General features: G+C 35.8%; 41 protein-coding genes and 1 pseudogene. 16 read left to right on the top strand and 26 right to left on the bottom strand.

Annotated elements, in window-relative coordinates:
* The 6 genes from Q0X89_RS04495 to Q0X89_RS04470 form a co-directional block, all read right to left on the bottom strand.
* Positions 1-991, bottom strand: a 991-nt coding sequence (locus tag Q0X89_RS04495; protein ID WP_297691558.1) for a BatA domain-containing protein, incomplete at its 3' end; no start/stop codon positions are given.
* A gap of 162 nt (positions 992-1,153) precedes the next feature.
* On the bottom strand, positions 1,154-2,161 hold the full coding sequence (locus tag Q0X89_RS04490; protein WP_297691556.1) for a glycosyltransferase: 1,008 nt from the start codon (positions 2,159-2,161) through the stop codon (positions 1,154-1,156).
* Between the two features lie 20 nt (positions 2,162-2,181).
* Positions 2,182-3,354: a Gfo/Idh/MocA family oxidoreductase gene (locus tag Q0X89_RS04485; RefSeq protein WP_297691555.1), complete on the bottom strand. Its 1,173-nt coding sequence runs from the start codon at positions 3,352-3,354 to the stop codon at positions 2,182-2,184.
* A gap of 60 nt (positions 3,355-3,414) precedes the next feature.
* On the bottom strand, positions 3,415-4,107 hold the full coding sequence (locus tag Q0X89_RS04480) for an SGNH/GDSL hydrolase family protein (RefSeq protein ID WP_297691553.1): 693 nt from the start codon (positions 4,105-4,107) through the stop codon (positions 3,415-3,417).
* Positions 4,108-4,265: 158 nt separating this feature from the next.
* Complete coding sequence (locus tag Q0X89_RS04475; RefSeq protein ID WP_297691551.1) at positions 4,266-5,126, bottom strand: hypothetical protein; 861 nt, start codon at positions 5,124-5,126, stop codon at positions 4,266-4,268.
* 217 nt (positions 5,127-5,343) lie between these two features.
* Positions 5,344-6,831, bottom strand: a complete 1,488-nt coding sequence (locus tag Q0X89_RS04470) for a carboxypeptidase (protein ID WP_297691549.1) — start codon at positions 6,829-6,831, stop codon at positions 5,344-5,346.
* Between the two features lie 150 nt (positions 6,832-6,981).
* Here Q0X89_RS04470 and Q0X89_RS04465 point away from each other — a divergent pair, with 150 nt between their 5' ends.
* Positions 6,982-8,112: a Gfo/Idh/MocA family oxidoreductase gene (locus Q0X89_RS04465; RefSeq protein WP_297691547.1), complete on the top strand. Its 1,131-nt coding sequence runs from the start codon at positions 6,982-6,984 to the stop codon at positions 8,110-8,112.
* A gap of 81 nt (positions 8,113-8,193) precedes the next feature.
* On the opposite strand, the gene Q0X89_RS04460 is transcribed toward Q0X89_RS04465, so the two are convergent.
* From Q0X89_RS04460 to Q0X89_RS04450, 3 genes are all read right to left on the bottom strand, one after another.
* Complete coding sequence (locus Q0X89_RS04460) at positions 8,194-8,544, bottom strand: hypothetical protein (protein WP_297691545.1); 351 nt, start codon at positions 8,542-8,544, stop codon at positions 8,194-8,196.
* Between the two features lie 203 nt (positions 8,545-8,747).
* Positions 8,748-9,512: a TIGR02757 family protein gene (locus Q0X89_RS04455; protein ID WP_297691543.1), complete on the bottom strand. Its 765-nt coding sequence runs from the start codon at positions 9,510-9,512 to the stop codon at positions 8,748-8,750.
* 69 nt (positions 9,513-9,581) lie between these two features.
* Positions 9,582-10,247 carry an ABC transporter ATP-binding protein gene (locus tag Q0X89_RS04450; RefSeq protein ID WP_297691541.1) on the bottom strand — a complete coding sequence of 222 codons (666 nt, stop codon included), beginning with the start codon at positions 10,245-10,247 and terminating at the stop codon, positions 9,582-9,584.
* A 195-nt stretch (positions 10,248-10,442) separates the two neighbouring features.
* Here Q0X89_RS04450 and folE point away from each other — a divergent pair, with 195 nt between their 5' ends.
* Positions 10,443-11,042, top strand: a complete 600-nt coding sequence (folE, locus tag Q0X89_RS04445) for a GTP cyclohydrolase I FolE (protein WP_297691539.1) — start codon at positions 10,443-10,445, stop codon at positions 11,040-11,042.
* 55 nt (positions 11,043-11,097) lie between these two features.
* Positions 11,098-11,391 (top strand): hypothetical protein, encoded by a 294-nt coding sequence (locus Q0X89_RS04440; RefSeq protein WP_297691537.1) that lies wholly within the window; start codon positions 11,098-11,100, stop codon positions 11,389-11,391.
* A 67-nt stretch (positions 11,392-11,458) separates the two neighbouring features.
* On the opposite strand, the gene Q0X89_RS04435 is transcribed toward Q0X89_RS04440, so the two are convergent.
* The 4 genes from Q0X89_RS04435 to Q0X89_RS04420 form a co-directional block, all read right to left on the bottom strand.
* Positions 11,459-13,705, bottom strand: coding sequence for a TonB-dependent receptor (locus tag Q0X89_RS04435; RefSeq protein ID WP_297691534.1), 2,247 nt, complete (start codon positions 13,703-13,705; stop codon positions 11,459-11,461).
* Positions 13,706-14,128: 423 nt separating this feature from the next.
* The gene (locus Q0X89_RS04430) at positions 14,129-14,446 is read right to left on the bottom strand and encodes a DUF6787 family protein (RefSeq protein WP_297691532.1); all 318 of its coding nucleotides are present in this window, start codon (positions 14,444-14,446) and stop codon (positions 14,129-14,131) included.
* A gap of 26 nt (positions 14,447-14,472) precedes the next feature.
* A complete protein-coding gene (locus Q0X89_RS04425) occupies positions 14,473-14,934 on the bottom strand; it encodes a DUF6146 family protein (protein ID WP_297691530.1) in 462 nt (153 codons plus the stop codon).
* An 86-nt stretch (positions 14,935-15,020) separates the two neighbouring features.
* Positions 15,021-15,653 carry a DUF937 domain-containing protein gene (locus Q0X89_RS04420; RefSeq protein ID WP_297691528.1) on the bottom strand — a complete coding sequence of 211 codons (633 nt, stop codon included), beginning with the start codon at positions 15,651-15,653 and terminating at the stop codon, positions 15,021-15,023.
* A gap of 303 nt (positions 15,654-15,956) precedes the next feature.
* Here Q0X89_RS04420 and Q0X89_RS04415 point away from each other — a divergent pair, with 303 nt between their 5' ends.
* From Q0X89_RS04415 to Q0X89_RS04400, 4 genes are read left to right on the top strand one after another with little or no spacing between them, the layout of a single operon-like run.
* Entirely contained in the window at positions 15,957-16,499 is a 543-nt protein-coding gene (locus tag Q0X89_RS04415) for a hypothetical protein (protein WP_297691527.1), read from the top strand.
* Complete coding sequence (locus Q0X89_RS04410; protein WP_297691525.1) at positions 16,496-17,353, top strand: ABC transporter ATP-binding protein; 858 nt, start codon at positions 16,496-16,498, stop codon at positions 17,351-17,353. The genes Q0X89_RS04415 and Q0X89_RS04410 overlap by 4 nt, the downstream gene beginning before the upstream one ends.
* The gene (locus tag Q0X89_RS04405; RefSeq protein ID WP_297691523.1) at positions 17,350-18,180 is read left to right on the top strand and encodes an ABC transporter permease; all 831 of its coding nucleotides are present in this window, start codon (positions 17,350-17,352) and stop codon (positions 18,178-18,180) included. The genes Q0X89_RS04410 and Q0X89_RS04405 overlap by 4 nt, the downstream gene beginning before the upstream one ends.
* Positions 18,180-18,833: a hypothetical protein gene (locus Q0X89_RS04400; protein ID WP_297691521.1), complete on the top strand. Its 654-nt coding sequence runs from the start codon at positions 18,180-18,182 to the stop codon at positions 18,831-18,833. Before Q0X89_RS04405 ends, Q0X89_RS04400 begins: the two co-directional genes overlap by 1 nt.
* A gap of 93 nt (positions 18,834-18,926) precedes the next feature.
* On the opposite strand, the gene Q0X89_RS04395 is transcribed toward Q0X89_RS04400, so the two are convergent.
* From Q0X89_RS04395 to Q0X89_RS04385, 3 genes are all read right to left on the bottom strand, one after another.
* Positions 18,927-19,877 (bottom strand): D-2-hydroxyacid dehydrogenase, encoded by a 951-nt coding sequence (locus Q0X89_RS04395; protein ID WP_297691519.1) that lies wholly within the window; start codon positions 19,875-19,877, stop codon positions 18,927-18,929.
* A 52-nt stretch (positions 19,878-19,929) separates the two neighbouring features.
* Positions 19,930-20,994: a 3-phosphoserine/phosphohydroxythreonine transaminase gene (gene serC / locus Q0X89_RS04390; RefSeq protein WP_297691517.1), complete on the bottom strand. Its 1,065-nt coding sequence runs from the start codon at positions 20,992-20,994 to the stop codon at positions 19,930-19,932.
* Between the two features lie 77 nt (positions 20,995-21,071).
* The gene (locus Q0X89_RS04385; RefSeq protein WP_297691515.1) at positions 21,072-22,133 is read right to left on the bottom strand and encodes an acyl-CoA reductase; all 1,062 of its coding nucleotides are present in this window, start codon (positions 22,131-22,133) and stop codon (positions 21,072-21,074) included.
* Positions 22,134-22,247: 114 nt separating this feature from the next.
* On the opposite strand from Q0X89_RS04385, the gene Q0X89_RS04380 reads away from it, so the two are divergent.
* Positions 22,248-22,598, top strand: coding sequence for a 4Fe-4S dicluster domain-containing protein (locus Q0X89_RS04380; protein WP_297691513.1), 351 nt, complete (start codon positions 22,248-22,250; stop codon positions 22,596-22,598).
* A gap of 10 nt (positions 22,599-22,608) precedes the next feature.
* Here Q0X89_RS04380 and speB read toward each other — a convergent pair whose 3' ends face one another.
* Positions 22,609-23,394, bottom strand: a complete 786-nt coding sequence (gene speB / locus Q0X89_RS04375; protein ID WP_297691511.1) for an agmatinase — start codon at positions 23,392-23,394, stop codon at positions 22,609-22,611.
* Positions 23,395-23,496: 102 nt separating this feature from the next.
* On the opposite strand from speB, the gene ychF reads away from it, so the two are divergent.
* The 4 genes from ychF to Q0X89_RS04355 all read left to right on the top strand — a co-directional run bounded on the left by ychF (position 23,497) and on the right by Q0X89_RS04355 (position 30,390).
* Entirely contained in the window at positions 23,497-24,591 is a 1,095-nt protein-coding gene (gene ychF / locus Q0X89_RS04370; RefSeq protein ID WP_297691509.1) for a redox-regulated ATPase YchF, read from the top strand.
* A gap of 149 nt (positions 24,592-24,740) precedes the next feature.
* Positions 24,741-26,600 (top strand): DNA topoisomerase IV subunit B, encoded by a 1,860-nt coding sequence (locus Q0X89_RS04365; RefSeq protein WP_297691507.1) that lies wholly within the window; start codon positions 24,741-24,743, stop codon positions 26,598-26,600.
* Between the two features lie 25 nt (positions 26,601-26,625).
* Complete coding sequence (locus Q0X89_RS04360; protein ID WP_297691505.1) at positions 26,626-29,304, top strand: DNA gyrase/topoisomerase IV subunit A; 2,679 nt, start codon at positions 26,626-26,628, stop codon at positions 29,302-29,304.
* 120 nt (positions 29,305-29,424) lie between these two features.
* The gene (locus Q0X89_RS04355) at positions 29,425-30,390 is read left to right on the top strand and encodes a sterol desaturase family protein (protein WP_297691503.1); all 966 of its coding nucleotides are present in this window, start codon (positions 29,425-29,427) and stop codon (positions 30,388-30,390) included.
* Between the two features lie 20 nt (positions 30,391-30,410).
* On the opposite strand, the gene Q0X89_RS04350 is transcribed toward Q0X89_RS04355, so the two are convergent.
* From Q0X89_RS04350 to Q0X89_RS04340, 3 genes are all read right to left on the bottom strand, one after another.
* Positions 30,411-31,226, bottom strand: a complete 816-nt coding sequence (locus tag Q0X89_RS04350) for a TerC family protein (protein WP_297691501.1) — start codon at positions 31,224-31,226, stop codon at positions 30,411-30,413.
* Positions 31,227-31,228: 2 nt separating this feature from the next.
* Positions 31,229-31,564: a DNA topoisomerase IV gene (locus tag Q0X89_RS04345; protein WP_297691499.1), complete on the bottom strand. Its 336-nt coding sequence runs from the start codon at positions 31,562-31,564 to the stop codon at positions 31,229-31,231.
* Between the two features lie 108 nt (positions 31,565-31,672).
* A complete protein-coding gene (locus tag Q0X89_RS04340; RefSeq protein WP_297691497.1) occupies positions 31,673-32,041 on the bottom strand; it encodes a helix-turn-helix transcriptional regulator in 369 nt (122 codons plus the stop codon).
* A 188-nt stretch (positions 32,042-32,229) separates the two neighbouring features.
* Between Q0X89_RS04340 and Q0X89_RS04335 the strand changes: the two genes are divergently transcribed.
* The 3 genes from Q0X89_RS04335 (at position 32,230) to Q0X89_RS04325 (ending at position 34,660) form a co-directional block, all read left to right on the top strand.
* Positions 32,230-33,414: a M14 family zinc carboxypeptidase gene (locus Q0X89_RS04335; protein WP_297691495.1), complete on the top strand. Its 1,185-nt coding sequence runs from the start codon at positions 32,230-32,232 to the stop codon at positions 33,412-33,414.
* Positions 33,415-33,520: 106 nt separating this feature from the next.
* Positions 33,521-34,000 carry a winged helix-turn-helix transcriptional regulator gene (locus Q0X89_RS04330; protein ID WP_297691493.1) on the top strand — a complete coding sequence of 160 codons (480 nt, stop codon included), beginning with the start codon at positions 33,521-33,523 and terminating at the stop codon, positions 33,998-34,000.
* A gap of 138 nt (positions 34,001-34,138) precedes the next feature.
* Positions 34,139-34,660, top strand: coding sequence for a DinB family protein (locus Q0X89_RS04325; RefSeq protein WP_297691491.1), 522 nt, complete (start codon positions 34,139-34,141; stop codon positions 34,658-34,660).
* A gap of 11 nt (positions 34,661-34,671) precedes the next feature.
* Here the strand turns inward: Q0X89_RS04325 and Q0X89_RS04320 are convergent, their stop codons facing one another.
* Entirely contained in the window at positions 34,672-34,977 is a 306-nt protein-coding gene (locus tag Q0X89_RS04320) for a hypothetical protein (protein ID WP_297691489.1), read from the bottom strand.
* Between the two features lie 116 nt (positions 34,978-35,093).
* Positions 35,094-36,155 (bottom strand): 3-dehydroquinate synthase, encoded by a 1,062-nt coding sequence (gene aroB / locus Q0X89_RS04315; RefSeq protein WP_297691487.1) that lies wholly within the window; start codon positions 36,153-36,155, stop codon positions 35,094-35,096.
* Positions 36,156-36,290: 135 nt separating this feature from the next.
* Here aroB and Q0X89_RS04310 point away from each other — a divergent pair, with 135 nt between their 5' ends.
* Complete coding sequence (locus Q0X89_RS04310) at positions 36,291-37,457, top strand: proline dehydrogenase family protein (RefSeq protein ID WP_297691485.1); 1,167 nt, start codon at positions 36,291-36,293, stop codon at positions 37,455-37,457.
* Positions 37,458-37,559: 102 nt separating this feature from the next.
* On the opposite strand, the gene Q0X89_RS04305 is transcribed toward Q0X89_RS04310, so the two are convergent.
* The 4 genes and pseudogenes from Q0X89_RS04305 to Q0X89_RS04290 all read right to left on the bottom strand — a co-directional run.
* A complete protein-coding gene (locus Q0X89_RS04305) occupies positions 37,560-39,224 on the bottom strand; it encodes a hypothetical protein (RefSeq protein WP_297691483.1) in 1,665 nt (554 codons plus the stop codon).
* A 422-nt stretch (positions 39,225-39,646) separates the two neighbouring features.
* A complete protein-coding gene (locus Q0X89_RS04300; RefSeq protein WP_297691481.1) occupies positions 39,647-40,033 on the bottom strand; it encodes a DUF4258 domain-containing protein in 387 nt (128 codons plus the stop codon).
* A gap of 3 nt (positions 40,034-40,036) precedes the next feature.
* On the bottom strand, positions 40,037-41,236 hold the full coding sequence (locus Q0X89_RS04295) for an alanine dehydrogenase (protein WP_297691479.1): 1,200 nt from the start codon (positions 41,234-41,236) through the stop codon (positions 40,037-40,039).
* A gap of 132 nt (positions 41,237-41,368) precedes the next feature.
* Positions 41,369-41,684 (bottom strand): annotated as a pseudogene (locus Q0X89_RS04290) (hypothetical protein); the annotation flags it as partial.

Genomic DNA, 41,684 nt, shown 5'->3' with positions numbered 1-41,684 from the left:
TTCTGGAATCGGAAAAGATTCTTTCTAAAAATTCACTATCCGACTCACTTATGGATAATACTTTGATTTTATCCTTTTGGTTAATATTAAAGAACAACTGATTATCATATGGCAATCCAACATCTGATATTTCTATTCTACCCTTTATTACTTCATCAGAAGGTAAGGTAAATATGATATTGGATTTTCTATTTTCATCAAAAATTGCAGCTGTCTTAGCAATTAACTTACCATCATTATATAATGAAACAGGGATAGTTGCCAATTTTCCTGTAGTAGCTAAATTCACAGAGAGGTCTATAGTAGTTGGATTTACTTTGGCTATATATGCTGAATCCAATACCGTATTAGAATAATTTTCGGGCTTTAATTGAACCAAAAAAGTTTGGACACTTCCAAGGGTATCGGATACTTCAATAGCTTTTCTGTTTTGAAAATCAGAAGCCAACACCAAATACTTAATTGAGTTTTCATCTTTGCTAAATAAATTTCTCCCTTTAAGAAGTATGTCCTTAATTTCCAGTTGATTATAGGTGTAGGGAAGAGTCAAAAGATCATTGCGAATATCGGGTAGGGTAGTGTTGGAGAAAACCCTGTCATTGGTAAAAAGATTGAATGTCTTATCCTTGGGCAGATCTTTTAATAATTTCTGGACAGCATCCTGAAGCAATGTTCCATTGTCTGTTTTAGCCTGCATGCTAAACGAGTTGTCAAGGTAGATTACTGTTTCTTTCTCGTATGCGGCTGATTCATTGGCCAAATAGGGTTGAGAAAAAGCAAGTATTAAACTTGAAAGTAATAATACTCTTGAGATAAGTAAAAGCCATTTTTTTATCTCGCTGCTTTTGCGAGACTGCGCAACTACTTTTTGTAAGAGCTTTACATTGGTAAATGGAGTTTTTTTGAATCTCCGAAGCTGAAAGAGGTGAATTAATATGGGAATCAGAAGCAGAAAAAAGGCCCAAAGGAGTTCCGGATATTTAAACAGCATTCCCAAATTTGATTTGACAAATATATAAAGTATTGAGAAGAAACAGCCTAGGAATTATGACAAAATTGGGAAGGATTTCAAGTAACATATAAAAACACATTTAATATTTGGGCGTACTTATCCGTCTAAAACTCTTTAAAACTTAGTCGATGAATATGTTCCTTAACAAAAGAAATAATAATCGATCATAGGGTATTGCCCCAAATTCATAAAGAAATTTTTAATTATTTCCTGAGCCTCTTCATTGGCAACAGTAACTATACTTTTCGGTCTTTTCAATTTATGCAAATAATCAAAATGTCTTAATTCCTGACCATAAATATTTTTACCTATTTTTTTGGGGTTATCGCATAACCAATAGAAGGGGATTTTGCGTTTTATCAAATCCTTCGCAACACTTTTTCCTTTATTCCCTGCTCCCCAAACTGTCAAAGGCCGGTTATTATCGTGGTGAAGTTTTAAATAGTAATAAAGTTTTAAATGTAAAAAATAGTTCTGTGCATAGTGCTCACTGGTTCTTGAGGTTCTGGTGTCATAGTCGCGCCAACGGTGTAATATCTCACTGCAGGGAATACATTGTAAACCCATTTCATAAAAGCGAAATGTAAGATCATAGTCCTCTGGGTATCTATCGTGTTCAAAAGCTCCACAATCCTCTAGATCTTCTTTGTGGACCATCCAACAAGGGGAGGGGATAACACATTCCTTATATATCTCAGAGTAGTTAGCTCCTTGGGAGGTAAGCTTGTTCAACCATCTTTCATATCGCTCGTAACCATTGCTTATTCCACGGTCAGAAAAGTATTGAACACCACCTATAGCTACGTGCTCTTTTCCATGTTTTTCTAATCCCGAAGCCAGGATTTTCAATTTATTTGGATTCATAATATCATCAGAATCCATTCTTGTTATATATTCTCCCTTGCTTAAATTATAGGCCGTTCTAAGTGCTGAAATTATACCTTCTCCTTTATTGGCATGTACTTTTATCCTTGTATCCGCAGATGAATAATGCTCAAGAATAATCTTGCTGTTATCTGAGGAGTGATCATCTACTGCAATTATTTCCCAGTTTTGGTAATTCTGCGATATAATAGATTCAATACACTCCGGCAGGAATTCAGAAGTATTCTTGAATGGGATGAGTATGCTAACAAGATGATTTTTCATTAAAAGCGCAATTGGAGCAATTATTCTATTGTTTTCATAAAATCATTCCAAAATACTGTAGATCCATTTTTAGCAGAAATTTTAGCAGCCTCCAGGATTTGTATAACAATAGCATTATTTTCAATACTGGAAGGTGAAAATGGTGGCAAGACATATCCTTCCTTAACCAACTGCTGCATTAATGCGAATGGATCATTTAGGCTTTTTGGCAAAGGAATGGCCTTAACTTTAGTACTCTGCTTATTTCCCTTTGCGAGAATTTCCATATCCACACTATTCTTACAAAAAATATAACCTGAATTGCTATAAATCTCCATATCCTTCACATTTTGCGGCCAATTCCATGAAGCCTGGATAATTACTTGTGCACCGGGATAGGTAAGAACTACGGTGGCCTCATCCTCAACTTTCGGATAAAGATGTGGTTTAATTTGTTGTAGTGTGCATGAAACGCTTATTGGTTCGATTCCTTTCATAAGCCAGGTGACCAAATTCGCACCGTAGCATCCAAAATCTGTCAAGGCTCCACCACCATTTAAGACAGGATCGGTGAGCCACTCCAAAAACTCAGGATTACAACCTATTTCTATTGGTCCCTGATGTCCGGTATGGAATACAATTTTTCTAATCTCACCTATTTTTTTAGAATTATATACACTATCGTATGCGGCATGGTTGCTTGCATACCATGAGGTTTCGTAGTTTGTTAATAGATATACATTGTGCTTCTTGGCTAATTCAATCATCCTTTTGGCATGCTTCCAATTAACAGCAAGCGGTTTCTCTACCATAATATGGATTCCTTTTGGAGCACAATATTCAACAACCTTCAGATGATCATAAATTGTGTTAAATGCAGTCACAGCTTCCGGTTTAGTTTCCTCTATCATTTCTTCCATCGTTTCATAGACTATGTCCATAGAAAATCCATGCTGCCTTGCATATTTACCGGCCAGGTCTCTATTAGGTTCCACAATTCCTACAATCTCAATATCTCCACGGTTCTCTCTTCCCAAAATCCAGTGCATATGGGTATGAACCAAACCAATGACCCCTACTTTAAGTGTTTTGGATTGAATACCACTTTTAAATCCGGAAACCTCAATCATTTTCAATTCATTTGCATTACTTCCTTGTGCGATCAATACAGAGAAAGCTAATACAAATGTGAAAGTCAGCAGGTATCTAACCATGGTGCTTAAAGTGCTATTTATAATTTGAAGTTGATTTTTATAAAGTAAATAAAAATGTAACTATTCCCTGGCCAATGCATCATTTATGGCTTTTTCTGCCAATGGAGCCATTAACTCATATCCTTTTTTATTTGGATGAACCCCATCACTGCCAAGATCTTGTCGCAGGCCATTATTACCATCGGTCATTGCTGAAAAGTAATCCAGGTATACAAAACCTTTACGCTCGGAATATGCCATTATCATATTGTTTAGTGCAGGAATCTTTTCATTTGGTTTAAGTCCTTTACGCCAGGGATAATCATAAGCAGGCAGAACAGAGCATAAAACTACTTTTATACCATTGGCTTCCGCCAATTCGGCCATGGACATTAGATTATGTGCAATCATCTCCAAAGTAGATGGCCCCGTGTTACCCGCAATATCATTGGTTCCTGCCAGGATAACCACTGCTTTGGGCTTTAAATCAATTACATCTTGTCTGAACCTTACCAGCATTTGAGGAGTTGTCTGTCCGCTGATTCCTCTGTTCACATAAGGTTTACCCTCAAAAAACTCCGGCTGGTGATGAGACCAACCAATTGTAATAGAGTTTCCCATAAAAACAACACGATTTTCATTGGTTTTAATATCGGGGAGTTCTTTATTAGCAGAGCTGAAGTGTTCAAGTTGAGCCCAATCCTGGGCACCTAAAATGGAGTACGTAAAAAATAGGCAGAGTACTAAAATGTTCTTGAAATTGTTTAAAATCATAATACACAGTTATATTATATTGCTTCAAAAGGTACAAAATGTTATAAATATAAATAGCTAAACTTAACAACTCTATGTGCATGTAGGATTGGAGGGATACAAAGAATAAAAAAACCCCGCATTTAATGCAGGGTTCTATATTTAATTAATAGGTCTAATTATTCACATGGAACATCTTCACCATTACCATCCCAACAATGCCATTCTTCATCTTCAAAATAGTTAAAGGCCCTTACTCTTCCCACAAAGGTCTCTCTATTCCATTCAATTCTTACATCACTAAAATCCTGCCTGTTACTGTCATAAGCATAGGCGTTAAAATAGGCGTCAAAATCACCATCCTGAAGTCCGTATTCAAGATAGCTGTCTTTGAACATATCATCATTCTCCTGTTCATCCAGTTCTCTAACCCAGGTATATCTAATATTGCCAATTTCGTCATTAGTTCGTTCCCAGTCTATTCTCAGCATAGCTACAGGGTTTTCCGGACTTTGATTTAATATCCAAAATCCGCTATTACCATCCATTGCAGAACTTCCGGAAAACCATAAAAATTCTTCAAAAGCTCCAATTCCAATCTTTGTAATATACATTTTCCATAGAACTTCTTCACCTGTTACTTCCCCTGTAAGACGGGCAGTATATTGACTGGTAAAGCCATCTACCTGGTAGGTCCATTGCCATATATTATCTCCTAAATCTTCAGGAGAATGTGCGAAAGCAGATTTGAAAGATGCAACCGGAACGGCAAGGGTTGTAAAAAGGGTTGAATTCCAGACGCCCACGACAATTTGAGAAAAAAACCAATTGCCATTGGGGGCTTTATCATTATAAACCAGTGCAGTACTTTTACCTGAGTTTGAATCATCGGTAAAATCGCTAAAGTCTATTGCCATAGACTCGTAAAGTGGCAAAGCCAGGCTATTAGCCGCATCTATAGTATCATCAGATTTCTCGCAGGAAATTGTAAAAAATAAGGCAATTATGGCTGATATGCCGTATACTCTCCAATTTTTCATAACGTTAAAGATTTGTTTATTAATCACATTTGTATGTTCTTTTAACGCTTATGTGACCATAAAAGTATGGGAGAATAGGCCATTTGTCGAAAACTAAAAAAGAAAAAAGGACAATGAATAAAGATTCATCAGTTAGGAAACTTCCTGAATAATTCAGTAAGAGAGTTAAAAAATTCTCGTTTAAGGTTATTATAAAAGCGGTATGAGTATTGTTGACTTAATACTTGGCAGACTTACCTTTCGACATGGTTTTTTCAATAAAACTTCTAATATCAGAATTGGCTTTTTCCAAATCTTCTTTGCGGAGATACATCATATGTCCACTGCGATAACCTTTAAAATCAAACCTGTCTTTCATACGGCCACTGGGATCGATCTGCCACATGGTATATTTGGCATTGAAATATGTAGTGGCACCATCGAAATATCCGGACTGTACCAAAACGTGCAGATAAGGGTTCTGTGCCATGGCCTGTCTCAGATTATCTCTCGTATTATCCTCTTTGTTGTCCCATGGCCGTACAGGACCAAACATATTGTATTTGATATCTGTTTTAAATTGAAGTTCTTCCTGAAGATAATAATTTATTGCGGGTGTAAAGCTGTGCAGCCAGGAAGTTAGTTCAGAGTTATAATCTGGTTCAGAACCCGAAATTTGCTTATCTAACCCCAAATACCGACTATCCAGCCGACCAATGGTATAACCACTGCGGTCTCTTAATAATCCTTTCCAGAAATAAGAAGTTGGCACTACAAGATTATGATCTAATATTTCCTTTTTAGTGAGCCCGGAATAATAAGCCATTTTTTCAGCTACGGAATTTCTTTCCTCTTCACTGATAAAACCTCCTTTGGCTATGGCCGGTATTACTGTATTAATTGTATATGCCTCTGATTCTGGTAAAATCTCGAGTAAATCCTTTTGCTGAAGTTTATCATCTAAAGCTTTCTGATACCATGCAGCCGCGGTATAATAGGGCAAATTTAAAGCACTGCTTACAGGGCCGCCAGTGCGAATTACTTTGTAATCTGCCGGGGAAACCATAATTACCCCATTTAAATACATCCATTGCTGGTTTTGGAGTTCAAGTGCCAACCCCATAACTCTTGTCCCGCCATAACTTTCACCAATAATATATTTTGGGGAGCTCCATCTGTTATTGCGGGTAACGAAGGTATTCAGCCATTCTGCCAGATATTTTATGTCTGCATTTATTCCAAAAAATTTACTACGGTCTACATCTTTGCCACTTTCCGGAATGGTACGTGAGTAACCCGTATTTGCCGGATTTACATAAACTATATCTGTTATATCCAATATAGAATAAGGGTTTTGTTTTACTCCATATGGCTGAACAGGATACCCTTCGTCATCAATCTTTAAAATTCGTGGGCCAGTATATGCCAAATGCATCCAAACTGAGCCAGATCCTGGTCCGCCGTTAAAAGATATCAGCAAGGGCCTGCTAGCCCTGTCCTTTACATTGTTACGGGTATAGTAGGTGTAATGCAATGATGCAATAGGCTCTCCTAATTCATCCCAGACCGGTTGAGTACCGGTTTTTGCCGTATATGAAAATGTAATACCGTTACTGGTTACATTGTGCTGGGTAGTGATTGTAGTATCTATGGGTAATTTTCGATTTTGAGATAACGCGGGATTAAAGCATAGTATCAAAAGGGAAATTGGGATTAATCTTTTCATTCTTGATTAGTTTTAGAAAGTCCTAAAATATGGAATTTGGATGATAATTCAGTTTATAGCCAATAGTAAGATAAAAAAGAATAGCAATTTGTTCACTATCTTTAGATTTAGCATAGAAGTATTCGAATTCTTACAACTAAAACGAAGAAAATGAAAAACATTTCCAGAAGAACTTTTAATAAAACACTTTCCAAAGGAATCGGTGGCGTTACACTTCTGAGTGGGATGCCTTTGGCTTGTGCAATGGGCGGAAATAAACAGGAAAAAAAGAAATTAGGCGTAGCTCTGGTAGGATTAGGTAGCTATAGTACTTATCAATTGGCACCTTCTTTAGAAGACTGTGAATTATGTTATTTGGCCGGTATAGTTACCGGTACTCCTGAGAAAGAAAAGATTTGGAAGGATAAGTATAATATCCCTGAAGCAAATGTCTATAATTATGAGAATTTTGATAGCATTGTGTCTAATGATTCTATTGATATAGTCTATGTAGTACTTCCAAATTCTATGCATGCCGATTTCTCAATTAGAGCTGCTAAAGCAGGAAAACATGTTATATGCGAAAAGCCAATGGCTATTAGCGTAGAGGAATGTGATGTTATAATTGAAGCATGTAAAAAAGCGAATGTGAAATTAAGTGTGGGTTACCGTCTGCACTCAGAGCCATATACTCAGGAAATAAAGCGATTGGTAGACGAAAAGGTTTTTGGAAATGTGCAGTATATATCTGCTGAAGCGGCCTACCGGTCTGGAGGTAATCCGGATCAATGGCGATTAAACAAAGCACTTTCAGGCGGTGGCGCATTATTGAACATGGGGGTTTATGCGATTCAAAGTGCAATTTACGGTACTGGAGAGAACCCAATTTCTGTTACAGCTCAGGAATTTAGTTCGAGACCGGAATATTTTAAGGATACGGATGAGACTATCACTGCACAATTCGAATTTTCAAGTGGAGCATTTGGTAATATCATGACATCACATAACACGAATGTAAACAGAATGTATGCCAGTTGTGATAATGGGTGGTTTGAATTGAATCCTGCCAGTTCGTATGGACCTTTAGCAGGTAAAACTTCAAGCGGAGATTTGAGTTTCCCTCATGAGCGCCAGCAAAAATTACAGATGGATGATTTTGCTCGCCATATTTTAAATGATGCGCCCAATGCTGCTCCTGGCGAAATGGGCAAGCGAGATATGATTATTGTGGAAACCATTTACGAATCGATAGCAAAGGGAAATTCAAAAATTGAATTGAAATTGGGCGCTATGGGTCTGTAAATAATATTCAATTAACAACATTCAATAACAATTCTTAAAAGGAAATGATACCAATTTATTGGAGGTATTAGGTAATAGTACTTAGGAATTAATCTCTAAAAAAGGCTCATCTTCGTGATCGTGCTTTAACCATATTTTGGCATTTACTTCAGACAAAAAAGTGCGAATCAATGCGCGCCTGTTATTGGCTACTTTATCTAAAAATCTATTATGAGTTTCCCCATCCCAGACCAGGGCTAGTTTAATATGACCCCTTAAAACATTTGCAATGTGTTCACCCAGAAAAAATAGTTCAACAAGAGGTATTTTGGTTTTGACAACGTCAATCACATTCACCAAAATTTTATATTTTTTTTCTTTAAGGCATTCGTTTCTTATGATCTTAGGATACTTTATAAAATCTTCATAAGAATAATCTCCGGTAATAGTCATTACCAGATAATTTTTTTCTATTTCAAAGGAATATAGACTTCCCATAAGAACCTTAAAATTGCGATTAGGTTGTTATAGCAGAAATAAGGTCTTTTCAAATTATCTATCTTAAATTTAAGAAAAATTCTAAATCTAAATAGAGAATATCTCTTTTGAAGTAAGAATTTAACGAATAAGCCTAAAAAAGGGAGTTATTAAACAAATTAAAACTTTTCAAAAACACCTAGTCCAAATAGAGCAAAATCATATTTAACGGGATCTATAGGATCCATTTTACGGAGTAGAGAATCTAGTTCAGTGACGGATTTTGAGTCATTCTGTTTCCGGATTAATAACCCAAGTTTCCTGGCTACATTACCAGAATGAACATCTAAAGGGCATGATAAAATAGAAGGGGAAATTGATTTCCAGATTCCGAAATCTACATTTGTAGTATTATCCCTTACCATCCATCTTAGAAACATATTTAAGCGTTTAGCAGCGGATCCTTTCGCCGGGTCCGAAATATGTTTGGTTGTTCTTTTTGGATGTGTTAATTCAAAAAAGATTTGTTTAAATTTTGTAATGGCCGGCTGAGTTGATGTATCTGAGGAATATTGGTTAAAAATTCCTTCTAAACCACTATAATGATTATATATATTTCTTAAAGATTTAATGAAGTATATTAAATCAATGCTATTAAAGGTGCGATGAACAAAGGGTTCAAGCTTTATTAAATCAGATTCATTATGGGATAAAACAAAATTATAAGGATCATAATCCAATAATTCCATCAAATAGTTGGCATTATTGATAATACTTTTGCGATTGCCCCATGCAATTGTTGCGGTGAGAAAGGCACTAATCTCAATATCTTCTTTTTTAGCGAACAAATGTGGAACCCGGATAGGATCTGAATCCAGAAACTGCGGATTATTATATTGGACGACTTTAGTATCCAAAAAATCTTTTAACTCATTTAATTTCAACAATGTTTCATTTTAATGAGATTCTTAGGAAAAAGTGAAATTGGTGCAAATTCCCAAACTTCTATCAACTTATTCGTCTCTGATTTGCCCATCTATCATGGTTAACTTCCTGTCAGCCATATCCGCTAATTCCTCATTATGTGTAACAATAACAAAAGTTTGCCCAAACTCATCCCGTAATTGAAAGAAAAGTTGATGTAGTTTATCCGCGCTTTCTGAATCCAGATTACCACTTGGTTCATCTGCAAGTATTATTGAAGGATTATTAATTAATGCTCTCGCCACCGCAACACGCTGTTGTTCACCGCCGGATAACTCATTCGGACGATGATGAATACGATTAGAAAGCCCCAGGAAATCTAGTAATTCCGTTGCTCTGGACTCTGCTTCTGCCTTCCCTGTTCTTTTGATGAACGCCGGAATGCAAACATTTTCAAGAGCTGTGAATTCGGGCAATAATTGGTGGAATTGAAAAATGAATCCGATATGATTATTTCTAAATGCCGCTAAGGCTTTATCTTTTAATGAATTAATATCGATTTCATTTATTTCCAGCTCACTCTCCTTTTTGTTGGACTGGGAATCCAGTGTACCTAAAATTTGTAGCAAAGTTGTTTTACCGGCTCCTGAAGGTCCTACTATAGAAACTACTTCCCCGGCTTTTACATGAAGATCTACCCCTTTTAAAACCTGAAGATTTCCGAAATATTTTTGGATATTAACGGCCTTAATCATCGTTAAATAATTAGGGCATGAAAGTAAACAATACGCTTAACACTGCAAAATGTTATAGATAGGGAATATGCCAGTTAATAGGTATTGTAAATCAATAGAAACCATTAGATCATTAATATTGCGATAATTATGATTTTTAATAAAGAAACCTTTAAATTCGAATTACATTAAATCAAGCCATTTATACATTTTACCATGACATCATATCATAACCTAGAGGAATATAACATAGAGATTACCAATGAAATAAAGGAACGTTTTTCCGGGATAATTCAAGAAATAGGGGAGAAGGTTGACAGGGAAGGATTGGTAAAAACACCGGAAAGAGCTGCAAAAGCAATGATGTTTTTAACACAAGGCTATAAACAGGATGCAGCAGCAATCCTGAAAAGTGCCATGTTTAAAGAGTCTTATAACGAAATGGTAATTGTTAAGGATATTGAATTGTATTCACTTTGTGAACATCATATATTACCTTTTTTTGGAAAGGCCCACATTGCTTATATACCAAATGGTCAGATTGTAGGGCTGAGCAAATTGCCAAGAATCGTTGATATTTTTGCGCGCAGGTTGCAGGTGCAGGAGCGCTTAACCGAGCAGATTTTAGATTGTATAAATGATACCTTAAAACCTCAGGGAGTAGCTGTTGTTATAGAAGCAGCACATATGTGTATGATGATGCGTGGTGTTCAAAAACAGAATTCTGTTACTACAACATCCGGATTTAGGGGCTCCTTCGAAAAAGAAGAAACCCGTAATGAATTTTTGAAATTAATCAGCTCTAATTTGTCGTAAATTTGGCACTTCTACAGATTAAAATATAAGCAGGTGGCTTGCCATAAATCACAAAATGATTAAAAAGAGAAAATATAAACTCCTCGTACTAGGATTCCTTTTTGACGGAATTGGTATGCTTTCCCTTTTAATACCGGGTATTGGGGAGTTCACAGATTTGATTTGGGCACCAATAGCTGGTTGGTTAATGACAAGAATGTACAAAGGGAATCCCGGTAAAATAGCGGGATTTATAGCTTTCATTGAAGAAATTGTACCTGGCTTAGATGTGATTCCCTCATTCACCTTAATGTGGCTCTATACCTATGTTTTTAAGGCAGATAAGGAAATAACCATTGAAGAAGGCTAGGCTCTTAATTTCTCAACTTTTAGATGCCCACTATTTTATTCCCTGCAATAGTCCAACCGAATATTAACTATAAAGGAATACTTAATCCTATGTTTATGTTCCTTCCAATATTTGAAATATCATCTACTTTAAGTCTGGACAAATGCGAAATATAATCTTGGTTCAGAATATTCAAGGCTGTTACAACCAATTCAACATCTTGTTTAAAGAGTTTTACACTTGCGCCAAAACCAGCATTCAAAAGATTATAACCGTTTGTGGGAGTTTCAAAGGTTGCTACTTTATTTTGATCAAATATAGAATTCAACGTAATAAACGTATAACTATTTGTTATCCATTTTTGGGAATTATTAAATTCCAGCCTTATGGTATTACTTAGCTTATTTGCCGGAATTAAAGGCAAATAGTCATCATTATCTAATTGTCCTGTCACTGATTCGAAACTACTCTGCACATGCAACCAGTCCAAGGGGTGCGGATGAAAGTGAAAACCAATTTCGCCCCCGTATAAAGTTGCATCTTGTTGTATATAATTATATACCGGGTTATTATCTACAAATTCTCCGTTGGGCTCAATAAAAATATAATCATTTATAATGTTGTAAAAACCGTTGGCAAAGAATTCAAAATGTTGACTACTGTATTCCAGGGCAATGTCCGTTTGTACATTATTTTCATTCTTAAGATTTGGATTCCCAATTTCAAACCTATTTGTTCCTTCATGTATCCCGTTTGAAGTGAGTTCAGCCAAATTTGGTGCTCTAAACCCACTTGCAATGTTAATTCGACCTATTAAATTCTTTAATAGATCTATTCTGTAGCCCATTGCTGCATTAAAACTATTGAAATTTCTGTCTAATTCCGCGATATACCCTTCTTCACCCAAAATACCTGTTTCTTCACCTTTTATGGAGCGATTATCAAATCGCAGACCCAGTTGAATATCGCTTTTTTCGAAGTGAATATGAGAGGTTACTAAAATGCCAATATCATTGGTTAAGGCATCGGGAATTAATACTTCTTCTCCAAAGTTTTCGTTTTTCTGGTTCATCCCTTGAATGCCGGCAATTGTTTGCCAGCGGCCAATGCTTGGCAAGTTGTATTGGAGATTGTAACTAAATGTAGAAAGTTGCATATCCAGTGCTGGTTCTAAATTTGCCTGGTCTTCAGTAGGTATTTCAGTATCTTCCTCCTCCTCAAACTCTTTTCGACTATTGAAAATATAACCCAAGGTTAACCTTAGACTCGAGTTGTTAAAAAACAAATCACTTTTTGAGCTGACTATATGATTGTTTATTTCCTGATATGGCGTAATAGGTGTTCGCCCTAAATCCTGTATGCCGATTTCTTCCGGAATACCCAAATCTGAGCTATTTAAGTTATAGCGTAACTCTGTTTTAAATATTCCGAATTGATATCCGAGGGCTGTTTTAATATCAAATTCATTAAAACGAGAGTTTGTTACTCTTATATCATTTCCCCCTTTATAATCTGCATGGGACGCATACGAGCCCCTTACCAGAAATTTAAATCTTTCACCTGAAGTTTTGAAGCCGGCATTGGCATCCATACCTTGGGTATTCGTAAAATAATTTAAATTAACACTTCCTTCGGTCGAGTTCATATTGGCGAATTGCTCTGGATTTAAATAAAGAACTCCACCTAAGGCATCCGATCCATATAGGAGTGATGCAGGACCTTTGATAACTTCTACACTTTCGACACCTGAAGCGCCAATACCAAGACCATGCTCATCACCAAATTGTTGGTTCTCCAGACGTATACTTTGAGAGTATACCAATACTCTGTTTGAGCTCAAACCTCTGATAACAGGTTTTCCTATGCCTATACCTGTAGAAACGCTTTCCACACCGGGGATGTTCGTAATTCCATCTGCTAGTGTTATAGCCCCCATTTTTCTTAAAGCAACGACCTTAGCTTGCTCTACCTTCATTACGTTTTCTCGCTGTAATTTATGAAATGGAGTAGATACAATTACCTCTTCCATTTCAATAGCACTTGGTAATAGGACTATATCTAGTGTATTTATCCCCTCAGTAAGAGTAATTTCGGAAGAAAATGTTTGGTAACCCATAAAGGAAGCTATGATCTTATAGGTGCCAACCGGAAGATTTTCCATAGTATACGCACCATTGTCTCCCGTGACACTTCCTTTTTCTATTTGGGGCAAATACACGGAAACCTGTTCTAAGGGGCTACTTGAATCTTCTGCAGATATATTCCCTCTAAGAGTACACTGTGCGTTAATATTAAAATAAAATGATATAAAAAGTATTGAAAATATATATTTCATAACCTGGTTTAAATTGAATTAATAAAAATCTTGTAAATCGAGTTATGAAAACAAAGGCGGAGCTCTTAGCGAAAATAGTGGGGAACCTGATTCAGGAGTAAAGTTATAATAGAATGAAAAGTCATTTTTTATTGAAACCGCAGCGATTACTTGTATTTCAAAAAGAGGTAAATAAAAGTGATGCGAAAAATTAAATTTACTAAAATCACAATCTAATTCTTTAACATGAATATGGGACTCAAAAGCGTTATCGCAGTTCATTGTTAAATGATCTGACGCATGCATCAGTTGGATTACTGAAGGAAGTGCCAAAAAGAATATTAGCACTAATGAAACTATGGAAAATGATATTTTCTTATGATGCTTCATCACCGTACAAAGTAATCAAATAAAGCAATCACAAAAAGTTAAAGAAAGATTGATTTATTTAAATAGAAAACCCAATCCGATTCTTTCCAACATTTTTTTTTCAAAGTTCCAGAAAAATTTGAACTGACCAAAAAGCCATCCGAATAAGACCAACAGAATTTGGTAAAATGGGAAGATCAGTAATATTCTAAGAGTCCAGTATACCCAGCCGCTCCACCAGGTTTCAGGAAAGTTGCCTCTTTCCAAACCAATCCATCCAAGAAATGGTTTTGCAATATATACCGCTGCAGAACCAGTTATTGAGAATACGATAAGAATTATAATGAGTTGAAAACTGGATTCTATACCCCAGCGTTTTTTAAGTTTCTCCATGATTATTTAAATCGCTGCAAATATATTCATTTAATTCTGGGTGCAAACGGCCCCAGGCGTTGTTTGTATTTGCGTTGAAAATAAATAAAAAAATTATAAAGTTGATAGTTTACCTCATACCCATAATCAATATTAGGGTCATAGAAAATCTGTAACTGATAAATATTAGGATCATATTTCAAAGGCTGTTGAACTCTCTGATTCCAGTTAATAACAAAAATTCGATTTCTGTTTTCCATAAACTCCTGAGTATAATATCCCCTTGGTTGTGCTATACTTTGAAGCCAGGTGTTGAAACCAATTTCAAGAATAATTATTTCATATTCCAGACTGTCATTTTTAATGGAAATGGTGTCCTTGTCTTGCTGATTAAATACTTCCTTTTCCTCTTCAGAAATATCTACAACTTTTTTAGAGCCGGAACATTGCACAATAAATAATATCAAAACCAAACCTGTAAAAATTTTAATCAAAATTTTAAATTTCATAGTGGTAGAATATATATAATAATGTACAAAAAAAACCATTTGCTAAAACAAATGGTTTTGTTAATTAAATCAGAAAAGATAGAATTTTATTTTCCAAAAAGGCCGCCTAATAGGCCCCCTATACCACTTTTCTTTTTAGAACCCCCCATGACCATTCCTGCAACATCATCGAGAATACTGCCATCTCCATCTGTATCCAATAGCGTAGTAAGAAGACTCTGGTTTTGTTCTGGTTGTCCACCCAACATACTCCCCAGGAGATTATTCATTCCACTCGCATCACTAACTTTATTTTCAGAGGTTTGTTTAGCTAAAACACCCATAACAATCGGAGCTGCAATTTTTAGAATATTGGCAATGGAACCTGTATCTATTCCTGAGCGCTGGCTTAAGGCATTCTCAACATTAGCTTGTTTTCCACCAAATACATGACCTAATATACCCGCTCCATCGTCCATTACAGATTGGTCTACACCCCCACTGAAAAGTCCTCCTAAATCATCCAATATACTGCCGTCATGCTTAGAAGATAAAGCATTCATCAGTCCCTGGGCACCTTCTGGTGAAGCTACATTTTTTTTCATTGCTCCCAACAGTAATGGCATAGCCATACTTAATACATCTGCTGTTTTGTTTTCAGCTTGTCCGGTTTGGCCAGCTACTCCGCTTATCACCTGTTTTCCCACTGGACTGTTTAATAAATCTAATAATCCTTCCATTTTGATTAGTGTTTTTTAAATAATGTCGCAATGTACAAATTCTAACAATTCCAAAAGGAAGGTCTTTAGAAAATAAATTCAAAAATTACGATGCTTTAAAATTTATTCCGGGGTAAAGTTTTCAGGCTTTACCCTGTCATATTTAATGTTTATTCCTACTGCTTTCTACTAAACTTTACACAACATGGATAAATAAATATTGGTGGCTATTTATGGAATCTAGCCACGGTTAAGTTTCAACTATTTATCAGTTTAAGGTTTATTCGCTAAAATAATATGCTCTGTTTTTAGTTATCTTTGTGTATGAATTATTTAGAACTTCCGCCTCAACCCCATCCGTTAGTTTCTTATTTGCGCGTGGGTAAACTTTTGTATTGGTCTTTGGTGTTGTTTTTATTGGAATCCTGGTTCTACTGGGTTCAATTTGAGGGCTCTTTAGAACAATCTTCACTCTTTTGGGTGGCTTTTTGGTTTAGTTGTTTTCTTTTTTCCTTTGTGCACATATTCCTCGTGATAATGGACGGTTGGTCCAGGTTTCAAAATTATAAAAGAGCAAAAGATCTTTTTTTTATTCATGGATTCAATTCCAGGATACCCGAAATGTACCTGGGTTCAAAATGCCAGCGGAACGCTGCTATAGTGGCTGCAGAAGAGTTGGGTTATACAGATGAAATAATGGACTATTTTCACGGCAGGGGAATAAGATGGTATCATTATATACCCTATTTTATGCTTCATGATCCATTATTTCTATTTCGAAATTACTTTTGGGAAAGGACTTTTCTTGAAAAGGTATATGAATCTAAATTTGACTACAGGAGACTACATCTGGAGCGCGCAATATGATACTTGAAGCCAGGAATATTAATAAATCCTATGGTTCCCTTGAAGTTCTGAAAAATGTAACTATAGAATGTCACAAAGGCAAAATCTATGGGCTTATCGGGGCTAATGGTGCCGGAAAGACTACTTTATTTCGCATTCTATTAGGACTAATTAAACAAGACACCGGCACCATAGAAATAGATTCTGAAGGAATTAAACCTATTGGAGGTATTGTAGAGAAACCGGCTCTATATGGATATCTTTCTGCATACGGCAACTTAAAGGTTTTTGCCCAGATTCAAAGATTAAAGCTTACAAAAGAATTGTTTTACCAATCCATGAATCAGGTTGGGCTTTCACCAGAACGATCGGATGCAGTAAAAAATTATTCCCTGGGGATGAAGCAGCGCCTTGGTTTGGCCATTGCTTTATTAAATAACCCGGACTGTATTGTATTAGATGAACCTTTTTCAGGTTTAGATCCCATGGGAATTTCTGCACTTCATGAACTGATTAAAAAGCTTAGCAGAGAAAATCAAATAACAATAATTATCTCGTCTCACATAGTTCATGAATTAGCAGATCTGTGTGATAACCTTTATGTTCTGAATGACGGAGAAATTATTAAATCGGGATCAGCCAATAGTTTGCTCAAGGAAAATGTTACTACCTATAAAATTGTCGGAAAGAATTTGGAAATATCTGAAGTATTGAAAAGTACGGAAGTCGTTTATTTAAAGAACGCGGTTTTTGTTTCACTAAAAAATTCGAATATTTCTGAGGTTCTTCAAAAAATGATAGAAGAGGGCGTCGAAGTCACGTCATGCATTCCACAAACAGATTTTAAAGCCTTATTCGGCAGGGAACGAGTATGATATCATTAATCCGTTCAGAGATTTATAAAATTAGCAAGCAAAGTAAAACACTCTATGCGCTTGCTGCTATTCTCATAATTGAGGGATTTGTTATTATGAGTGCCTATTATCAAGGGGCAGGTATCATAGACCTCTTATTGGATAATCTCAAAGACTCTTTTGAGTTCAGGGGAAATCTGTTAAATGGGAACTTGATTATTTACCTGATTTTGAATTCGTTATGGTTTCATGTCCCATTAATACTTATGATTATTATTTCAGGGTTTTTAACTTCAGAATATAAGGACAAGACCATAGAGACAGTGATGCTTCAACCGGTTAACAAGTTAGATTTTATACTGAGTAAATATATAGTTTCTATAGTATTTACACTTTTAATTGTTCTGATCCTGGCGGTTAGCACCTTTTTCATTTCCTATTGGATTTTTGGATATGGGGATTTGGTCGTGTATTTAGATGGATTAAATTTTTTCAAATCAGATGATGCATTTTACCGATTAATAAACGCATTTTTATCAGGTTCAATAACTATGATTTTCTTTTCGGTGGTAAGTTTAACACTTGCTGTTATTTTGAAAGATGCTACAAAAACATGGATTGTAGCTGCTATTTTTTTGATATGCAGTAATCTGTTGTTAAAAATGGACTTTAATAATGATATTGTCAATGAATTATTTTTTTCTAAACTAACTGATAGCTGGCAGTATTTTTTCTATTATGAAATACCGTATTCAACCATTTACTTTAAAAATTTGTTATTGTTGGGTTATTCAATTGTGGTTATGATAATCGGAATACTAATTTTTAAACGAAGAGACATTCAGTAATGAAAAGATTTTATTTTTTGTTGGTTTTACTTGCAAGTCTGAACTCTATTAATAGTCAGGAGATTGATAGTGATCTGATAATAATAAAGCAGCGTATGGATTCGATTAAGTCATATGAAGCGCAAATAAAGCTTGATGTAGATATAAGTTTTATAAATATGCCATCAAAATATGGGAAAGTTAAATATAGACAAGGTGAATCTACCAAGGTTACTTCCCAGGATTTTATTATGCTTCCGAAACGGGGATTGGATCTTACCTTAAATGAACTCTTTCAGCATCCATTTATTACTGTTGACAGGGGAGAAGACACGCATAAAGGCGTTAATTGCAAGGTTATCAACCTAATTCCCACCTCTTCAAAATCTGACTTCTCCATAGCCACAATTTTTATGGATACCAAAGCAAAAAGAATAGTAAAATCTGAAATAAGCACAAAAATGGAAGGAGTATTTACTACCTCTCTGGATTATAATAATATTGTTGATGTTCTTCCAACTGCTATTGAGGTTGAATTTGCTGTTAATAGTATAAAAATACCTCTGCGTTTTCTGGGGAAAGAAACTGAAGTTGATCGTAAAGCTATTAAAGAGGAAGGATCCAAATCTGGCAAGATCTTTTTAACGCTATCGGAAGTTCAAATTGCAAGATGAATTCCCGGAACATGATTAAACAATCCCCTGCTAAAGAATTAATTTACTTATAAGACCTAAACCTAAACTTGAGAATTATTTTTGTGCTCCGCTTTATTTTAATAGCGCAATAATTTGATTTGCCAGTTCCAGACCAATCCTATCCTGAGCCTCAGCTGTGGCGGCACCAATATGGGGAGTAAGCGAAATTTTAGAATGCATGAGAATTTTAATTTCAGGAGAAGGTTCAGATTCAAAAGTGTCTAAGCCCGCAAATGCAACCTTGCCACTCTCCAATGCTTCAATGAGAGCAACTTCATCAATAACTCCGCCTCTGGCCGCGTTTACTATACCAACCCCGTTTTGCATAATTTCAAATTCCTTTTTACCTATAATATATTCTTTTTGTGCCGGTACATGAACCGTAATAAAATTTGAATTTTTCAATACTTCTTCCTTAGTCTTATTTTCAAAATTAAAACTAACGGATTGTCCATCAAAGAAAGGTACTTTAATAGTTGCGGAATCTATGAATGGGTCGTGGAATATAACATTCATGCCAATTCCTATTGCAATTTTTGCAGTAGCCTGTCCTATTCGTCCAAACCCAATTACTCCGAGAGTTTTACCACGCAACTCAATGCCTTTGGCATAGGATTTTTTTAATTTTTTAAAATTACTGTCTCCTTCGAGAGGCATATTTCTATTGGCATCATACAGGAACCGAACCCCGCCAAACAAGTGAGCAAAAACTAATTCGGCTACAGATTCTGATGAAGCGGCCGGCGTATTAATTACATGTAAGCCTTTTTCCTTAGCATAGGCTACGTCAATATTATCCATACCCACACCACCTCTGCCAATGAGCTTTAAAGAAGGGCAATTATCTATTATATCCTTACGAACCTGAGTAGCACTTCTAACCAGGAGACCAACAATATTATTTGAATTGATATAGTTTATCAACTGCTCCTGAGCAACTGTGGTTGTAATTACCTCAAATCCGGCTGCTTCCAAGGCTGAAATTCCATTTTGTGATATCCCGTCGTTAGCAAGTATTTTCATCCTCTGATGTTCTTAGTTATACTTTAAATTGTTTGATTATTATATCAAGTATTTATCCTCTTCTTTCCAGGTCGCTCATTACATCAACTAAGACTCCCACGCTTTCCAGTGGAAGTGCATTGTACATTGATGCGCGATAGCCCCCTACAGATCTATGGCCATTTAATCCATTAATCCCTGCTTCTTTCCACATTTCATCAAAGGTATCTTTAAGAGATTCGTCTGTTAACGTAAATGTTGCATTCATATTGGAACGATCTTCTTTTTTCGCAAACCCATTAAACAAAGGATTAAGGTCAATCTCAGAGTAAATGAGACCGGCCTTTTTTTCATTGATTTCTTCAATCGCCGCTATTCCGCCCATATCTTTCAACCATTGTAGTGTAAGCATTGATACGTAAACGGCAAAAACAGATGGAGTATTAAACATACTGTCCTTACTCAAATGAACCTGATAATCTAACATAGAAGGAATTTTTCTGGAAACGTGCCCTAAAATTTCATCCTTTACGATCACTAAAGTTGTGCCCGCAGGGCCCATATTCTTTTGCGCTCCGGCATAGATGACATCAAATTTCGAAAAATCCATTTGTCTTGAGAAAATATCGGAACTCATATCACAGATTAAGGGAACCTTTGTATTTGGAAATTCTTTTATCTGTGTTCCAAAAATAGTATTGTTAGAAGTGAGATGCAGGTAATCCAGATCATTAGGAACCACATAACCCTTTGGGATATAGTTAAAATTTTTGTCTTTTGAAGAAGCAACTTCTGATACATCACCTAACATCTTTGCTTCCTTTATTGCTTTTGAACTCCAGGTTCCGGTATTTACATATCCCGCTTTGTTCTCCAAAAAATTATAAGCTACCATAAGAAACTCTAGACTTGCACCGCCTTGTAAGTACAAAGACTTATATCCTTTACCTTCCAGTCCCAAAAGTTCAAGGGCTAAAGACCTTGCTTTTTCCATAATGGCAACAAATTCTTTGCTACGATGCGATATTTCAATCAATGAAAGGCCAATACCATCCAATTCAACTACTGCCTCTGATGCCTTTTGCATTACTTCTTTTGGTAATATACATGGGCCTGCACTAAAGTTATGTTTTTTCATCTTTAACCTATTTTTTAGAGGTCCTAAAGGTCATAAATAATAACGAAAAACTAATGAGGATTATAGATTATTTTCCATTAGGTTTTTAACAGGAATTCCACAGTGTCAATACCGTCTGCATAATCCCATAGATCCGGTTTTTGGGTTTTACCAAAGGGGATTGAATTTTCAATTATATCATTTCCAACAATACACTGAATCTGATCTCTATCCTCTGCAAGTTTTATTTTCAATTCTTCAATAGTTGAGTATCTCTTATAGAATGCTGTACCAATAGGGGAGGCATATCCCATATCTTCTTTTAGTAGGAAAAAACCATTATCCAGAAACTGGAATTCACTCATCAGATAGACAGCTTTATTATAATCATAATTATTTGCATATTTATTCTGGTCCATTAAATTTTGATATGTGCTTATACTATCATAAAAATTATCAAAACTGTAGTCCTGAGGTACAAATAATTTAGAGACATTACGGCAACCTAATCCGTAATAACGAAATATATCTTCTCCGAGCCCATTAAGTTGTTCTTTAGTTTCCTCTCCTGTAAGTATGGCAATGGAATTTCTATTTTTTCTAATGATATTGGGTTTATTGCCAAAGTAATGAGCGAAATAGCGAGCCGTATTATTACTTCCTGTCGCAATGACAACATCAAATTTTTTTAACCTGCCCTCACTAAAGGCTATTTCATTGGCCAGTTCGGGTTCAATATGTATTAAATAATTAGCAATAAAGGGCAAGAGAATATTATCGCTCGATGAACATTTTGCGAGAACACTGTTTCCACTTAAAAGGGCGGCAACAAAATCATGGAAACCCACAAGAGGAATATTTCCTGCCATTATTACCGCTACTGTTTTGTGTTTATTAGTCGTAAGTGAATAATTTTTTAACCATGAATTAAGGGTTTTTTCCGTAAGCTGCTCCGCCCATGCATTTATAGCAAACATTACTTGCTGTTTAGTAAACCAACCATTTTTATGACCTGCTAGATTGATAGCATTATCAAATCTTATTTGCCATTCATTGCTTTCATCTGCGGAACCTGAATTGGCCAAAGAAGTTTTGGTAAAATTCCTAAGAAATTCGCCAAGTTTAACAAAAGCATTAAGTCGTTGATCTAGTGTGGCCATTATATATTTGTGCAATAGTGTTCTAGGATTTACCTTTGCGCAAAAATATGCATGCCGGAACATTGTAGCAACAATAAAGGCAAGTATATTGCATATTAAAAGAAAAAGAAAATTATGGCTATTATTATTACAGACGAGTGCATTAATTGTGGCGCTTGCGAACCCGAATGTCCAAATACCGCAATATATGAAGGTGCAGATGAATGGCGTTATAAAGATGGAACCTCTCTGAAGGGAGAGGTAGTATTGCCGGATGGAAATGTGGTAAACGCAGATGAGGTACAGGAGCCAATTAGTGATGAAATATACTACATTGCCCCGGATAAATGTACTGAATGCATGGGGTTTCATGAAGAACCTCAATGTGCTGCAGTATGTCCGGTAGATTGCTGTGTGCCGGATGAAGATAGAGTAGAAACGGAGGATGAACTATTGGCCAAGCAAAGATTAATGCATCCCGAATAACGAGGCTATTTTAGTTATTCTCGATCATTTTCGCTGCTAATTCTTTAATCAGTTTTGCGCAGACCATTCCTGTTATGTCATTTATATCTCTTGTTGGATTGTATTCCACAATATCGGCACCAAATATGGGAACATTTATTGCCTGTATGATATTTAGAAGTTCACGGGTACTTAAACCACCAGGTTCGTGATGGGAAACACCCGGGGCATAAGCAGGATCTAATACATCCATATCCAGAGATATATATACCGGATTTTTTAATTCTAAAGACGTTGCTTTATGAATATGTCTCATTTCTATGGTTTCAACATCATATTTTTTTGATTGTTCACGCTGATGCATTGAAAGTGTCCTTATGCCAATTTGAATTAGTCTGTTGATCAATTTTTCTTCCATGATTCTTGCAAACGGACAAGCGTGAGAAAATTTATCTCCTTCAAATATGTCATACAGGTCGGCATGAGCATCGATATGTATCACATCTACTCGTCCATGTATCCTATTAAAAGCTTTTATAACCGGGTAAGTAATTGAATGATCCCCTCCTAAAGTCAATAAGTGCTCACTATTCTTTAAATTTTTAAAAGTTAAATTTTCGATATCGAAATAGGTGTCTATTTCAAAGTCTCCTTTGTCATCAAAAATTTCAGGCGCTATTTCCCGGCCGTTTTCAGCAAAGTAATTGGCAGATGGACTCATAAACAAACTTCTAATTTTGGGAGGTGCCAGGGCAGGACCTTTTAAATAAGACGACTTCTCATCGTATAAAATTCCCTGAAGGATAATTTTCTTCATAATGGCAGTTTAAATGATTCTAAATATACAGGTAAAAACTATATTTGCACCCAAATTATGGCAAGCTGGTTTTAGCTGCCAGATGTTTCTAAGATAGAATAGATGAAAGCAGGTATTGTAGGACTCCCCAATGTTGGCAAGTCAACTCTTTTTAATTGTTTATCCAATGCAAAGGCACAAAGTGCCAATTTCCCATTTTGCACGATTGAACCAAATATAGGTGTGGTCAATGTTCCCGATCCAAGGTTGGAAAAATTGCAGGAACTTGTAAATCCTGAAAGGGTTATTCCCGCAACGGTGGAAATTGTGGATATTGCCGGACTAGTAAAAGGTGCAAGCAAGGGAGAAGGATTAGGGAATCAATTTTTAGGAAACATAAGAGAAACTGATGCAATTTTACACGTGTTGCGATGTTTTGATAATGATAATGTAGTTCATGTAGATGGCTCTATAGACCCTATCAGGGATAAAGAGACCATAGATATGGAATTGCAGCTAAAAGACCTGGAGACGGTTGAGAAGAAGTTAGACAAAGTAAACAGGGCGGCCAGAACAGGGAATAAAGAGGCTCAAAAAGAAGTTGCTGTGCTTCAAATTGTAAAAGAGGGTTTAGAGGCCGGAACATCTGTGCGTGCTATAGAATTTGATGGAGATGACAGAAAAGATTATGTGCAACCTTTGCAGTTTATTACAGACAAACCGGTTCTTTATATCTGCAACGTAGACGAAGCATCTGCAGTTTCCGGAAATTCTTATGTAGAACAGGTGAAAGATGCAGTTGCCAATGAAAAATCAGAGGTGCTTGTCCTGGCTGTAGGTACTGAAGCCGATATAACTGAACTGGATACTTACGAAGAACGACAAATGTTTTTGGAAGATTTAGGTTTAACTGAAGCGGGCTCAGCCAAAATGATAAGGGCTGCTTATTCACTATTGGATCTTCAAACATATTTTACGGCAGGAGTTAAAGAAGTGAGGGCGTGGACCATCAAAATAGGCTCCACGGCACCACAGGCAGCTGGGGTTATCCATACCGATTTTGAAAAAGGATTTATTCGTGCTGAGGTTATTTCCTATGACGACTATATTTCCTACGGAAGTGAAGCAAAAGTCAAAGAAGCTGGAAAAATGCGTGTGGAAGGAAAGGATTATATCGTAAAGGACGGGGACGTAATGCATTTTAGGTTTAATGTTTAATTGCCCAACTAACTGATTTTATCATTTATGCCCGTTCAATAAAGCCGCTATCAACAATGAGGGACGTTTTATTGTTAATTACTTTCTATTACGCCCATTTTGATTTCTGCCCTGAAATTTTATATTAGCATTAGTAATCCCCAAATATTATGGCAGAACTACAATATACCGAAGAAAACATAAGATCTCTAGACTGGAAGGAGCATATCCGTCTTCGTCCCGGTATGTATATTGGAAAACTCGGTGATGGCTCTTCTGCGGATGATGGTATCTATATCTTATTAAAAGAAACTATTGATAACTGCATTGATGAGTTTGTCATGGGCGCAGGCAAAACGATTGAAATTTCCATACAAGGCGAGAAAGTTACTGTCAGGGATTATGGCCGTGGGATACCACTAGGCAAAGTTGTTGACGTTGTTTCTAGAATGAATACCGGTGGCAAATACGATACACGTGCTTTCAAAAAATCTGTTGGCCTTAATGGAGTAGGAACAAAAGCCGTTAATGCATTATCTACCTATTTTAAAGTAGAATCTAATCGGGATGGCAGATCTAAATCTGCTGAATTTGAAACCGGCGAATTAGTCAATGAAGAGCTTTTAGAGGAGACTTCCAGACGAAGAGGAACCAAAGTTACATTTATTCCGGATGAGACAATATTTAAAAAATACAAATACAGAAATGAGTATGTAGAGCGCATGCTCAGAAACTATACATATCTGAACCCGGGACTAACCATTGTTTTTAATGGGGAGAAATTCATTTCACAGAATGGACTAAAGGATTTATTGGAAGATAATAATGCCAAAGAGGACTTATTATATCCTATAATTCACTTAAAAGGGCATGATATTGAAGTAGCTATTACGCATAGTAGAACCCAATATAGTGAGGAATACCATTCTTTTGTTAATGGACAACACACTACTCAGGGAGGTACGCATCAGTCAGCATTCAGAGAAGCTATCGTAAAAACAATAAGAGACTATTACGGAAAGAATTATGACGCTTCTGACATTAGGAAATCAATTATTTCCGCCATATCCATAAAGGTTATGGAGCCCGTTTTTGAAAGTCAGACAAAAACCAAGTTAGGCTCAACAGATATGGGAGGGGGTCTCCCAACGGTAAGAACATACATCAATGATTTTATTGGAAAGCAACTTGATAATTATCTTCACAAGAATTCCGAAGCGGCAGAGCAAATACAAAGGAAGATTGTTCAGGCCGAGAAAGAACGCAAGGAACTTTCAGGGATTAGAAAGCTAGCTCGGGCAAGAGCTAAAAAAGCAAGTTTGCACAATAAGAAGTTGCGCGATTGCAGATTGCACCTGGGAGATATGAAAAGTGAAAGACGCTTAGAATCTACCTTATTTATTACTGAAGGTGATTCAGCTTCTGGTTCTATAACTAAATCAAGAGATGTAAATACACAGGCGGTATTTAGTCTTCGAGGGAAACCACTGAATTCCTACGGAATGTCTAAAAAGATAGTCTATGAAAATGAAGAATTCAATTTACTTCAGGCTGCTCTCAATATAGAGGAATCCCTTGAGGATTTGCGTTACAATAATATTGTAATCGCTACCGATGCGGATGTGGACGGAATGCACATTAGATTATTGCTAATTACTTTTTTTCTTCAGTTCTTCCCTGAATTAATAAAAGAGAATCACCTATATGTTTTGCAAACCCCCTTATTTAGGGTAAGAAATAAAAAAGAAACTTATTATTGCTATAGTCAGGACGAAAAGAATGAAGCAATTGCAAAGTTGAAAGGAAAACCAGAAATCACACGCTTTAAAGGACTGGGTGAAATTTCACCTGATGAATTTAAACACTTTATAGGAGACGATATACGCTTAGAGCCGATTATGCTCGATAAAGCATTATCTATTGAAGAACTTTTAAAGTTTTATATGGGAAAAAATACCCCTGACCGTCAGGAATTTATTATTGAAAACCTTAAAGTAGAAGTGGATTTAATAAAAGATAACCAGTTATAAATTAGAATAATACTTTTCTTTCTTTATGGAGGATAATGGTGAAGTAAATGAAGTGCATGAAGAAGACCACGGCAATGACCAGGAGGCACTTACCCGGGTTACGGGTATGTATAAGGATTGGTTTTTAGATTATGCTTCTTATGTAATTTTAGAAAGGGCAGTACCGGCTATTGAAGACGGTTTCAAACCCGTGCAACGGAGAATTATGCATGCGCTCAAAGAGCTGGATGATGGCAGGTATAATAAAGTTGCCAATGTAGTTGGACATACCATGCAATATCATCCTCATGGCGATGCCAGCATAGCGGATGCTATGGTACAGATAGGCCAGAAGGATCTTCTTATTGATACTCAGGGAAACTGGGGCAACATTTTAACAGGAGATAGCGCGGCTGCATCCCGCTATATTGAAGCCAGACTATCCAAATTTGCACTGGACGTAGTTTTTAGTCCAAAAATTACGGAATGGCAGTCATCCTATGACGGCAGAAAGAAAGAGCCGGTTAACCTTCCTGTTAAATTTCCCTTATTATTGGCCCAGGGTGCTGAGGGTATTGCGGTAGGTTTATCTACCAAGATCCTCCCTCATAATTTCAATGAGATTATTGACGGATCTATTAAGCATTTGAAAGGCCAACGGTTTAAGCTGTTTCCCGATTTCCCTACTTCAGGAATTATTGATGTTACTAACTATAACGATGGATTGAGAGGAGGCAAAGTCAGGGTGAGGGCTAAGATTTCTCAGATGGACAAGAATACCTTGGTTATTAGTGAAATACCTTATGGCACGAATACCTCTTCATTAATAGATTCTATCCTCAAAGCAAATGACAAAGGCAAGATAAAAATAAAGAAGATTGAAGATAATACTGCAGCACAGGTAGAGATACTTATTCATTTACCCAGCGGTATTTCGCCAGATAAAACTATAGATGCCCTTTATGCTTTTACCTCCTGTGAATCTTCAATTTCTCCTTTAGGTTGCATTATAGAGGATAACAAACCATTATTTATTGGAGTTACCGAAATGCTTCGGCGTTCTACAGATAATACTGTGGAGATGCTTAAAGCCGAATTAGAGATACAGTTATCAGAACTTCAGGAACAATGGCATTTTGCTTCACTGGAACGAATATTTATTGAGAACAGGATCTATAGGGATATAGAAGAGGAGGAAACATGGGAAGGAGTCATAAGTGCTATAGATAATGGGCTTAAACCCCATATAAAACATCTAAAAAGGGATGTGACAGAAGAGGATATTGCAAGGCTTACGGAGATCAGGATTAAAAGAATATCCAAATTTGATTTAGATAAAGCGCAGCAATATATTGATAGTCTGGAAGATAAAATTGCCCAAACAAAAAACAACCTCACTAATTTGATAGATTTTGCAATTTCATATTTTAAGGAATTGAAAAGTAAATATGGTAAAGGCAGAGAACGCAAATCTGAAATTAGAATTTTTGATGATATTATAGCTACGAAAGTGGTTATCAGGAATACTAAGCTTTATGTAAACAGGGAGGAAGGTTTTATAGGAACTTCTCTAAAACGGGACGAGTATGTGACAGACTGCAGTGATATAGATGATATCATTGTATTTACCAAAAGTGGTCATATGATGATTACTAAAGTTGATTCTAAGACATTTATTGGAAAAAACATAATTCATGTAGCAGTCTTTAAGAAAAAAGACCAGCGAATGACCTATAATATGATCTATAAGGACGGAAGAGGAGGGTCTAGCTATGTCAAACGCTTTAATGTTACGTCAATTACCAGAGATAAGGTTTACGATCTTACAGCCGGTAAAAATAACTCTGATGTTAGCTATTTTTCTGCAAATCCCAATGGGGAAGCAGAAATAGTTACCATTTTTCTAAGACAAGTCGGTAACATAAAAAAATTGAAGTGGGATTTGGATTTTGCCGATGTGACCATAAAGGGGCGTGGATCAAAAGGAAATATTGTCACCAAATATTCAGTTAAAAAAATAGAGCTCAAGGAAAAAGGACTTTCAACCCTTAAACCCCGTAAATTGTGGTTTGATGATACAGTGCAGCGACTTAATGTGGATAACAGGGGAGAGCTCATGGGTGAGTTTACCAGTGAAGATCGTCTGCTTATAATTAATCAAAAAGGAATACTAAAAGTCGTTATTCCGGAGCTGACTATGCGTTTTGATGATGATATTATTGTGTTAGAAAAATGGATTCCAAATAAACCTATATCGGTAATTTACTGGGAAGGTAGCAAGGAATTATTTTACCTAAAACGATTTCTTGTCGAAAACTCGGATAAAGAAGACAAAATAATCACCGACCATCCAAAATCTTATCTCGAAAAAGTATTTACGGATTATCGACCCATGGCGGAATTAGTATTTCCTAAAAAACGGGGCATGGACCGCAAAGAAAACCAGGTGATTAATATTGAGGAGTTTATAAGCATAAAGGGTAGTTCTGCAATGGGAAATCAGCTAACCAAAGATAAGGTACTGGAGATAAACGCATTGGAACCCTTACCTTATGAGGTGCCGGAAGTTCCGGAAACTTTGGATATTGAGGTTGTCGATGAAGAAAATATACTACCTGAGTCAAAAGGATTAAATGTAAAACCTAAAAAAAAGGGTAGCAATAAGGTAAATCCCAAAGACAATCCTAATAAGAATGATGAGGAAGGTCAAACAACGCTTTTTTAGCAAAAAAAGATTATTAATCTTGTATTATCAGAATCAAACTAGTTTTAACTTGTAAATTGGGTTTGTTTTGTCTATACTTACCAAATTTCTTATAAAAAAAGAGAAAACTTCAATATTAGTATGACTTTTACGAATCCCCTGATCTATGGTGTACCCTGTTTCATAGCACTAATTATTCTAGAACTTATTTACAGCAAAACACACGGAGACGATCATCTTTACAATTGGAAGGATTTATTTGCCAGCGGTGCTATGGGAATAGGCGCTGCGCTAATAGGACCAATCTTTAAAGTAATTTTTGCGATAGCACTATTTGAGGTTACCTATGAATTTTTAAATCCTATAAATGATGGTATTCGGACGAATATCCTAGGATATGAATCTTTTGGATATGCCTGGTATGTCTGGTTGCTTTGCATGTTCGCAGACGATTTTACTTACTATTGCTTTCATAGGGCAAACCATGAAATAAGGCTGTTTTGGGCTGCTCATATTGTTCATCATTCTTCTGATAATTTTAATTTAGGAACTGCGGTGCGCAATGGGTGGTTCACAATATTTTATAAACCCTTTTTCTATTTGTGGATGCCCGCAATTGGATTTCCACCTGAAATGGTTCTGATTTGTATTGGTATAGAGATTATGTGGCAGTTTCAATTGCACTCGGTCTATATTCCTAAAATGGGTTTCCTTGAAAAAATATTTAATACACATACCATGCACCAGGTGCATCATTCTCAGGATGTAGAGTATCTGGACAAGAATCATGGCGGAATCCTCAATATTTTTGATAAGATCTTCGGGACCTGGAAAGAATTAAACGACGGCAAATCAATTAAATATGGTGTAATTCATCCGCCTAACTCCTACAATCCAATGGTGATCCTAACCCATGAGTATAAGGATATATGGAAAGATGTAAAGAAATCTAAAAAAATATCCCATGCCTTTATGTATGTATTCGGTCCTCCTGGTTGGAGCCACGACGGCAGTACACTGACTGTTAAGCAGCAGCAAAAGTTAATGGAAAAAGAAAAGTTATTAAACCCTTCAGAGGGGGTAGTAATCCAAAAAAAGGCAATTTAGTATTTAATGCTATCCCGGTTTTAAGTATCCTCGTCAGGAACACCCCCGGTTTCAATTTGTTTACGCATCTTCATATTTAAGAACTCTACTAGTAAGGAGAAAGCTATCGCGAAATATAAATATCCTTTAGGAATAGCCCCAATCTCCTGATTGAAGATTCTTGCATGACTCAGATGTGCAGCTTCAACTATAAGCATAAATCCTATAAGAATTAAAAAGGAAAGGGCCAGTATTTGCATTGAAGGATGATTATTAATAAAAATCCGGATCGAATTAGCAAACACCATCATGATTATTATGGAAATAACAACTGCTATAACCATTAGCACAAGGGCATCCATAGGCTTCTCACCAATACCGTTGGTCATACCTACAGCCGTTAATATTGAATCTATAGAAAATATAAAATCAATGATAACTATTTGCACAATTGCTCTGGTGAGACTGGTAATATTCTTGGATTTTAGTACCTCTTCGTCATGTTCCGGCATCTCTACCTTTTCATGAATTTCTGAAGTACTTTTATATAATAGAAAAATACCTCCAAAAAATAATATTAACGCCTGGCCACTTATCCCTATAGAGATCCAGGAGTTATTGATATAATAAAACGGGATCTTTAAGCCAATAAGAAAAGAGACAGCAAATAATAGTATAATACGCTGCACCATGGCCAGCACTAAACCAAAATTAGTTGCTTTGCGTTGATCTTTCTGAGGTAATTTATTTGCAGCAATAGATATAAACACAATATTGTCTATGCCTAATACTATCTCTAAAAATGTCAGGGTTAGCAGAGCTACCCAGGCATCCGCACTAGTTAAAATTTCAAACATAGTTACTTTATTTTTATGGCTGTTCCCACAGATTTATTTGTTTTCCCCACAATCCCGTACTCAAAAGTATAAGAGCTATCTGTTGTTGATCTTATTTTCATATGAATTGATTTCTCTTCCGCCATATTTCTTGGATTTAATTTCTTCACTATATATTCACAGTCATTTATCCACCTTAAGGATGAGGTGTCGCTTTTACCTTCATAATAATCGATTTCAATATTTTCATAGCGAACAAATGTGGTAGTCTTTTCTTCATCATTTATTACTGAAGTAAACGTAAAAGTACCATATTTAAAAGCCTGGCAGTCTCTTTTGGGTTGGTAACATGAGCTCATGATAATTAAAAAGAAAACAAAGACTAAGGGCCATTTCATATATTGCAAAATAACAAAATAGAATGGAAATCTAAGGCGGGTTTTATATGAATTTACGAAGTACAGCTGCTATTGCCCTAAATTTTTATTAAATGATTCAAAGCTACCGTCCTCATAGAAAATAATTATTTTTTTAATTGATTTGGATTTGGAAGAAGATTCTGAAGATAATTCAGGTTCAGCAGGGTGGTGAGGAGCTCTTTCTTTTTGAACTGCCGGAAATGAACCTTTTCCATTAAGCAGCCAATAAAGATTTACCTCCGGAAACGACTTAACAACTTTTAGGACGAATTCCAGGCTGGGTTTGTTTCTGCCGGTAAGTAAATGGGAAATAGTAGATCTCTGAACCGCTATCTTATCTGCAAAAGCAGATGCAGAAAGTCCGTAATAATTCATTACTTTCTCCAAGCGCCGTACAAATTCTTCTGTGTTTACCATTGTACAATATTTAATTTAATTAATCGTATACTTCTCGTAATATGAACCATTAAAACACCTTAAAATATTATATAAACAATTTATTTAAAGCTATATAAAATACTGAAATAGAATAGATTAAATAATATTATAAAAGTTTAGCCCTAAATTGTTTACAAAGGTATTCAAATCACGAAATTTCTCTACCAATGTTGTTTACAAATGTAACTAATTTAATCACATTTGTAATTGATTTTGCCTTTACATTTGCAATTCAATTTAACTCTATTGTGAACTTTTCTACTTTAAATTATGAGGATATAAAAGAGCCTTCTGTTCATGGAAGATATATTAGTCGTTCGCAATTGGATTCTTTTATTAATAGTAATTCAATTAAGAAGAAAATATCCCCAATAGGTAAATCCGTAGAAAGCAGACCTATTCATAAGGTAGCATTAGGTAATGGTAAGACTAAAATCTTAATTTGGTCCCAGATGCACGGAAATGAAACAACAACCACAAAGGCTGTCCTGGACTTAATTAACTACTTGAATAAAAATAGTGATCTAACCAGTAAAATATTATCATCGGTAACAATAACTATAGTTCCCGTCTTAAATCCTGACGGTGCAGTTGCTTACACCCGGGTGAATGCGAATAATATTGATTTAAACAGGGACGCATTGGAGTTAAGTCAACCAGAAAGTAAAGCCCTAAGTGATTTATACAATGAAATAAAGCCTGATTATTGTTTTAATCTGCATGATCAGCGTACAATTTATAATGTGGGCAGTTATGAGAAACAGGCAACTTTGTCGTTTTTAGCTCCTGCACACGATATTGACCGTAAGATTTCAGCCAGCAGAGAAGAAAGTATGAAAATTATTGTCGCCATGCACAAAGCGCTGTCAACTCTACTACCGAATCAGATTGGCAGATATGATGATGCCTATAATCCTAATTGCGTGGGAGATACATTTCAACTTCTGGGAACACCTACCATATTATTTGAAGCAGGTCATTACCCTGGAGATTACGAAAGAGAGAAAACGCGGGAATTTATATTTTATGCCTTAATAAAGGCATTATCAGTAATAGCCCGGAATAAAATTCAGGAATACAACCTGGATGATTATTTTAATATCCCTGAAAATAGCAAGCAGTATTTTGATTTATTGATTAAAAATGCACATCTTATAAATAGTAAATATGATGAAAATGTAGGTATACTTTATAAAGAGGTTTTGCATGGGGAATCTATAATTTTCGATCCATATATTGAGGCTACAGGTAGTTTAAAGGATTATTTTGGACATAAAATTCTTGATTGTTCAATTCCAAATGACCTCGACTACCTAAAATCGGATAAAAAATTATCTCAACTCCTTTTTTAAATTATATCACGAAAAAACGGTAATTTTTTGCATATAACTCAAAAATACGTAGTATTTATTACATTTAAATTCTTAAATTTATCGCCAAGTAAAAATTACTCTAACTATGGGCAAGATAAAATTAGACGAAATAGACCATCAAATTCTGGATATGTTAATTGATAATACCAGAACACCTTTTACAGATATTGCCAAAAAATTATTGATATCTGCGGGAACGGTTCATGTTAGAGTAAAAAAAATGGAAGAAGCCGGGATTATTCGAGGATCGTCACTTACTCTGGATTATGTGAAACTGGGTTACGCTTTCATAGCCTATGTAGGCATCTTTCTGGAAAAAACACATCAAACCAAGTTTGTATTGGAAAGATTGAATCAAATTCCAAATGTTACTGTGGCTCATATTACAACTGGTAAATTCAATATCTTCTGTAAAATAAGGGCAAAGGATACCAACCATGCAAAAAATATCATTTTTAAGATAGATGATATTGAGGGAATAAGCCGAACAGAGACCATGATCTCTCTGGAAGAGAGCATTAATGACAAAAAACGTTTGATGCATACCATTTTTAATGAATTATAAATGGATAAATGAAATTAAACTAGACTTCTTAATTTCTTGTCACATCGGTTAACTCAATTGATATTATTGGTATTTTGAATAACCTCCCGGTACTATAAAAAATTACAGTGAAAACCTTTAGTTTCTTTATTAACGAATATGAAAAGTTCCGAACTCCAGAAAGAAGATTTTAATCCCTATTATGCACCTTATTTAGCTGCTTTGGGTGATGTAAAATTAGTTGAAACCTTGAAAAAACAATTGGAGAATTTTCCCTCATTTATTTCGAGTATTCCTGAATACAAATTAAATTATAGCTATGGTGAAGGTAAATGGACAATAGCACAGGTTTTGGTCCATATATTAGATACTGAGCGTGTTTTTCAATATAGGGCTCTTCGTTTTGCAAGAAGTGACAAAACCCCTTTACCCGGTTTTGATCAGGATATGTTTGTATCGGATTCGAATGCAGAAAATTGGAGTAGGGAAGAGGTGATAGATAATTACAGGATCATACGTAAATCTACCATTGCTCTGTTTGAAAAATTTTCCGAAAAAGATTTGAAAAAAGTTGGAGTTGCGAGTGATTCACCTATGAGTGTTGCTGCTTTAGGTTTCATTTGTTGTGGACACCAAAAACACCATAGAAATATATTAAGGGAGCGTTACCTTAAAGACTAATCCAAACCTTTTTAGTCCTCATTTTCATCTTCAAGATTTAGTTCTAAAGTAGGCCCTTCAATAGACTCATCTTTTATAGCTTCAATCCCTTCAGCCATATTTTCATCAAAATTAGTTATGAAATGAGAAAGACTTTTACTTATTTTAATAAGGTAAAGGGTGTCTTCGGTTTGCAATTCTACTGCTTCAATAAATTCACCGTTAATATTTCTAAAAGAAATAATATCCTCATCTCCATATCCGTCAGGATAGGTTTCAATGAGAAGGTTGGTTACCTGGCGATTTAACTTTTTGTAATCTATAAGTACACGTTTCATATACAAGTATTTGAGCACAACTATTACAGTTGATTTAATCCTATACCTAAACTATACTTTTTTTTCCTTCAGTATTTCAAAGAGTTGTAAAACTACAAATTTAGTATATGTAGCTGCTATTCTTTGTAGTATGAAAAGGCCTGACTTAAAGTATCATCAGGAACTCTATTGTCAATCTGGGCTTCACCAATCCTTTTTAACAGAACGAAGAAGATACTACCATGCGAATTCTTCTTGTCGTATTTTAGAAGATCTATAATAGCGCGGATGTCGCTATCGTTAAAATTGACTTTTTTAAAATGTTTGCTGATCGTCATTTTAATATCTTCCAATTGATTAATTCCCAAACCAGTTTGTTGATGGGACAAGTATGCTTCCAATATCATACCAATGGCAATAGCCTCCCCATGAAGTAAGGATTCTCGTTCCTCATGCTCTAAAAAATGGGATTCAATTGCATGACCAAGTGTATGGCCAAAATTTAATATTTTTCTAAGACTTTTCTCCCTTGGATCCTGCCTTACTATTTCGTTTTTAATAAGTATTGACTCGTAAATATGATCTTCCAGCTGGTCTACAGACTTAACTTGTTTAAGAACTCTCCAGAACGGTTCACTTGTGATGAGCCCGTGCTTCAACATTTCCGCAAAGCCACTGTTCAATTGTCTTTTATCCAGCGTATTTAAAAACTTAGGAATAATAAGGACCATTTTAGGCTGGTTTATTACACCAATCTGATTTTTCAGCTTTCCCATATCAACCCCCGTCTTTCCTCCAACAGAGGCGTCTACCATAGCCAAAAGGCTGGTCGGGATGTTGATAAAATCTATTCCTCTTCTATACGTTGATGCAACAAAACCACCCAAATCTGTAATAACACCACCTCCAAGATTTATCAACAAACTCTGTCTGTCTGCCCCCTTATTTGACAGCTCTTCCCAAACTTTAATACAACAAGTAATACTTTTATTGATTTCACCAGATTCTATCTCTATAGTCTCAAAATTATAGTTCCCGCCAAGACTGGCCAAAAATTTAGGAAGACAGTGCTCACGGGTATTTTCATCCACGAGTATAAAAAGACTGGAATAATTTGTGATTTTTAAATGCGATTCCAAAGCTTCATATCCCAAATATTTAAAATGGATTTGTGTAGAAAAAGAAATAATTGATTCCATTGGATAGTTTGTTTTATTTCAGGTGATAATTTTTGATGAATACCTTATTAAAATCAAAACACAAAATAAAGGCTATTTTTAATAAATGAATATAAATTCTGTTATTATCTTTGAATTGATAACTAATTGGTAACAATGAACAGAATTTTTGAAGATACCTCAACAGCATTTTCTCTTAAATCCGATTCTGAATTAGAACGAGCTTATTTCCTTTTTAAGATGATAGCCAATGAACCACTCGTTAAAATTGGTACTGCAATGACCAATTTTGCTCTGAAAGCAAAGTTACCTGTTGACGGCCTTATCAGGGCAACCGTTTTCGATCATTTTTGCGGCGGTGTGAGTGAAGAAGATTGTATGCCTGTAGTTGACAAAATGTGGAGTAAAGGCGTTAGTTCTGTCCTGGATTATTCTGTAGAGGGTAAAGATACCGAAGACCCCTTGGATGATGCTCTGGAGAAAACCTTGAAGATCCTGAATTTTGTAAAGGAATTAGATGCTATTCCTTTCGCAGTTTTTAAACCTACCGGTTATGGCAGAGTCGCGCTATTCCAAAAAATTGGTGAAGGCAAACCCCTGTCAAAGAAAGAAAAACAAGAATGGGACAGAGTGAAGGTCCGTTTTGAAACTACATGCAAAAAAGCATATGACCTCGATGTTTCACTCTTAATAGATGCGGAAGAAAGTTGGATGCAGGATGCGGCAGATGACTTAGTAGAGGAAATGATGCGAAAATATAATAAAGAAAAAGCTATTGTTTTTAACACGCTTCAGCTTTACCGTTGGGATCGTTTGGACTATCTCAAGGAACTTCATTCTAAAGCCAAAAAAGAGGGGTTTAAAATAGGAATTAAGACAGTACGCGGGGCGTATATGGAAAAGGAAAATGAAAGAGCTATAGAATATAATTATCCTACCCCTATATGTGCTACTAAATCTGAAAGTGATTTAAATTATGATGAAACGGTAGCCTATATAGTGGAACACCTGGATAGTATATCCCTTTTTTCTGGCACACACAACGAATTGAGTTCTTATAAACTAATGGAATTGATGGAAGATAAAGGGATTCCTCATGATGATAAGCGTGTTTGGTTTGGCCAACTATATGGTATGAGCGATCATATATCTTATAATTTGGCAGATAAGGGTTTTAATGTGGCAAAGTATTTACCCTTTGGACCTGTACGCGATGTAATGCCCTATTTAATAAGACGAGCAGAGGAGAATACTTCTGTTGCAGGACAGACAAACCGGGAATTGGAACTTATAAAAAAAGAGCGGCGCCGAAGAAAACTATAGGAAGATAATTAGTTTGAATAATCAAAAGGAAATAATAGAGCCGTGAATAAGATGCTTTTGCACATATCTGCGTTCTGGCTTCTATCATATTTCCCGAAATAGCTATTGTTTTACATTTATCAATACGGCCTCGCAACTAGACAAGTCAGAATTAAGTATAATATTCTCTGAGTTAGAACCATCTTTTATTTCTAGAGAGACTGTGTTGGGAGGAAAATTACCCAAATTATGGGCATAGAGAAATAGATCGTTTGATTTATTTATATTCAGTTTTACATCGAAACTTCTTTTCTTATAGGTTAATACGTGCTTGGAAACAATTTGCTCACCGTTAAGATAAATGGATACAATATCTCCATCTTCTCTACCATGGTCATACAGACTTATTGTAATTATCTCGTTATCTACTAAAAGTTCTTTTTGATACGAAATTTTTCTTCCTTCAAAAATAGTTCTATTAGGTGTCTTAACTTTCTCTCTAACTAACGTTTCGTTTGGTCCTTCCTCAACGGCAGTAGTTGTCTCAATAGGCTCTTGCTCCTCCACGACAGGTTTCTCAACTACTTCAGCAGGTTCCGGAACTGGCTCAACAAGTACTTCAGCCACTTCAACAGGAGCGTCTACAACTACATTTGGGGTTTCTTGAACCTCAGCAGGAGTCTCGGCTATGGGCTCTTCAGGAATTTTATCCTCCTTTTTAATAGTAAAATACGGAGTAGCATACTTCGCGATATGGTATTTATTAATCGGGAAAAGTTCAATCCCCATAATTTTATATTTATCTCCGGGAGGAAGGCCTTTTCTGAGCTTTACATCTTTTGCAAACTGATTGTTTTCAAAAACACCAAGTACTTGCACTACCACGTCGTCCCTCGTTAAAAAGAACTTTATGTTTTTGCTTTCATCCAAATTGGATGTGGTCCATTTTATTTCCACAGGACCGGGAGCAATCCAAACTGTTCCACTTGTTGGATAAGTGATTTCAATGGATGAACGCCATTGTATTCTTTCGTTTATTCTTTGTTTATTTAACTTATAAACCGAATTTTTAAAATTATTATAAGGAACATATGCAGTTAGGCCAATATTTGCTTCTTGCAATAAATGATAAAATTCTTCCAGTTCAGCAAGGACATTTATTAAAGGGATTTTACTGGGATAGGTCCTCTTTATAAAATTTATTTTGGAAATTACTTTTTTCGCATTCTTTTTATCGGCCGACGGATTATAGTTCTCTACACTGGCCTCGGTTAAATTTTTAGCAAAATTAAGCTTGCTATATCCAAATCTATTCTCTAAAAACTTGATGGCTTCTTCGTTGCTGAGAGAATTGGTTTCTTTGAATTTTTTTGCTATTTCGTATGCCATTAGATATTCTTTCAGGCTTTGTTCCTGACTTGCTTTGGCTACTTCAGCACTTACTATGTCCGGTGAGTTCACGGCCTGATCCAAAATTTTAAGAAACAGATCTTTATTTAGTAGTTCCTGCGTATTGGCGAAGCCACCTTGATAATAATCAAATACCAGGCTCGGTGATTCCAGTAAAAGATAATTCTTATCGGATGTATTGGTTAATTCACCAGTTCCATAAATTTCCAAAATCCGCTGCTTGGCCTTCTCATTCCATGAATCGGTACCCTCATTAATAATTTTCTTAGTCAATTCAATGGGGTCATCTATCCGTGAATCAATTAATGGAGTCTGATTATGCGCATGGTTTGGTTGACTAAATAGAAACCAGAGAAAAAGAATAATTATTTTTTTCATTAAGATTTTTTATGACGGCAATGTAATATCAATTTTGGCCCTTCTAGACTATACCTGATTTTATATAACAGAATAAAAAAAAGATATAATTTAAATTTGACCAGCTAGGCTATTTATTAATAGTCACTAATCCTACATAATAACTCCAAAAAGCCCCAATTTATTATACCTCTGAACTTATATACGTAATTTTTTCTTATTTAGTTTTAAGTATTGATAATTTGAAATATTTCAAAATTTATATTATGTAAGAATAAGGCTACAAATTGAATTTTAGATTCAGAAAGCTCAATTTCAATAATTCAGGAGACAACTAATTGATTTTCAATATTAAACTACTTTTTAAAATTAAATAGTCTGCATAAAAGGGTGAATTTTAATAATCAGAATAGTCCGTGGGATAAAGGAAGTAGAACTATTTATTAATCAAGTAGTTGCAATTTTTCTATTACCGTTGTACTGTCGCAGCTTTTTACGGTCAAAGCCATCAGTTGTTCTTTTACAGTTCCTTCTATCAGATATGTCTTACAGTTTATATTTTTAGTATCACTCTTTTTGAAATTAACATCACCATCATTCAAAAAGTAATCAATCGTAAGTGAGTCCAGTGTTTGATCATATAACATCTGATCTATCTGTTTAGAATAAGTGAACGGTTTGGAGCGCAGTTCTTTTAACACTCTGCAATTAGGAAAGTAGCAAAAGCTAACACCCGTCTCATCAGACTTTTTTTTAAGAAAAAAGAAAAGGAAAACAAGTCCGATGGATAATCCTATAAGGTAAAATCCTAATCTTTTCAGAAATGCCATTAACTAAAAAATAAGAAAGTTGATATCACTGTGCTTCAGATCGAACCATTCACCTACAGATTTATTGGTAAGTATGCCATGATACATATATAATCCGTTTCGAAGTCCTCTGTCAAATCTCAGGGAATTTTCCAGGCCTCCGTCTTCCCCGATCTTTAGTAAATAAGGGGTAAAAATATTACTGATTGATACGGAAGCAGTCCGGGGGTATCTTGCAGGAATGTTGGGCACACCATAATGAAAGACTCCAAATTTTTCACGAGTGGGTTTATCATGGGTAGTAAGCTCACTAGTTTCAAAACAACCTCCCATATCTATACTAACATCAATGATCACAGATCCTTTTTTCATTTGTTCTACCATAGTACTTGAAACCACAATAGGAGATCTGTCGCTGCCACGTACGGCGCCTATGGCAACATCGCAGCGTTTTAGGCTCTTTAAGAGATTCTTGGGTTGTAGCGTAGAGGTATAAATAGTCTGCTTAAGATTCGTTTGAATGTTTCTTAATTTGGTCAGGGAGTTATCGAAAACCTTAACATTGGCTCCAAGCCCCAGAGCCGATCGGGCGGCGAACTCTCCAACGGTTCCTGCTCCCACAATTACCACTTCTACAGGGGGTACACCACTGATATTACCAAACATAAGCCCGTTTCCCTGGTTAGTTGCAGCCATAATTTCTGAAGCAATTAGTACAGAAGCGATACCCGCAATCTCACTTAAGGAACGGACAGCAGGATACTTGCCGTCCTCATCGCGAATATATTCAAACGCTATTGCGGTGATTCTTTTTTTGGCCAGTTCCTCAAAATATTCCTTAGACCTTGTTTTTATTTGTAATGCGGAAGTAATAGTTGCCTGTGGATTCATTAATTGAATTTCCGACAGGGTAGGAGGTTCTACTTTCAAAAGAAGCGGACAAGAAAACACTTTCTTTGTATCGCGCGTTATGCTTGCGCCGGCTTCTGTATATTCCACATCAGTATAACTTGCGCTTTCGCCGGCACCTGCCTCCATTAAAACCCTGTGACCATTGGATGTTAAGGCATTTACGGCATCTGGAGTAAGACAAATACGTTTTTCCTGATATTGGTTTTCATTCGGGATCCCAATAAAGAGTTCTCCTTTCTGTTTTAAAATTTCAAGCGTTTCTTCCTGTGGAAGTAGTTGTTGTTTACTAAATGGAGAGGAAGGTTGATTCATAAACAGTAATTGGAAACCGTAAATTAATGGTCAATCTCAAAATTACAATTTTTTTTTCATGAAGTAGGTTTTTAAAATGGAGCGCAAAAAAAATCCTGCACTCTTATGCAGGATTTTCATTTTATTTTTTAACTAAAGAGATATGTTAAACAAACTCTTTAAGGAATGTTGTATCTGCTTAAATAGCTGCTGTAAAGATTGATTAGGGGTTTTTTGAGACAGATCTTCTTCTAGTTTGTCTTCATTTTGAGGCAATACTCCAAGTTTTGCGTTAGCCTGTCGTTCTTTGTCTTTGTAGTATTGCAACTCTGCATCCATGGCATCCAGATCAATACCGTGTACATATTTGTCATAAAGTTTTATCCTAATAAAGTATACAAAGGGGATTACAACCATACAAACAGGTAATATCCAGAAAATATTTTCTACATCTACATATTCATCATCC

Source organism: uncultured Eudoraea sp. (assembly GCF_947258525.1).
Lineage (GTDB): Bacteria > Bacteroidota > Bacteroidia > Flavobacteriales > Flavobacteriaceae > Eudoraea.
Note: the sequence above shows the minus strand (reverse complement) of the source record. Positions and strands in the feature narration are given on the sequence as shown.

Bases quoted from the DNA above. Each gene is read 5' to 3' on its own strand.
- Q0X89_RS04295 (WP_297691479.1), bottom strand. From the start codon at position 41,236: ATGAATCAACCTTCCTCTCCATTTAGTAAACAACAACTACTTCCACAG.
- Q0X89_RS04330 (WP_297691493.1), top strand. From the start codon at position 33,521: ATGGGCAAGATAAAATTAGACGAAATAGACCATCAAATTCTGGATATG.
- Q0X89_RS04400 (WP_297691521.1), top strand. From the start codon at position 18,180: ATGAAAAGATTTTATTTTTTGTTGGTTTTACTTGCAAGTCTGAACTCT.
- Q0X89_RS04485 (WP_297691555.1), bottom strand. From the start codon at position 3,354: ATGGTTAGATACCTGCTGACTTTCACATTTGTATTAGCTTTCTCTGTA.
- Q0X89_RS04380 (WP_297691513.1), top strand. From the start codon at position 22,248: ATGGCTATTATTATTACAGACGAGTGCATTAATTGTGGCGCTTGCGAA.
- Q0X89_RS04395 (WP_297691519.1), bottom strand. From the start codon at position 19,877: ATGAAAATACTTGCTAACGACGGGATATCACAAAATGGAATTTCAGCC.
- Q0X89_RS04310 (WP_297691485.1), top strand. From the start codon at position 36,291: ATGAACAGAATTTTTGAAGATACCTCAACAGCATTTTCTCTTAAATCC.
- Q0X89_RS04385 (WP_297691515.1), bottom strand. From the start codon at position 22,133: ATGGCCACACTAGATCAACGACTTAATGCTTTTGTTAAACTTGGCGAA.
- serC (WP_297691517.1), bottom strand. From the start codon at position 20,994: ATGAAAAAACATAACTTTAGTGCAGGCCCATGTATATTACCAAAAGAA.
- Q0X89_RS04420 (WP_297691528.1), bottom strand. From the start codon at position 15,653: ATGGAAGGATTATTAGATTTATTAAACAGTCCAGTGGGAAAACAGGTG.
- Q0X89_RS04350 (WP_297691501.1), bottom strand. From the start codon at position 31,226: ATGTTTGAAATTTTAACTAGTGCGGATGCCTGGGTAGCTCTGCTAACC.
- Q0X89_RS04430 (WP_297691532.1), bottom strand. From the start codon at position 14,446: ATGGAGAAACTTAAAAAACGCTGGGGTATAGAATCCAGTTTTCAACTC.
- Q0X89_RS04460 (WP_297691545.1), bottom strand. From the start codon at position 8,544: ATGACTATTACCGGAGATTATTCTTATGAAGATTTTATAAAGTATCCT.
- speB (WP_297691511.1), bottom strand. From the start codon at position 23,394: ATGAAGAAAATTATCCTTCAGGGAATTTTATACGATGAGAAGTCGTCT.
- Q0X89_RS04410 (WP_297691525.1), top strand. From the start codon at position 16,496: ATGATACTTGAAGCCAGGAATATTAATAAATCCTATGGTTCCCTTGAA.
- Q0X89_RS04490 (WP_297691556.1), bottom strand. From the start codon at position 2,161: ATGAAAAATCATCTTGTTAGCATACTCATCCCATTCAAGAATACTTCT.
- Q0X89_RS04325 (WP_297691491.1), top strand. From the start codon at position 34,139: ATGAAAAGTTCCGAACTCCAGAAAGAAGATTTTAATCCCTATTATGCA.
- Q0X89_RS04345 (WP_297691499.1), bottom strand. From the start codon at position 31,564: ATGAGCTCATGTTACCAACCCAAAAGAGACTGCCAGGCTTTTAAATAT.
- Q0X89_RS04450 (WP_297691541.1), bottom strand. From the start codon at position 10,247: ATGATTAAGGCCGTTAATATCCAAAAATATTTCGGAAATCTTCAGGTT.
- ychF (WP_297691509.1), top strand. From the start codon at position 23,497: ATGAAAGCAGGTATTGTAGGACTCCCCAATGTTGGCAAGTCAACTCTT.
- Q0X89_RS04335 (WP_297691495.1), top strand. From the start codon at position 32,230: ATGTTGTTTACAAATGTAACTAATTTAATCACATTTGTAATTGATTTT.
- folE (WP_297691539.1), top strand. From the start codon at position 10,443: ATGACATCATATCATAACCTAGAGGAATATAACATAGAGATTACCAAT.
- Q0X89_RS04425 (WP_297691530.1), bottom strand. From the start codon at position 14,934: ATGAAATTTAAAATTTTGATTAAAATTTTTACAGGTTTGGTTTTGATA.
- Q0X89_RS04305 (WP_297691483.1), bottom strand. From the start codon at position 39,224: ATGAAAAAAATAATTATTCTTTTTCTCTGGTTTCTATTTAGTCAACCA.
- Q0X89_RS04475 (WP_297691551.1), bottom strand. From the start codon at position 5,126: ATGAAAAATTGGAGAGTATACGGCATATCAGCCATAATTGCCTTATTT.
- Q0X89_RS04480 (WP_297691553.1), bottom strand. From the start codon at position 4,107: ATGATTTTAAACAATTTCAAGAACATTTTAGTACTCTGCCTATTTTTT.
- Q0X89_RS04470 (WP_297691549.1), bottom strand. From the start codon at position 6,831: ATGAAAAGATTAATCCCAATTTCCCTTTTGATACTATGCTTTAATCCC.
- Q0X89_RS04320 (WP_297691489.1), bottom strand. From the start codon at position 34,977: ATGAAACGTGTACTTATAGATTACAAAAAGTTAAATCGCCAGGTAACC.
- Q0X89_RS04415 (WP_297691527.1), top strand. From the start codon at position 15,957: ATGAATTATTTAGAACTTCCGCCTCAACCCCATCCGTTAGTTTCTTAT.
- Q0X89_RS04440 (WP_297691537.1), top strand. From the start codon at position 11,098: ATGATTAAAAAGAGAAAATATAAACTCCTCGTACTAGGATTCCTTTTT.
- Q0X89_RS04360 (WP_297691505.1), top strand. From the start codon at position 26,626: ATGGAGGATAATGGTGAAGTAAATGAAGTGCATGAAGAAGACCACGGC.
- Q0X89_RS04405 (WP_297691523.1), top strand. From the start codon at position 17,350: ATGATATCATTAATCCGTTCAGAGATTTATAAAATTAGCAAGCAAAGT.
- Q0X89_RS04465 (WP_297691547.1), top strand. From the start codon at position 6,982: ATGAAAAACATTTCCAGAAGAACTTTTAATAAAACACTTTCCAAAGGA.
- Q0X89_RS04435 (WP_297691534.1), bottom strand. From the start codon at position 13,705: ATGAAATATATATTTTCAATACTTTTTATATCATTTTATTTTAATATT.
- Q0X89_RS04300 (WP_297691481.1), bottom strand. From the start codon at position 40,033: ATGGCATTTCTGAAAAGATTAGGATTTTACCTTATAGGATTATCCATC.
- Q0X89_RS04355 (WP_297691503.1), top strand. From the start codon at position 29,425: ATGACTTTTACGAATCCCCTGATCTATGGTGTACCCTGTTTCATAGCA.
- aroB (WP_297691487.1), bottom strand. From the start codon at position 36,155: ATGGAATCAATTATTTCTTTTTCTACACAAATCCATTTTAAATATTTG.
- Q0X89_RS04340 (WP_297691497.1), bottom strand. From the start codon at position 32,041: ATGGTAAACACAGAAGAATTTGTACGGCGCTTGGAGAAAGTAATGAAT.
- Q0X89_RS04365 (WP_297691507.1), top strand. From the start codon at position 24,741: ATGGCAGAACTACAATATACCGAAGAAAACATAAGATCTCTAGACTGG.